The organism is Pseudofulvibacter geojedonensis, from assembly GCF_042675745.1.
Lineage (GTDB): Bacteria > Bacteroidota > Bacteroidia > Flavobacteriales > Flavobacteriaceae > Pseudofulvibacter > Pseudofulvibacter geojedonensis.
This window is the reverse complement of sequence record NZ_JBHTJM010000002.1, coordinates 115,343-173,013: the sequence shown is the minus strand read 5'-3', so window position 1 is coordinate 173,013 and position 57,671 is coordinate 115,343. Positions and strand designations below refer to the sequence as shown.

General features: G+C 31.0%; 45 protein-coding genes and 1 tRNA gene (2 of these 46 running past the window's edge). 25 read left to right on the top strand and 21 right to left on the bottom strand.

Features of this window, described 5'->3' with window-relative positions:
* Together ACFQ1O_RS01515 and ACFQ1O_RS01510 are read left to right on the top strand one after the other, a co-directional pair.
* On the top strand, nt 1-377 hold the end of the coding sequence (locus tag ACFQ1O_RS01515; RefSeq protein WP_377712590.1) for a chromosome partitioning protein ParA. It extends 502 nt beyond the left edge of the window; the window shows 377 of its 879 coding nt (coding positions 503-879); its start codon lies beyond the left edge, outside the window; it ends in the stop codon at nt 375-377.
* Nucleotides 378-486: 109 nt separating this feature from the next.
* Entirely contained in the window at nt 487-906 is a 420-nt protein-coding gene (locus ACFQ1O_RS01510) for a nucleoside-diphosphate kinase (RefSeq protein ID WP_377712588.1), read from the top strand.
* Between the two features lie 65 nt (nt 907-971).
* Here the strand turns inward: ACFQ1O_RS01510 and hmpA are convergent, their stop codons facing one another.
* Both hmpA and ACFQ1O_RS01500 read right to left on the bottom strand, forming a co-directional pair.
* On the bottom strand, nt 972-2,171 hold the full coding sequence (gene hmpA, locus ACFQ1O_RS01505) for an NO-inducible flavohemoprotein (protein WP_377712586.1): 1,200 nt from the start codon (nt 2,169-2,171) through the stop codon (nt 972-974).
* The gene (locus tag ACFQ1O_RS01500; RefSeq protein ID WP_377712584.1) at nt 2,141-2,632 is read right to left on the bottom strand and encodes an HPP family protein; all 492 of its coding nucleotides are present in this window, start codon (nt 2,630-2,632) and stop codon (nt 2,141-2,143) included. Before ACFQ1O_RS01500 ends, hmpA begins: the two co-directional genes overlap by 31 nt.
* A gap of 159 nt (nt 2,633-2,791) precedes the next feature.
* Here ACFQ1O_RS01500 and ccsA point away from each other — a divergent pair, with 159 nt between their 5' ends.
* The 3 genes from ccsA to ACFQ1O_RS01485 all read left to right on the top strand — a co-directional run bounded on the left by ccsA (nt 2,792) and on the right by ACFQ1O_RS01485 (nt 10,747).
* Nucleotides 2,792-6,061 carry a cytochrome c biogenesis protein CcsA gene (gene ccsA / locus ACFQ1O_RS01495; protein WP_377712582.1) on the top strand — a complete coding sequence of 1,090 codons (3,270 nt, stop codon included), beginning with the start codon at nt 2,792-2,794 and terminating at the stop codon, nt 6,059-6,061.
* Nucleotides 6,062-6,118: 57 nt separating this feature from the next.
* The gene (locus ACFQ1O_RS01490; protein WP_377712580.1) at nt 6,119-6,583 is read left to right on the top strand and encodes a hypothetical protein; all 465 of its coding nucleotides are present in this window, start codon (nt 6,119-6,121) and stop codon (nt 6,581-6,583) included.
* Nucleotides 6,584-6,646: 63 nt separating this feature from the next.
* A complete protein-coding gene (locus ACFQ1O_RS01485) occupies nt 6,647-10,747 on the top strand; it encodes a LamG-like jellyroll fold domain-containing protein (RefSeq protein ID WP_377712578.1) in 4,101 nt (1,366 codons plus the stop codon).
* Here the strand turns inward: ACFQ1O_RS01485 and ACFQ1O_RS01480 are convergent, their stop codons facing one another.
* Nucleotides 10,748-12,667 (bottom strand): tetratricopeptide repeat protein, encoded by a 1,920-nt coding sequence (locus ACFQ1O_RS01480; RefSeq protein ID WP_377712576.1) that lies wholly within the window; start codon nt 12,665-12,667, stop codon nt 10,748-10,750.
* 52 nt (nt 12,668-12,719) lie between these two features.
* On the bottom strand, nt 12,720-14,705 hold the full coding sequence (locus ACFQ1O_RS01475; RefSeq protein WP_377712574.1) for a tetratricopeptide repeat protein: 1,986 nt from the start codon (nt 14,703-14,705) through the stop codon (nt 12,720-12,722).
* Between the two features lie 154 nt (nt 14,706-14,859).
* Here ACFQ1O_RS01475 and ACFQ1O_RS01470 point away from each other — a divergent pair, with 154 nt between their 5' ends.
* From ACFQ1O_RS01470 to ACFQ1O_RS01435, 8 genes are all read left to right on the top strand, one after another.
* The gene (locus tag ACFQ1O_RS01470) at nt 14,860-18,612 is read left to right on the top strand and encodes a choice-of-anchor L domain-containing protein (RefSeq protein ID WP_377712572.1); all 3,753 of its coding nucleotides are present in this window, start codon (nt 14,860-14,862) and stop codon (nt 18,610-18,612) included.
* Between the two features lie 2 nt (nt 18,613-18,614).
* A complete protein-coding gene (locus ACFQ1O_RS01465; protein WP_377712570.1) occupies nt 18,615-18,737 on the top strand; it encodes a hypothetical protein in 123 nt (40 codons plus the stop codon).
* Between the two features lie 219 nt (nt 18,738-18,956).
* Nucleotides 18,957-19,673 carry a bacillithiol biosynthesis deacetylase BshB1 gene (bshB1, locus tag ACFQ1O_RS01460; protein WP_377712568.1) on the top strand — a complete coding sequence of 239 codons (717 nt, stop codon included), beginning with the start codon at nt 18,957-18,959 and terminating at the stop codon, nt 19,671-19,673.
* Nucleotides 19,674-19,786: 113 nt separating this feature from the next.
* Nucleotides 19,787-19,862: transfer RNA gene (locus tag ACFQ1O_RS01455), tRNA-His, on the top strand.
* 255 nt (nt 19,863-20,117) lie between these two features.
* A complete protein-coding gene (locus ACFQ1O_RS01450; protein WP_377712566.1) occupies nt 20,118-21,041 on the top strand; it encodes an ABC transporter ATP-binding protein in 924 nt (307 codons plus the stop codon).
* A gap of 18 nt (nt 21,042-21,059) precedes the next feature.
* On the top strand, nt 21,060-22,376 hold the full coding sequence (locus ACFQ1O_RS01445) for an ABC transporter permease (RefSeq protein WP_377712564.1): 1,317 nt from the start codon (nt 21,060-21,062) through the stop codon (nt 22,374-22,376).
* On the top strand, nt 22,377-23,204 hold the full coding sequence (locus ACFQ1O_RS01440) for a mechanosensitive ion channel family protein (protein WP_377712562.1): 828 nt from the start codon (nt 22,377-22,379) through the stop codon (nt 23,202-23,204).
* Between the two features lie 104 nt (nt 23,205-23,308).
* Nucleotides 23,309-24,472 carry a sigma-54-dependent transcriptional regulator gene (locus tag ACFQ1O_RS01435; RefSeq protein ID WP_377712560.1) on the top strand — a complete coding sequence of 388 codons (1,164 nt, stop codon included), beginning with the start codon at nt 23,309-23,311 and terminating at the stop codon, nt 24,470-24,472.
* 40 nt (nt 24,473-24,512) lie between these two features.
* Here the strand turns inward: ACFQ1O_RS01435 and ACFQ1O_RS01430 are convergent, their stop codons facing one another.
* A complete protein-coding gene (locus ACFQ1O_RS01430; protein WP_377712558.1) occupies nt 24,513-25,127 on the bottom strand; it encodes a hypothetical protein in 615 nt (204 codons plus the stop codon).
* Between the two features lie 74 nt (nt 25,128-25,201).
* Between ACFQ1O_RS01430 and ACFQ1O_RS01425 the strand changes: the two genes are divergently transcribed.
* The 3 genes from ACFQ1O_RS01425 to ACFQ1O_RS01415 are packed head-to-tail and all read left to right on the top strand — an operon-like array spanning nt 25,202 to nt 28,034.
* A complete protein-coding gene (locus tag ACFQ1O_RS01425; protein WP_377712556.1) occupies nt 25,202-26,077 on the top strand; it encodes a PPK2 family polyphosphate kinase in 876 nt (291 codons plus the stop codon).
* Nucleotides 26,074-26,640, top strand: coding sequence for a hypothetical protein (locus tag ACFQ1O_RS01420; RefSeq protein ID WP_377712554.1), 567 nt, complete (start codon nt 26,074-26,076; stop codon nt 26,638-26,640). The genes ACFQ1O_RS01425 and ACFQ1O_RS01420 overlap by 4 nt, the downstream gene beginning before the upstream one ends.
* The gene (locus ACFQ1O_RS01415; protein ID WP_377712552.1) at nt 26,598-28,034 is read left to right on the top strand and encodes a M20/M25/M40 family metallo-hydrolase; all 1,437 of its coding nucleotides are present in this window, start codon (nt 26,598-26,600) and stop codon (nt 28,032-28,034) included. The genes ACFQ1O_RS01420 and ACFQ1O_RS01415 overlap by 43 nt, the downstream gene beginning before the upstream one ends.
* A gap of 741 nt (nt 28,035-28,775) precedes the next feature.
* On the opposite strand, the gene ACFQ1O_RS01410 is transcribed toward ACFQ1O_RS01415, so the two are convergent.
* Genes ACFQ1O_RS01410 through ACFQ1O_RS01400 form a run of 3 tightly spaced genes read right to left on the bottom strand, consistent with a single transcriptional unit; the run spans nt 28,776 to nt 30,259 of the window.
* Nucleotides 28,776-29,237: a YehS family protein gene (locus ACFQ1O_RS01410; RefSeq protein WP_377712550.1), complete on the bottom strand. Its 462-nt coding sequence runs from the start codon at nt 29,235-29,237 to the stop codon at nt 28,776-28,778.
* Nucleotide 29,238: 1 nt separating this feature from the next.
* Nucleotides 29,239-29,745, bottom strand: a complete 507-nt coding sequence (locus ACFQ1O_RS01405; RefSeq protein WP_377712548.1) for a DinB family protein — start codon at nt 29,743-29,745, stop codon at nt 29,239-29,241.
* Between the two features lies 1 nt (nt 29,746).
* The gene (locus tag ACFQ1O_RS01400; RefSeq protein WP_377712546.1) at nt 29,747-30,259 is read right to left on the bottom strand and encodes a cupin domain-containing protein; all 513 of its coding nucleotides are present in this window, start codon (nt 30,257-30,259) and stop codon (nt 29,747-29,749) included.
* 97 nt (nt 30,260-30,356) lie between these two features.
* Here ACFQ1O_RS01400 and ACFQ1O_RS01395 point away from each other — a divergent pair, with 97 nt between their 5' ends.
* From ACFQ1O_RS01395 to ACFQ1O_RS01380, 4 genes are read left to right on the top strand one after another with little or no spacing between them, the layout of a single operon-like run.
* A complete protein-coding gene (locus ACFQ1O_RS01395; protein ID WP_377712544.1) occupies nt 30,357-31,739 on the top strand; it encodes an MATE family efflux transporter in 1,383 nt (460 codons plus the stop codon).
* Nucleotides 31,740-31,744: 5 nt separating this feature from the next.
* Nucleotides 31,745-31,972: a hypothetical protein gene (locus ACFQ1O_RS01390; protein WP_377712542.1), complete on the top strand. Its 228-nt coding sequence runs from the start codon at nt 31,745-31,747 to the stop codon at nt 31,970-31,972.
* 7 nt (nt 31,973-31,979) lie between these two features.
* Nucleotides 31,980-32,543: a phosphatase PAP2 family protein gene (locus ACFQ1O_RS01385; RefSeq protein WP_377712540.1), complete on the top strand. Its 564-nt coding sequence runs from the start codon at nt 31,980-31,982 to the stop codon at nt 32,541-32,543.
* A gap of 51 nt (nt 32,544-32,594) precedes the next feature.
* On the top strand, nt 32,595-34,220 hold the full coding sequence (locus ACFQ1O_RS01380) for an amidohydrolase (RefSeq protein ID WP_377712538.1): 1,626 nt from the start codon (nt 32,595-32,597) through the stop codon (nt 34,218-34,220).
* 2 nt (nt 34,221-34,222) lie between these two features.
* On the opposite strand, the gene meaB is transcribed toward ACFQ1O_RS01380, so the two are convergent.
* The gene (gene meaB / locus ACFQ1O_RS01375) at nt 34,223-35,287 is read right to left on the bottom strand and encodes a methylmalonyl Co-A mutase-associated GTPase MeaB (protein ID WP_377712536.1); all 1,065 of its coding nucleotides are present in this window, start codon (nt 35,285-35,287) and stop codon (nt 34,223-34,225) included.
* 126 nt (nt 35,288-35,413) lie between these two features.
* Between meaB and ACFQ1O_RS01370 the strand changes: the two genes are divergently transcribed.
* Nucleotides 35,414-36,487, top strand: a complete 1,074-nt coding sequence (locus tag ACFQ1O_RS01370; protein WP_377712534.1) for a PA0069 family radical SAM protein — start codon at nt 35,414-35,416, stop codon at nt 36,485-36,487.
* On the opposite strand, the gene ACFQ1O_RS01365 is transcribed toward ACFQ1O_RS01370, so the two are convergent.
* From ACFQ1O_RS01365 to ACFQ1O_RS01320, 10 genes are all read right to left on the bottom strand, one after another.
* Nucleotides 36,484-37,506 (bottom strand): hypothetical protein, encoded by a 1,023-nt coding sequence (locus ACFQ1O_RS01365; protein WP_377712532.1) that lies wholly within the window; start codon nt 37,504-37,506, stop codon nt 36,484-36,486. The genes ACFQ1O_RS01370 and ACFQ1O_RS01365 overlap by 4 nt on opposite strands.
* Nucleotides 37,503-38,114: a hypothetical protein gene (locus ACFQ1O_RS01360; protein WP_377712530.1), complete on the bottom strand. Its 612-nt coding sequence runs from the start codon at nt 38,112-38,114 to the stop codon at nt 37,503-37,505. Before ACFQ1O_RS01360 ends, ACFQ1O_RS01365 begins: the two co-directional genes overlap by 4 nt.
* The gene (locus ACFQ1O_RS01355) at nt 38,114-42,979 is read right to left on the bottom strand and encodes a DNA repair ATPase (protein WP_377712528.1); all 4,866 of its coding nucleotides are present in this window, start codon (nt 42,977-42,979) and stop codon (nt 38,114-38,116) included. The genes ACFQ1O_RS01360 and ACFQ1O_RS01355 overlap by 1 nt, the downstream gene beginning before the upstream one ends.
* A 3-nt stretch (nt 42,980-42,982) precedes the next feature.
* A complete protein-coding gene (locus ACFQ1O_RS01350) occupies nt 42,983-43,264 on the bottom strand; it encodes a hypothetical protein (RefSeq protein ID WP_377712526.1) in 282 nt (93 codons plus the stop codon).
* Nucleotides 43,265-43,396: 132 nt separating this feature from the next.
* Complete coding sequence (locus tag ACFQ1O_RS01345) at nt 43,397-45,505, bottom strand: flotillin family protein (RefSeq protein ID WP_377712524.1); 2,109 nt, start codon at nt 45,503-45,505, stop codon at nt 43,397-43,399.
* Between the two features lie 7 nt (nt 45,506-45,512).
* Nucleotides 45,513-46,235 carry a hypothetical protein gene (locus ACFQ1O_RS01340; protein ID WP_377712522.1) on the bottom strand — a complete coding sequence of 241 codons (723 nt, stop codon included), beginning with the start codon at nt 46,233-46,235 and terminating at the stop codon, nt 45,513-45,515.
* Between the two features lie 29 nt (nt 46,236-46,264).
* Nucleotides 46,265-46,990 carry a PspA/IM30 family protein gene (locus ACFQ1O_RS01335; RefSeq protein ID WP_377712520.1) on the bottom strand — a complete coding sequence of 242 codons (726 nt, stop codon included), beginning with the start codon at nt 46,988-46,990 and terminating at the stop codon, nt 46,265-46,267.
* A gap of 149 nt (nt 46,991-47,139) precedes the next feature.
* On the bottom strand, nt 47,140-47,454 hold the full coding sequence (locus ACFQ1O_RS01330; RefSeq protein ID WP_377712518.1) for a YbjQ family protein: 315 nt from the start codon (nt 47,452-47,454) through the stop codon (nt 47,140-47,142).
* Nucleotides 47,455-47,479: 25 nt separating this feature from the next.
* Nucleotides 47,480-47,923, bottom strand: a complete 444-nt coding sequence (locus ACFQ1O_RS01325) for a hypothetical protein (protein ID WP_377712516.1) — start codon at nt 47,921-47,923, stop codon at nt 47,480-47,482.
* A 55-nt stretch (nt 47,924-47,978) separates the two neighbouring features.
* On the bottom strand, nt 47,979-48,377 hold the full coding sequence (locus ACFQ1O_RS01320) for a molecular chaperone Tir (protein WP_377712514.1): 399 nt from the start codon (nt 48,375-48,377) through the stop codon (nt 47,979-47,981).
* A gap of 291 nt (nt 48,378-48,668) precedes the next feature.
* Here ACFQ1O_RS01320 and ACFQ1O_RS01315 point away from each other — a divergent pair, with 291 nt between their 5' ends.
* Entirely contained in the window at nt 48,669-49,430 is a 762-nt protein-coding gene (locus ACFQ1O_RS01315; RefSeq protein WP_377712512.1) for a helix-turn-helix domain-containing protein, read from the top strand.
* Between the two features lie 3 nt (nt 49,431-49,433).
* Nucleotides 49,434-50,117 carry a peptidoglycan DD-metalloendopeptidase family protein gene (locus tag ACFQ1O_RS01310; RefSeq protein WP_377712510.1) on the top strand — a complete coding sequence of 228 codons (684 nt, stop codon included), beginning with the start codon at nt 49,434-49,436 and terminating at the stop codon, nt 50,115-50,117.
* A 50-nt stretch (nt 50,118-50,167) separates the two neighbouring features.
* Here the strand turns inward: ACFQ1O_RS01310 and ACFQ1O_RS01305 are convergent, their stop codons facing one another.
* Nucleotides 50,168-51,055, bottom strand: a complete 888-nt coding sequence (locus ACFQ1O_RS01305) for a hypothetical protein (protein WP_377712508.1) — start codon at nt 51,053-51,055, stop codon at nt 50,168-50,170.
* A 171-nt stretch (nt 51,056-51,226) separates the two neighbouring features.
* Here ACFQ1O_RS01305 and ACFQ1O_RS01300 point away from each other — a divergent pair, with 171 nt between their 5' ends.
* Complete coding sequence (locus tag ACFQ1O_RS01300; RefSeq protein WP_377712506.1) at nt 51,227-53,590, top strand: fibronectin type III domain-containing protein; 2,364 nt, start codon at nt 51,227-51,229, stop codon at nt 53,588-53,590.
* Nucleotide 53,591: 1 nt separating this feature from the next.
* Nucleotides 53,592-55,730, top strand: coding sequence for an alkaline phosphatase D family protein (locus ACFQ1O_RS01295; RefSeq protein ID WP_377712503.1), 2,139 nt, complete (start codon nt 53,592-53,594; stop codon nt 55,728-55,730).
* A gap of 201 nt (nt 55,731-55,931) precedes the next feature.
* On the opposite strand, the gene secA is transcribed toward ACFQ1O_RS01295, so the two are convergent.
* Nucleotides 55,932-57,671: the 3' portion of a preprotein translocase subunit SecA gene (gene secA / locus ACFQ1O_RS01290; RefSeq protein WP_377712500.1), read on the bottom strand. 1,629 nt of this gene lie beyond the right edge of the window; 1,740 of the gene's 3,369 nt are visible here — the last part of the coding sequence; its start codon lies off the right edge, out of view; the stop codon is at nt 55,932-55,934.

Sequence of the window (57,671 nt, the reverse complement as noted above, 5' to 3'; positions counted from 1 at the left end):
TTGCTGGAGTAAAAGGTTTAGCTATTATAGAGCGTTCTTCTGGTAAACAAATCTTAACTACTAAAGCTAGAAAAGCAGATAAAGTTAAAGTGTGTTTTGCTGTAGCAGCTAATAAAATAGCAGAAAAAGGAGATAAAGAATTATTTATTCAAGTATTAGATCCTAATAGCAATGTTATAGGAGAGAATGCACAAGTACAGTTCGATGGTAAAACATTAAATTATAGTATAAAAACCACTTTTAACTATAATAACAAGGCTTTAGATATTTGTGAATACATTTCTGCACCTAAAGGTGGTTTTGAAAAAGGAAATTATTTTATTAATGTTTTTAAAGGAAAAGAAATGATTGCTAATAAATCATTCGAATTAGAGTAATTGATATACAGTTGTTTTTAGGTACTTAAAATGTTCTTGAAAAGACAACTAATATGCTTGCATAAATAACTAATTTGCATATTTTTGCACGAAAATTAAAAACATAAAAATGGCAACAAATAGAACATTTACTATGATTAAGCCTGATGCTGTTGAAAACGGACACATTGGAGCTATATTAGAAAAAATTAATGCAGCTGGTTTCAGAATTGTAGCATTGAAACAAACTCAAATGACTACACGTGATGCTGAGGCTTTTTATGCAATTCATAGTGAAAGACCATTCTTTGGTGAGTTAGTTGAATTTATGACTCGCGGACCAATTGTAGCTGCAATCTTAGAAAAAGATAACGCAGTAGAAGATTTTAGAACTTTAATTGGTGCTACTAATCCAGCAGAAGCTGCAGAAGGAACTATTAGAAAATTATATGCTACTTCTATAGGAGAAAATGCAGTTCATGGATCAGACAGCGATGAGAACGCTGCTATCGAAGGTGCTTTTCATTTTTCAGGAAGAGAGCAATTCTAAAAACAGAGATAAAATTATAATACCAAAAAGTGGAAGCTTATTATAAGCTTCCACTTTTTTTTGTTTTACACCTTTTCTAGTTCTTCGGTAGGCCCAAAAAATTCATAATTTATATTTTCTTCTGCAATATTTAATTCCCTAAGTATCGATAAAGTGTTAGCCATAAATGGTTTTGGCCCACAGAAGTAAAATTCACTATCAGTATTTATTTCCATGCATTTTAGCATTTCAGTAGATAAATACCCATTAAAGTCATAATTATCACCTAACTTATCAGTCGTTAATGGGTTGTTGTAAACAGTAAAGCGAGTAGTTTTACTATTTGCATTTTTTGCTATTTCATGTTTAAAAGCATGTGTGCCACTATTTAAAGCACATTGAATAAAGGTAATTTTTCTATGCGAATGTAAAGCACTTTTATACATACTCATAAGAGGAGTAATACCAACGCCACCAGCTATAAGAACAATTGGCGTGTTAAAGTTTTTTAGTACAAACTCTCCTGAAGGCATCCCTAAGTTTAATGAATCACCTTCTTTTATATGATTGTGTAAATAATTTGAAACAATTCCTTTAGGATTTCCTTCTTCTTTTTTAACACTTATACGTAAATAATCCATATTGTAAGCATCAGATAGACTATAATTTCTGGTGTGTTTATGCGGAGAATTCGGAATCTCTAAACTCAAGGCAATATATTGGCCAGGTATAAATTCTGGAGTTGGAGAGTCATCTTTTGGTTTTAAATAAAATGAGGTAATAACATTACTCTCTGCTACTTTTTTTGTAATAACAAACTCTTTTTGATTTCTGAACCCTCCATTTTTCTGTTCTCTTTCAGAATAAATATGTTCTTCTCGTTTTATAAAAATAGCAGCTAAATCACTATATGCTTCTGCCCAAGCATTCATAATATCTGTAGTAGCAGCCTCTCCTAATACTTCTTGAATTGCTTTTAATAAGTTTTCGCCAACAATAGGATACATTTCAGGAGTAATAGATAAACTGGTATGTTTTTGGGCAATAGACTCAACAGCACCTCCTAGAGCTTCTAGTTTGTCTATGTGTACAGCATATTGAAAAATAGCATTGGCTAGTACTTTGGGTTGTGTACCTTGCTTTTGGTGTGTCATATTAAATAGACTCTTTAATTCAGGTTGATTTTTAAATAAGAGTCTATAAAATACTTTGGTAATATCTTCTCCGTGTTTTTCTAATACAGGAGCGGTAGACTTTACAATTTCGATTGTTTTTTTAGTGGCCATAATTGATTTGACTTATAGTTAATATAGATTTGAATTTTTGAAAAAAGAACAATGCTGGTTATTCCTGTTACTACAGGAAAAAACACAAATAGATACTCCAGATCTTGTAGCCCTTTATCGGCTATAATTGGAATTATAGCAATAGCACCTCCTGGAGGGTAATTAATTTTTAAAAGCTGCATTACAAATACACTTAAGCTTATTGATACAATTATAGCTATGGTTATGTTACCTATTAAAATATTAGAACTAACACCTATTAATGCTCCTATAATACTCCCTATAAATATGATTTTGGTTGAGAGCGTTTTTTTTAGGTTAGAAAATGATAATACAGCAGCGGCGCCAAAAGCGGCTATTAAGGAAGAATCTTTTATCTCTGTAATGAAAATATAATGAACGCTATAAATGTTAACAAAACAAAGTATCGTTACGATAAAAGAAATTATAGCTTTCCGCATAAGTTTTTTGAGCAAATTTATAGAGTAGTAGAACTATGTTTTTATGATTCAAATCATATACTTTTATAAATAAAATTAACTCTTAAAAAAAGCTTAAACACGATCTGAAAATCCATCCAAAATCCGTATTTTTGCGTCGATTTATCTAAAACTCTTTTCATGTTGAAAAAGCTAACTAATTTCTTGTTTTCTACTCGTTTAATGGCAGTTTTATTTCTTGTGTTTGCTGTAGCAATGGCTGTAGGAACTTTTCTAGATCAAGGAGCTGAAACTTCGCCTACTGCTTATTCAAGAACTTTAGTATATAATACTTGGTGGTTTGAGCTAATCATGATTTTGTTTGTTGTAAACTTTTTAGGAAATATTTTTCGTTATAAACTTATTCAGCAAAAAAAATGGTCGGTATTATTAATGCACATATCATTTATTTTTATTCTTATTGGTGCAGGAATTACTAGGTATATAGGTGAAGAAGGTGTTATGCCAATAAAAGAAGGTGAAGTTAGTAATTCTATTCTTTCAGATAAAGTTTACTTTAAAGGATTTGTTGATGGAGATTATAAAATAGACGGGCAAGCGCAAAGATTGGTATTAAAGGATAAAGAGTTAATGTTATCTGAGAAACTTAAAAATTCATTTAGTATTAGTTCTAAGTATAATCAACAAGATTTTTCAATAGATTATGTTGACTTTATTGAAAATGCAGAAAATACATTAGTAGAAGACCCATTGGGAGCTCGTTATTACAAAATAGTGGAAGCGGGAGGAGGTTCTAGACACGATCATTATGTTAAAGAAGGAAGTATAGAAAACATACACAATGTATTATTTACTTTTAACAAGCCAACTAAAGGAGCGATTAATATTACCGATGATGGGAAAAGTTATGCTACTATAGAAACACCATTTGAAGGAACTGTAATGCGAATGGCTGACCAGTCTAAATCAGCAGTAAGAGCAGATAGTATTCAACCGTTAAAGTTATTATCTCTATATGAAATAGGAGAGTTACAGTTCGTTATTCCAGAGTCATCTATAAAAGGGAATTATAAAATTGTAAAGTCTAAAAAACCTAATTTACCAGATGCTTTAACAGTTAAGGTAACTTCTAAAGGAGAATCTAAAGAAGTAACTTTAATGGGAAGTAAGGGCATTGCTAACGATCCTACTCCTGTAAAAGTTGGAGGTTTAGATTTTTATTTATCATATGGTTCAAAAGAAATTCCGTTACCGTTTTCAATTAAGCTGAACGATTTAATTGCTGAGCGTTATCCGGGTACCAACCCTAGTATGACCAAAGTTGGGTTTAAATCATACGAAAGTAAAGTAACTATAGAGGATGATAAACCTTTTGATGCCCGAATTTATATGAACAATGTTTTAGACCATAAAGGGTATCGATTTTTTCAAGCATCAATTAACTTTTCAACAGTAGAAAAAGAACAAAATAATGATCCAGATATTACCGTACTTTCTGTTAATAATGACTGGTGGGGAACTTGGATTTCTTATTTGGGGTATTTTTTATTATTTGCCTCTATGATTATTATTTTGTTTGATAGAAATACTCGTTTTGGAGATTTAAAAAAACGTTTAAAGACAATTAAAGAAAAGAAGGCCAATTTAACCATTCTACTGTTATTCATTTCTTTAGCTGGATTTGCTCAAAACGAGACTCATGAACACCATAAAAAGCCAAAAGCAGAGGTAGATTCTATTATTAAAGCTAGGGCTTTCCCTAAAGAAGAAGCAGAAAAATTTGGTAGTTTATTAATTCAAGATTTTGGAGGTAGAATAAAACCAGTAAATACCTATGCAACAGAATTACTTAGAAAAGTAAGCAAGTATGATACCTATGAAGATTTAGATGCCAATCAGGTATTATTGTCAATGATACAAAATCCAAAGTTATGGTATGATGTACCGTTAATTAAATTAAAAAGAGGAAATGATAGTATTAGAAAAGTATTAGAACTTCCTTTAGGTACTAAATATGCAGCTTTAGCAGATTTTTATACACCTACTGGAGAGCCAAAAATTAAAACAGAGTGGGTGAAGCAAGCTAACTCTATTAATAACAAAACACAATTTCAAAAAGATATTGTAAGAGCCTTTGAAGATCAAGGTCTATTAAGTCAAGCTATTAGTGGTAGTTTATTACGTATTTATCCTGTACCAGGAGATGATAACCATAAATGGGTATCTCCTTTAGAAATTAGTCATATAGATTATGGACCTGACTCTAATGTGATTAAGAACTTGTTTCCGGTTGGGTATTATGATTTTATGATTCGTAAGGATTATCAAAATGCTACTAAAATTTTAGAGGGGTTAAAGAAGGTACAGCAAGGATATAGTGCAGAGGTAATGCCATCTGAAGACAAAGTGAAAGCAGAAATATTATATAATAAATATGATGTTTTTCAACGTTTATTTAGTTGGTACATGTACGCTGGTGTATTAATGTTGTTCTTAATAATTCTTCAACTATTTTATCCGACAAAAAAATGGATATCTTACTTCATAGGTAGTTTTAAAGCTATAATTATTATTTTATTTATACTTCATTTATTTGGCTTAATTATTCGCTGGTATATATCTGGTCATGCACCATGGAGTGATGCGTATGAATCGATGATTTATATAGCTTTTGCAACTATGTTATTTGGGCTTATGTTGTCTTACAATGGGGTAATCATTAGAAATGAATTTACAATACTTTTTTCTTTGTTTTCCAAAAGTCAACATTTAGCCTATGATGGAAAAAAATCATCAAGCTTAACAATTGCTTCAACTGCTTTTATTACTTCAATGTTTTTAATGATTGCTCACTGGCAATATATAGACCCTGCTATAGCAAATTTACAACCAGTACTAGATAGTTATTGGTTAATGATTCATGTTTCTATTATTGTTGGTAGTTATGGGCCGTTTGCTCTAGGTTTTATTTTAGGATTAGTTGCTTTATTGTTAATGATATTGACAACAGAAGAGAATAAAAAGCGAATGGATTTAAACATTCAAGAGCTAATGATAATTATAGAGCAATCTTTAACTATAGGTTTAGTAATGCTTACCATAGGAAACTTTTTAGGAGGTATGTGGGCCAATGAGTCATGGGGGCGTTATTGGGGTTGGGACCCTAAAGAAACTTGGGCATTAATTAGCATCATGGTTTATGCGTTTGTTTTGCATATGCGTTTGGTACCAGGTTTGCGTAGCAAGTGGTTATTCTGTTTTGCCTCAGTTTTGGCTTTTGCTTCTATATTAATGACCTATTTTGGTGTTAATTTTTATTTAGTAGGATTACATTCTTATGCCAGTGGAGATAAACCATTTACACCAACTTTTGTTTTTATAATTTTTACTTGCATCATATTATTTAGCGGTATAGCATATAGAGGTTACTTAAAATATTATAAAAAATAGCTATCTATTTGTAAATCAATATTTTGTATCTTTGTTAGAGATGCAATTGATTTACAAATGGGGATAAGTAAAATTAAAATAGTTGTTTTAAGTTTTCTATTAATATTAGGTGGGCTGTTAAGTTATGGTCAAGAAAATGCAGAAAACTTTACAATTAAAACCCTTCAAGTAAAGGCTGAAAAGTTAAATAACAGCCCAAGACAAATTAAGAAATATATTAACGAGGTGTTTTTAAATCAAGCAAACGAATTGGTTTATCAAAATCCAGTTAGGTATTCAGCTATTCAATCATTTTTTAACAGGTATTTTATACTAGAAAAAGTACCTGTTGCAAACGAAAAAATACCTAAATTGTCTAAAGTAAAAATAAATGATAAGTATAATAGTTATCTGCAGCATGACACAGATTTTAACGCTTTAGAATTTAACCCTTTAAAATATCAATTAGATTTTTTCCCCAATACAAAAAAAATGTACCGTATAGATAATACTAATTTCGTCATTATTATTCTTCCTGTATAGGTATAGATTTTTTATATATAGTTTTTTCGTCCCAAAATAGCAACCATTAATATGTTTTATGCTATGAAAAAACGTTTCTTCTTATTATTTCTTTTGCTAGTAAGTGGCGCTTTTGCTCAAACTTATGAAATGCAAAATGGTAGTTTTTCTACCTGTTCAGGAACTTTTTATGATTCTGGAGGTGAATGGGGCTTGTATGCTAGTAATGAAAATTATACAATAACCTTTTGCCCTTCTACTCCTGGAGATGCTATACAATTAGATTTTTCAAAATTAGATGTAGAAGGAGAAACAGCAGATTTTATGGTAATTTATAATGGAGATTCTGCTTCTGAAATTGAAATTGGAACTTACACAGTAAACCCAGGTATTATTACGGCTAATAACTTAACAGGTTGTTTAACCATTACTTTTGTGTCTGATGGTTCTACCAGAAGAACCGGTTGGGAAGCAGAAATATCTTGTATAACACCTTGTCAAAATATAACATCGGTATTAGATTCGGTTTCGGTACCAGTTAATACAGACAATATTATTGAGTTGTGTGAAGGAGATTCCTTTACGGTAACTGGTAGTGGAGTTTTTTCTGACTCAGGAGTAGGAGCAACTTACGAATGGAATTTTGGAGACGGATCTGCTTTAATGCCTGGTACTTCAGCTACTTATTCTTATGCATCTGCAGGCATATATTTAATTAATTTAAATATTACTGATAGTTCGCCAGAAGCATGTACGAATACTAATTATATTAATTTAATAGCGCATGTTTATGGAGAACCAAACTTTTCTACTTTAGCAGCTTCTACAGTTTGTGCTGGAGTAGATAATACAATTTCAGTTGCTGCTAGTGGTCAAACATATGAATCGAATTGTTCTCCTCCAGTAGTAGGTACAACTTTTTTACCAGATGGTAATGGGGCAGAATATACCACTTGTATAGATGTTTCTTGTTATGGGGCAAACGAAACAGTTACTAGTATAGACGATATTGTAGAAATATGCTTAAATATGGAACACTCATATTTTGGTGATTTAGACATTATTATTGAAGCACCAAATGGTCAATCGGCTGTTTTGGTAGACTACGCTCTAACAGATAATAATTCAATTCATTTAGGAGAAGCCTTAGATCATATTGTTACGGCTACAGATGTTGCATTAGGACCAGGTATTGGTTACGATTATTGTTTTGCAATGAATGGGAGTGTTACTTTAGATCATGCTCCAGAAGTAAATGGAGGGCAATCGTTAGCAGCTGGAACATACTTGCCTGATGAGTCGTTTAATTCATTAATAGGAGCTCCATTAAACGGACAATGGTGTATTAGAGTAAAGGATAATTTATTGTCTGATAATGGGTATATTTTTAGTTGGGATATCAATTTTGCTAGTGAAACAGATCCATCTCAAGGAGTTTCATCCTCATACACACAAACAATTGTTTCAGAAACATGGCAGCCAGACTCAACCATTGTAAGTAGTTCAGGGGGAAACCTAACTATTAACCCAACAGTATTGGGTAACCAATGTTATACTTATGAAGTTACAGATAATGCTGGTTGTATGTATTCTCAACAATATTGTGTTAATGTTATTAACTGTACTTCAAATATAGATTTTGATGGTGTAGATGATTATATAAATACGGCAGCGTTTTTAGGGGGAATGAATGAAGCTACTATGATGACATGGATAAAACTAGATGACGATTTTGATGGAGGAGAAATAATGGGGCAGCGTAATTTTAGACTGTATTTAGATTCAACATTGAGGTTAAAAGGATTTGTTAGAACAGATAGCGGTGCTGTAAGTAGTGTTACAACGCCAAACGCTTTGTCTCCTATATTAACTAAGAATCTTTGGTATCATGTAGCTTTAATTTATAATGGAAATACAGGATTAATGTCTCTTTGTTTAAATGGTGTAGAGGTATTGCAAATGGTAGGCTTAACGGGTAATTCATTACATAATGGTAATAATTGGAATGCCAATTATGATTTTGAAATTGGAAGAAATACATACAATAGTAATAATTACTTTGAAGGAGCTATTTATGAAACGAGAGTTTATAATAAGGCGTTAACAGCTATTCAAGTACAAGAGCAAATTTACCAAGAAATTGTGGATAATGGAGGAGTGGTTAGAGGAACAATAATACCAAAAGATATAGCAAACGGAACACTTAATTGGAATAATTTGCAATTATATTATAAAATGGATCTAGTTGCTCCAGATGGAACTACTCCAGATAATTCGAGTATAGGAAGGATAGGAATGACTAATAATATGACTACCTCTCAAGAGCAGTCTGCACCTCTTCCGTATGTAGCTAATAATTCTGGTAATTGGACAGATGTATCAACTTGGCAATATGGAGATAAATGGGATATTACAAATTTACCTAATGAAGATTGGATTATTGTTCATATAAAAAGCAATACCAAAGTAGTTACTACAAATAGCCATTCGTTATTGGGATTGTTATTAGATTCAGATACAGAACTAGAAATACAAAACAATCAATTATTAAATAATACTAAATACTTAAAATTAGATGGTTTAATAGATCTAGTAGGAGAATCTCAATTAGTTCAGACTACAAGCAGTATTTTAGATGTTGTTAGCGCTGGTAAGATTGAAAGAGAGCAAAGCGGTAAGGCAGATGTTTATTCATACAATTATTGGTCTTCACCAGTTAGCCCACAAAATAGTACAATCAATAATAGTAATTATACAGTTAGCAGTGTTTTGTTTGATGCTACAGATGTTGATAATTTATTACCAATAAATTTTGTAGACGGTTATAATGGAGCTGCAACAACACCAATAAGTTTGGCAGACTTCTGGATGTTTAAATATGTTAATCAACCTGATGATTATGTTAATTGGTCTGCAGTAGGGGCAAATGGAGCCATTAAAGTAGGTGAGGGATATACGCAAAAAGGAACCGGAACATCTGCTTTGAGTCAGAATTATGCGTTTGTAGGCAAGCCAAATAACGGAACCATAAAACTTCCTTTAGATGCAGATAACTTGTATCTAGTGGGCAACCCCTACCCAAGTGCTTTAGATGCTAATCAATTTATAATAGATAATTCGGCGGTAATTCAAACTAATGGTGATTTTGAAAGCAGCGGGGCAACAACAGGAGCGCTGTATTTTTGGGAACATTGGGGAGGTGGAAGCCATAATGTTTTAGATTATCAAGGTGGTTATGCTACATATAATTTAGCAGGAGCTACCTATGCTATACCAGATCCAGGAGTTTCTAGTATTGGCTCTGGAACTATATTGCCATTAAGATATATACCTGTTGGACAAGGTTTTATTGTTCAAGGTAGTACAGACGGTGGAAATATAGAATTTAACAATGGACAAAGGGCTTTTGAACGTGAAATGGATGGTAATTCTGTTTTTATATCCAGAAATACCTCTAACAATAGTACTCCTAGATTAGCAGAAGATATTGTACTTAGAACTTCTGATGATATTAAAAGAATGTATTTTAACATTACTACTCCACAAGGGCCAAAACGTCAACTATTATTAGCTTTAAAAGAAGGTTTAAGCTTAGGTGTAGATTATGGTTATGATGCCAAGTTAATTGATGATAACAAAACAGATTGTGCTTGGTTTTTAAATAATGAAAAATATGTTATACAAAGTATAGGAGAAATAGATATAGATTTAGAATTGCCTCTATATATTAAAGCTATTACAGATGGGGAGTTTAAAGTTTCTTTATCTAATAGAAATATAGCATTAGATAAATTAACCGTTTACTTTGTAGATAAATATAGTAATACAACTAATTTACTTCAGCTAGGAGAACAGCATCAGTTTTTTGTTTCAGAAGGTGTTTATGACGATAGATATTTTTTAAAGTTTAAGAATGATATAAAAGATAGTATCGAATTGGCGTTAAACATGTCAATTTACTACTCCTTTAATAGTCAGGAAATTGTTATTGAAAATGATCAAGTTTTTACAGCAGAAAATATAATATTATATAATATACTCGGACAAGAAGTGCAGCGTTTTGCGAATAAATATGAAGAGGTAAATAAAATATTACTACCCATAAACGTTGAAGCTGGCGTTTATTTAATTAAATTTTTAAAAGACAATTCAACTGAAATAAGCGAAAAACTTATCATTAAATAATTAAATATTTTTAATAAATTTAGATAAGGTAGTTCCTTTAGGGATATTCATTTTCTTCCTTAAATTAGATCTGTAATTATCTACGCTAGCTGGTGTAATATTAAGTTGAAGTGCTATTTGCTTTGAAGTCTGTTTTAAACGTACTAAACGAGCAATTTTTTGGTCTTTATCTGTTAAATCTGGATAAAGTATAGCTAATTTATGTTCGAAAGCATCAGTAGTATTATCTATTTCTGAATAGAATTGAGCTTTTTCTTTATTCTGGTTTATATCATCATTAATAAAAACTAATAAATCTGTTATCAGAGATTCAGACTGCCTTTTAGAGGTAGATAACTGTTTTATTTTAGATTTAATTTTTTCTAAGAGCTCGTTTTTTTCTGAAATATGAATTGCAAAATCGGTGATTTGTTGATTTTTAAAACTGATTTCATTGTCGTATTTTTCTTGTTTAAGTGCTAGTATTTCTTCTTTAGCAGCCCAAGTTTCTTTTCTCGAATTATTCAGTTTCTTTTGTCTAATAATAACAACAACAAAGAATAATAAAAGAACAATACCTAATGTTATTAAAAATATAATTTTACTTTTTGCGGCAGCTTCTTTTTCTTTGCTAACAAGTAGTTCTTGATTTTTCTTTTTTATATCTGACTTGTATTTTAAATAGTTAAATTCAGCTTTTAGTATTTCTGTTTGATTGATTTTTGTTATTTGGTTAATACTATCTGAAAGCTCAGTATACTTATTGAAATAACTAATAGATTCTTCATAATCAATATTTTTTAATGATAAAAAGAGTTCTTTATATACTTTTTTTAGTGGAACAAAATTATTTGACTCTGAGTTATATTGTAAACAATTCTTAAGATGGTCGATTGCTTTTTTATGTTTATTAGTTTGTTTAAAAATTAGAGCTTTTTCATACATTGAATTGATAACAAAATCATTGTATTCGATTTTTTTTGAAACTTCAATTGATTTATTAAAAAAATCTAGCGCGGTTGTATACTCACCTTTATTAGCATAAATTTTACCTAAATAGTGGTAACTTTCAGAAAATACAGCATGAAAATCTGTTTGTTTAGCTAATTGTATAGCACGATAAAATTCTTTTTCTGCTATTTCATATTCTTTTAAATCGAAATAAGAAATACCTCGGTTGTTTATAATAGTAACTAGACCTCTATTGCTGTTAATTTTTTTATAGATCTCTTCTGCAAGATCAAAATATTCTAAAGCTTTTCTATTTTCATTTTGTTTTGCATATATAGTAGCAAAAGAATTATATATATCAGCTCTACTGTATTCGTCGTTTATTTCTTGTTCTAAGCTCAAAGCTTCTTTTAGTACAGTTATTGCTTTAACGTAGTTTTCTGTTTTTGTATAAATATAGGCAAGGTTATTTAGATAATAGTTTTTTAATAATTTATCATCTTTCTTGTTACTTTCTATAATATATTCTTTTGCTTTGTATAAGTATTTTAGTGACTTACCGTATTGATTAGAGTTTATATATAAATCAGAAATGTTAAGGTAGTTGTAAAAAATCTTTTTATAGTACCTATTGTTTTGGTTGTGTTTTTTGTATATGCTAATACTTTTTTCAAAAAGAACTTTTACATCTTTTAAGCCAGCTTTATAAATTAAATTCTGTCCTTTTAAGTGATAAATATTTGCAAGTTCTAGAGAGTCATTTTTTTTTAGAGCTAATTGTTCTAAAGTATTTATTAATTCTAATTGATTGTCAAAGTTATTATTGTTTTGGTGTAATTTTAATAAAGCATTTATCTCTTTAACTAGAGTAGAGTAATTGTCAGAGTTATTTTTAATAATAGTCTCAATGCTGTCTACTTTTTTTTGATAGAAAGGCGTTTGAGTATTACCAATATAAAAGGATAATAAAAATATATAGAATAATCTCATAGTGAGTAATTGATAATAAAGGGATGATTGATATTTTAAAATACTAAATTAATTAAATGTTTTTAATGAATTTAGCGAGTGAAATTTCTTTAGGTATATTCATTTTCTTTCTTAAGTTAGACCTGTAATTGTCTACACTAGCAGGAGTGATATTAAGTTGCAAGGCTATTTGTTTAGAAGTATGATTAAGTCTTACTAAAGTGGCAATTTTTCTTTCTTTTTCAGTTAAATTATTATAAAGGCTGTCTATTTTGTGATTAAACGATTCGGTTGTTTCATCTATTTCAGAATATAGCTGTGCTTTCTCTTTATTTTGATTAATGTCATCGTTTATAAATAAAATTAAATCACTAATCTGCCTTGAGCTTGTTTGGTTAGGAATATTTACATTTTTAATTTTTTGTTTAATTTTTTCTAAAAGCTCATTTTTTTCAGAAATATGAATGGCAAAATCTGTAATCTGTTGGTTTTTAAAACTAATTTCATTGTCCAATTTTTCTTGTTTCAAGGCTAGAACTTCTTTTTGTGCTAGCCACATTTTCTTTCTAGTTTTATTCAATTTAACTTGTCTAAGAGTAATTATAACTAAAGCAATAATAAATAGTGAAGCCATAGCTGTAAGCAATCTAAACTTAGTTTTTGCTGCATTTTCTCTTTCTTTTGCTAGTAATAGTGCATGATCTCTATTTTTTAAATCAGCTTTTATTTTTAGGTTGTCAAATTCTGCTTTTAGAACATCAGTTTTGTGTTTTTGTTGAGTAAATTCAATACTATCTTTAACTTCTTTATATTTCTGGTTATAAAAATTAGATTTTTCAACATTGGTTTTAGCGTAAGTTTTAGTTAGACTTTCGTAGACCCTTTTTTTAAGGTCTATGGTTTCTGTTTTATTTATATATGGTAATGCTTCATTTAATAACGCTATTGCTTTTGCCGTGTTATTGTGTTTATTAGCAACATCTACTTTTACTAATAAATTTTCAACTATAAGGGTAGGAGATTTTATTTCGTGAGAATAATTTATAGACTTAGTAATGTTTAATAAACCTAAGTCTATTTTGTTTTCAGCAATATAAGATTTCCCCATATATAAGTAACTGTCGGCTAATAGAGTCTTGTGGTTAATGTCTAATGCAATTTCAATGGATTTAAACAATAAATTTCTTGCTTTTTTGTACTCACCTAATTCATAATATGAGATGGCAATATTGTTATAACATGTACCAATAGCATCTTTATTTTTTAGTTTTAAATGTATGTCTAAGGCAAGTTGATAATATTCTAAAGCTTTGGTTTCGTTTTTTTGTTTACTGTAAATAATACCTATAGCATTATAAGTATTAGCTTTTCCAAAATCATCATTTATTTTAGTTTCTAAAACTAGAGCGTCTTTGAGGTTTTTTAAAGCCTCCGCATTATTTTCAATTTCGCTATTAATGTAACCTTGAATGTTTAGTACATCGATTTTGGCATAATTAGAATTGATATCATCTTTATTGGAGATAAATTCCTTAGCTTTTAAAACGGCCTTACTAGCATCACCATAATTATTTACTTCAATATGTAGCTCACTTAAAAAAGTGTAACAAGAGTATAACTGCTGGTTTTTATTAGGAAAATTACCTTTGTAGTTTGAGAAGAGTGAAATAGCTTTTTTTAGATTAGGAATTTTGTCTTTGTCTTCCCCTTTTCTATAGGAGATAAAAGCTTTTCCTTTATAGCTAATTGCTAAAGAAATAGTATCCTTTTCTTCTATAGCAATTTGTTCAATTTTGTTAATGTATTTATCCGCAAGTTGAGTTTCGTTATTTAGGAAATAAGTATAGGTTAAATCTTCTAAAAATTGAACACGCTCTCTGGTCGTTAAATTTTTATTTTCAAGTAAGGTTTTTAAACTATCAATTCTTTTTAAATCATCTTCTCGGTATTGATTGCTATTTTGTGAAAAGATAGAAAAAGACATTAGTAATAATAAATAAAGAACAAACTTCTTCATATATGCATGATAAGGGTTAATGTTTTGAAATTCAGTATTCAAAGTTTGCTATATTAGAAAAAAATGAGTTAAAACTAAAGTAATATGAGAAGCTTGTGAGTTTATTTAGCCTTAAGAACTAGGTCTCTGGTATAATTTTGCGATATCAATTTAACACAGGTGTGTTATATGTAACATTAATCCAAAATTATAAATTATGAAAACAAATATTATTGGGGTGATATTGTTTTTATCTGTCTTGTTTACTTTTTCAGATATAAATGCCCAGGCAACACCAACCCAAGGTTCATCTGCCGCCCAATTAGCTACTCAATTATCAGTTAACGGTGGTTTTACAATTACAAGTCCTGTTATAACTAACGGAGGAAATAGGCAGAGAGGTCTGTTTTCTAATGGTATAGCAGGTGCAGGTTTAGATATAGATAGTGGTATAATATTAACAACCGGAAGAGTTAATAGGTCTATTAATAGTCAGAGTTCTGTACAAGGTGATGATGATGAACAAAGTAGTACTCAATACAACGATGTAGATTTAATAGCAATAGATACTAAAGCCAACTATGATGTTGTTATTTATGAATATGACTTTACAATAGCCGGTACAGAACCTAAGATATTTGCACTAGATTATCAATTTGCTTCAGAGGAGTATCCAGATTATGTTTGTTCAGATAAAAATGACATTTTTGGTTTTTTTATTTCTGGAGGAGATTTAACAGGAACCACAAACATTGCATCTGTAGGAGGAAATAATGTAGCGGTAAATTATGTAAATAATGGAACCGTAGGAGCTAGTGGAGACGCAGCATTAAATCCTTGTGTGTTAACCAATACAAGTTCTTTTAATGTAAATTATGTAATGGATGATAATGGAACTCCTGCAGATACTTCAGATGATTTTTTAGATACAGCTACTAATGGTCCTCATCATATGATGTATAATGGTTTTACCAAATTATTAAGGGCTTATACTATTTTACGACCGGGTATTACTTATCATATGAAAATGGCAATAGCAGATACTAATGACGCTGTTTATGACTCGGGTATTTTTATAGCACCAATCCAAATATTTGATCTACCTCCTAAGTCTGATATTGATTTTGATGGGGTAGATGATTATGTAAATTCATCTCCATTTTTTGGAGGATTTACAGGAAGCACTATGTCTGCTTGGATAAAATTAAGTAATGGGTTTTCTGCTACTGGTGATGTTTGTGGTCAAGATAATTTTAAATTATATGTAGATGGTTCTAGAAGATTAAAAACTAGGGTAAGAACAGGCTCACCAACTTATACTTATACCTTAAATATGGAAGATAGCTCACCAGCCGATGGGTGGATAGGATATCTGCAAGTAAGAATTAATGGTGGTGCTTGGATGCAGTTTCCTATTGGAGGTTTCCCCACTGATTGGTTAACTACCGAAGTAGGCCAACCTAACACATCAGTTACTTTTGAAGCTAACCCTGGAGATACAATTGACTTAAAATATGATAGAAATGGAGCTACAAATAACCAAACACAGCAAGAGGCGTTTACACTAACTGTAGAAGATGGTACACAAATACATAACTCTCCAATAGGAACTAATAAAACAAATAATACTTGGACATATACGGCAACCTGCAGTGGGTGTGCTCCAGTAACTACAATTGAAACTCCTAACGGAAGTGCACCTGTTTTACAACGTGATTTATGGTATCATGCTACTACAAAATTTGATGGAACAACAGGAAATGTAACGTTGTTTTTAAATGGAAGCCAAGTTTGGCAAGGAACCGGTTTAGGCGCTAACTTAAACTTAAAAGATGATACAAGCGATTTTGCTGTAGGTAGGAGTTCTGCAGGAACTAATAACTATTTTAGTGGAGCTATAGATGAGGTAAAAGTATACAATAAGGCACTAATAGATAACCAAATAAGAGAACAAATTTACCAGGAAGTAGAAAATGTAGGAGGAAAAGTTCACGGTAGCACTATACCTAAAGATATAGATAATGGCTCAATTAATTGGAGTGATTTAGTTTTATATTATGATATGGATCTTATCTATGATATCACGTTAATAGACAATTCTGGTGCAGCTAAAAACGGATTTTTAAATAATATAACTTCTGTTATGGTGCAAACCGCACCACTTCCATATGTAGCTAATGCATCAGGTGATTGGTCAACAGTAGGAACTTGGCAAAATGGTTCTGTTTGGGATATAACAAGTTTACCAAACAAAGATTGGGCAATAGTACAGGTAACCAACAATTCTAAAGTTACTACTACAGCTAGCCATACTCATTTGGGGCTTTTGGTAGATTTGGGTTCAGAGTTAGAGGTTCAGAACGATCAGTTATTACAAAATACTAGTTACCTAGAGTTAGATGGTGAAATAGATTTAGTAGGCGAGAGTCAGTTAATTCAGACATCAAACTCAGATTTAGCTATATCAAGCTCAGGATACATAGAGAGAGATCAAGACGGAAAGAGTAATTTGTATCATTATAATTATTGGTCTTCACCTGTAAACCCTATAAATACAACGGCTAATAATACTTCTTACACAGTATCTGATATATTGAGAGATGGAACAACACCTTCTAGCCCTCAGGCTATTAATTGGATAGCTGGTTATGATGGAGCTACAGGCAACCCAATAAGTTTAGCTGAATTTTGGATTTTTAAATTCGATAACAGTCCTGACGCTTATGCTAACTGGACACACCCACAGTCTACAGGAACATTTAGTGTAGGGCAAGGATTTACTTTAAAAGGATCAGGAGCTGCAACAGCAACACAAAACTATACATTTGTAGGAAAACCTAATAACGGAGTTATTCAACACAGTATAGGAGGGAATAATATGTCTTTATTAGGAAATCCATATGCGAGTGCTTTAGATGCCCATGCGTTTATAAATGATAATATAGGAGGAAATCCGTCTACCACAGGGGCCTTGTATTTTTGGGAACATTGGGGAGGTAACTCACATAATTTAGATGCTTATGAGGGAGGATACTCATCATTAAATTTAACAGGTCATGTTATGGCAGTATCAGATCCTATGGTGTCAAGTAATGGTTCAGGAACGATAGTTCCTAAGCGATACATTCCAGTAGGTCAAGGTTTTATGGTCTATGGTGATTCAGATGGAGGAACGGTAGAGTTTAACAATGGTCAGCGAGCATTCGAAAAAGAATCAGGAGGAAACTCAACCTTTGTAAGAGCATCAGAAGAAGTATCAACTTCATCAACATCAGAAGAGTCAATAGACAGAGTTTATTTTCATTTTACGACTCCAGAAGGAACAGTAAGGCAATTGTTATTAGGAGTAAAAGAAGGTTTAACACAAGAGATAGATTATGGTTATGATGCCAAACGATTTAATGAGCAACATACCGATTGTGGCTGGAAAATAACAGAAGAGCCATATGTAATACAAGGAATAGGTTTAATTCATGAGGGATTAGAGTTACCACTAAGTATTAATGTGGGAACATCAGGGTTATGTAAGTTTAATGTATCTAGTTTAGCTGATTTAGATGAAAATATAGATGTATATTTTAAAGATTCAGAACTACAAACAGAAACAAGGTTAGAACAAAATATAGCTGCCGAGTTTACTTTAGATACCGGAGTGTATAACAATCGTTTTTCTGTAGTGTTTAGAACATCAGAGATATTAAATATTGATGATGAAGAATTTACTCCAGAAGATATGGTAGTGTATTACAATGCACAATTAGGAGCAATAAGTATTAATAATTCTAAACCATTTAATGCTTCAAATATTAAGGTATATAATATACTGGGTCAAGAAGTATTAAAAAGTAATAAGCAATACCAAGGGGTTACCGAGTTGTTGTTACCAACACAAGTATCATCAGGTTCTTATTTGGTTCAGTTTAGTTATAACGATAAAGTATCAGTAACCAAGAAAATAATTATTAAGTAATTATGAGTGCTTTTACAATAGGAGTTATATCGGTTATAATGCTAGGTTTGTTAATTAAGTATTATAAAAAAAGAAAGAGAAGAGAAATACAACGTTATTACGGAATAACTAAAAAAAGGTATTAAAACTTTAATTAGTACTAAATTATTTTGGGTACTTGTTAATTTTGGGTTGATAAAGGATCAACTGGGGAGTTGGTCCTTTTCTTATATTAATAAATATAAAAATTAAAAAACAATAAGTACTAAATTACTCGGGTGCTTATTAATTTTGGGTTGATAAAGACCAGCTGGGGAGCTGGTCTTTTCTTTTTAATTATATTAGCTCATAAATTAATTAATAATATGAAAATAGACATACTAGCTTTTGGTGCTCATCCAGATGATGTAGAATTAGGATGTGGAGGTACTATTGCTAAGGAAGTAGCTTTAGGTCGTAAAGTAGGTATAATAGATTTAACTAGAGGAGAGTTAGGCTCTAGAGGATCTGCAAAGAAAAGAGATGAAGAGGCGGCAAAAGCAAAAGAAATTTTAGGGGTTTCAGTTAGAGAAAACTTAGCTTTCGCTGATGGTTTTTTTATGAATAATAAAGAACACCAGCTAGAAGTTATAAAAATGATAAGAAAATATAAGCCAGATGTAGTAATATGCAATGCTATAGATGATAGGCATATAGATCATCCTAAGGGAAGTAAATTAGTGTCAGATGCTTGTTTTTTATCAGGATTAATTAAAATAGAAACAGAGTTAAATGGTGTTAAACAAGAAAAATGGAGGCCAAAACAAGTGTATCATTACATACAGTGGAAAAATATAGAACCAGATTTTGTAGTAGATATTAGTGGTTATGTTGATAAAAAGATTGAATCGGTAATGGCATATGATTCTCAATTCTACAACCCTAATAGTAAAGAAGTAGAAACACCTATAACTAGTAAGAACTTTATCAATAGTGTAAGGTATAGAGCTAATGATTTAGGAAGGCTTATAGGGGTAGATGCAGCAGAAGGTTTTACTGTTGAAAGGTATATAGGAGTAAATTCTATATTAGATTTAAAATAATAGCTAACTGTATTTGAAATAGTTAGAGTAGCAAAGTAAAAATACTTGAAAAAAAATGTTTTTTTCTTTTTTTTAAGTGATATTATTTTCTAAATTTGCAACCGCAATTACATGGTGGTTGTAGCTCAGTTGGTTAGAGCATCGGTTTGTGGTACCGAGGGTCGTGGGTTCGAATCCCATCTTCCACCCTAAAAAGTCTTCTACTTAGTAGAAGACTTTTTTTATGGAGTTATAAAAAACAATTAAGGTGTTAATTGAATACATTATTTTAACATTTATTTAAGAATTGTTGTATATTTGATCAATATCGCAAATAAATAATTTGTGATTATTTCATAGCAATTTTTTTTCCCATCCTTGTTCTTTACAAGGGTGGGTTTTATTTTTGTTTAAAATATGTAACAAACTATTTAAATTAGATACCAATAGTAAAAATAATACTACATGAACAATCTTCTCGAAGCTAAAAATATTACCAAAACTTATGGTGATTATGTAGCACTTAATAATATATCCTTGTCGGTTCCTAAAGGGAGTATATTTGGATTATTAGGTCCAAACGGAGCTGGAAAAACCTCTTTTATTAGAATTATCAATCAAATTACCATGCCAGATACTGGTTTAGTAACTTTAGATGGTAAACCTTTAGAAGCCAATCATATAAAAGATATTGGATATTTACCAGAAGAGAGAGGTTTATATAAATCTATGAAAGTAGGAGAGCAGGCATTGTACTTGGCACAATTAAAGGGGCTTTCTAAAACCGAGGCTAAAAAAAGATTGAAGCATTGGTTTGAACGGTTAGAGATAGGAGATTGGTGGAATAAGAAAATTCAAGAATTATCTAAAGGAATGGCGCAAAAAATACAGTTTGTTGTAACTGTATTACATGAACCAAAATTATTAATTTTTGATGAGCCTTTTAGTGGCTTTGACCCAATAAATGCCAATTTAATAAAAGATGAAATTTTAAAGTTAAGAGAAGATGGGGCAACAATTATTTTTTCTACACATAGAATGGAATCTGTAGAGGAGTTGTGCGACGATATAGCTTTAATAAACAAATCGAATAAAATATTAGATGGAAATTTAATTGATATCAAAAGGCAGTTTAAGTCTAATACTTTTGAAGTAGGAATTCATGCTAACAATGAAACCGAATTAAATCAATTATTGAAAGATAAATTTAAAATTGCTCCTGCAACATTTAAATCAATTAATAACGATTTAAAAATGAATATAAAAGTGAACGGTAATAGTTCTAATGAGTTATTATCTTTTTTAACTAATCATGGACAAGTAAATCACTTTGTTGAAGTAATTCCTTCTGCAAGCGATATTTTTATTCAATCTGTTCAAAATAACTAATAAGACATTCTTACCAATATGAATCATTTACCTATAATTATACAAAGAGAGTACTTAAACAAGGTTAAGAATAAATCTTTTATCATCATGACTTTTGTAACACCATTAATAATGGTGGGAGTTGGTTTGTTAATAGCCTATTTAACGAATTTAAATAAGAATAAAGAAAGGGTTATAGATGTCATAGATGAATCTGGCTATGCCTCAACAATTTTTTCAGATAATAAGTCAACTACAACATATAACATCCTTACAGATATCAATTACGATGCTGCTTTAAAAAATGTAAAAGAAAAGGAAATATATGGTTTATTATATATTAAAAAGTCTGATAGCCTAAAAGGAATAGCTAAGAACGTTACCTTCTATACAAAAGATACCCCTTCTATTACTTTAATTTCTGATATAGAATCTAAAATAGCTAAAAAGTTAACAGATCTTAATTATAAAAATAAAGGATTTGATATAGATAAGATTAAAGATGCAAAAGTTAGAGTTAATATTAATCAAGAAAGCTATAGCGGAGAAAAAACTTCTAAAATAGGAGGAGGGTTAAAGCTTGGATTCGGATTAGTGGCTGGATATATTTTATTTATGTTCATTATTATTTATGGAAATATGATTATGCGTAGTGTTATAGAAGAAAAAACCAATCGTATTATCGAAATTATCATATCATCTGTAAAACCTATACAATTAATGTTAGGTAAAATAATGGGAACATCTCTTGCAGGTATTACCCAAGTGGCTATTTGGGTTATTGTAATGGCAGTAGCCTCTGTTATAATGGCTTCAGTATTTGGGGTAAATATGGCAGAATTAGAAACGCCACAACAAGAGGCTTTTAAAGAGATTATGAAGAATGGTGATATGCAGGAAAAGGTTAGCGTATGGATGGCAGAAATTTTTAATCTTCCATTAACTAATTTAGTTATAATGTTTATTTTATTCTTTATAGGTGGTTTCTTGCTTTATAGTTCTTTGTATGCAGCTATAGGAGCGGCAGTTGATAACGAAACGGATACACAGCAATTTATGATGCCTATAATTTTACCATTAATGTTGGCTGTATACGTAGGAGGGTTTACAGTTCTAGATGAGCCACACGGTACAGTAGCACAAATTTTTTCATATATACCATTTACCTCACCTGTAGTAATGTTAATGCGTATACCGTTTGGGGTTCCTATATGGCAGCAATTAATATCAGTAGTAATGCTTTTCGGAACATTTATAGGTACAGTTTGGTTTGCCTCTAAAATATACAGAGTAGGAATTTTAATGTACGGTAAAAAACCAAGCTATAAAGAACTGTATAAATGGTTAAAATACTAAATGGAAAAACTTTTAGAAATATTAAATTATAACTTTGAATTTGGAGGTGAAATACATATAAAAGTTAAGCACTTATTATTTGTAGTCTTTGTTTTTATAATAACTACCTATATTTTAAAATGGGTTTATAAAATAGCAACCAAAAAACTTCCTTTAAGTGATAAAGTTAAGTTTAGAACTGTTTTTTCATTTGTAAAGTATTTTGTTTATATAGTAGTTTGCCTTATTACATTAGATAATATGGGTATCAACGTAACAGCAATACTTGCTGCTTCAACAGCTTTATTGGTTGGTGTTGGCTTGGCGTTACGAACCTTTTTTCAAGATATCATAGCAGGAGTATTTATTTTAATAGATCAAACAGTTCATGTTGGCGATATTTTAGAGCTAGATGGTAAAGTTGGTAAGGTAACAGATATAAAACTAAGAACTACTAGGGCAGTAACTTTAGATAATAAAGTTGTAATTATACCTAACCATAAATACCTAACGTCTAGTTTATATAATTGGACAGAAAACGGTGAAACTACCCGAGAAAATGTTACGGTTGGAGTTGCTTATGGCACAGATTTAGAATTGGTTAAAGATTTATTATTAAATGTAGCTTTAAGAAATAAATCGGTGCTGAAATACCCGGAACCTATTGTATTATTTACAGATTTTGGCGATAGCGCCTTACAGTTTAAATTAATATTTACTCTTAATAATAGCTTTGAAGCTGTTATGGTTAAAAGTGATATTCGATTTGAAATAGATAAAGTATTTAGAGAGCACAATATAACCATTCCTTTTCCACAGCGAGAAATTTATCTAAACACTAATAACTAATGCATTATATTTTTTCTATTTTTAGAAAAGATTAAGATTTGGCCAAGTTTTTGTAATCAAAACATATACATTAACAAGTCAATTAAATTATTTAAATACATTTCATGTCAAAAATATTAGTAATAGAAGACGAGTCGGCTATAAGGCGCGTATTAGTAAAAATATTATCAGAAGAAAACGATTCTTATCAAGTAGAAGAAGCTGAAGATGGTTTGGTGGGAATTGAAAAAATAAAAGCTACAGATTATGATTTGGTTTTATGTGATATTAAGATGCCAAAAATGGATGGTGTTGAAGTATTAGAAGCTGTTAAAAAGATAAAACCAGAAACAGCAATGGTTATGATTTCAGGTCATGGCGATTTAGATACAGCTGTAAATACGATGCGTTTAGGCGCTTTTGACTATATTTCTAAACCACCAGATTTAAATAGATTATTAAATACAGTTCGTAATGCTCTAGATAAAAAAGAATTGGTTGTAGAGAATAAGCGATTAAAGAAAAAGGTATCTAAGAATTATGAAATGATAGGAGAGAGTGAAGCTATTTCTAGAATAAAAGAAATGGTAGAGAAAGTAGCTCAAACAGACGCTAGAGTTTTGATTACTGGACCTAATGGAACAGGGAAAGAATTAGTAGCACATTGGTTGCATCAAAAAAGTGAGCGTTCTAAAGGACCAATGATAGAAGTAAACTGTGCTGCAATTCCTTCAGAATTAATAGAAAGCGAATTATTTGGTCATGTAAAGGGGGCTTTTACTTCTGCTAATAAGGATAGAGCCGGTAAATTTGAAGCAGCAAACGGAGGCACCATTTTTTTAGATGAAATTGGAGATATGAGCTTATCAGCTCAGGCTAAAGTTTTGCGTGCATTGCAAGAAAGTAGAATTCAGAGAGTAGGTAGTGATAAAGATATCAAGGTAAATGTTAGAGTGGTTGCTGCAACCAATAAAGACTTAAAAAAGGAAATAGCAGACGGAAATTTTAGAGAAGATTTATATCATCGTTTGGCGGTAATTTTAATAAAAGTTCCTGCATTAAACGATAGAAGAGATGATATACCTTTGTTAATAAAACATTTTGCTAAAAAAATAGCAAAAGAACAAGGTGTAGCAGAAAAGAAATTTTCGGCCAAAGCTATAAAACTGCTCCAAGAATACGATTGGACAGGAAATATACGTGAATTGAGAAATGTAGTTGAACGATTAATTATTTTAGGGGAGAAAGAGATATCAGAAAAAGATGTTAAACTCTTTGCTAGTAAATAAAAAATAACAAAAAAGCGTTTCGGATTCCGAAACGCTTTTTTTATTTAGGTGAAATAGGTTTAAAGTCTGGTTTACTTTTAGTATCATAATGTAAAAACCACATAGTAGAACCATCTGGCATTTTCCATTCATGGTAAATATCAAATCCATAACGTCTGTAGACAATCATATTCTTTTTAATAGATGTCTCGGTATATATATCTAATTGCTTTTCGTGGGCTTCAGTATATACCTGGTCCCTTAGCTGTCCCATTGCAAAAACACCATTATCATTTCCTTGGTGGTTAGGATTAACACCAGTAAACTCCCAGTACATATATTTTTTGTCTTTTGGTCTTTGCTCTTGAATGTATTTTTGTCGTTTAGCAATAGCCAAACCATTTTTAAGTCCAGATATTCCAAAAACAAATTTTAAATCATTAATAAAATCCTTAAAAGTCTTTTTATTATTAAGGGGATCAATAATATAAGCTATTGCAACACCTTGTTTATTTCCAGATAGTCGTAAACCATTTCTTTTTACGGCATTATTGTATACAAAAGCTCCTAATTTTTTATAACGTTTGTCCCTTTTGCTGTCTTGTTTTACCAAATGATTTCCAGCAGGAATAGCCTTAAAAGCTTCAGCAATAATATTTATAATTTCTTTAGACATCAATTAGTTCTATTAAAGTCCGAAAGATATTAAATTTTAATATATTTAAACTCATTTCTATTTATAAAGAAACAATGAAATTTAAAATCACAGATTATCAAGTAAAGAAAAGGATAGAATTAGAAAGTTATTCAACAAAAGTTATTTTAAATGAAGATGAAGAAAAAATAAAAAAACAACTAAAAAAACTTAGAAAAAAGTTAGGTAAGCTTCAAGATACCCTTTATGCTCATGGTAAATATGGAGTATTGGTTTGTTTGCAAGGTATGGATACAGCGGGTAAAGATAGTTTAATAAGAGAAGTTTTTAAAGATTTTAATACTCGTGGTGTAGTAGTACACAGTTTTAAGGTGCCTACCGATTTAGAAAGAAGCCACGATTATTTATGGAGGCACTATATGGCTTTACCAGCCAGAGGTAAATTTGCTATTTTTAATAGAACTCATTATGAAAATGTATTAGTTACTAGAGTGCATCCAGAATATATTTTAGGAGAAAACTTACCCGATATACACTCGGTTGCAGATGTAAACAATTCTTTCTGGGAACAACGTTTTGAGCAAATCAGAAATTTTGAAAAGCATATAGCAGAGAATGGCACGTTAATATTTAAATTTTTCTTAAACCTTAGTAAAGAAGAACAAAAAAAACGTTTATTGCGTAGAATAGAATTAAAAGAAAAAAATTGGAAATTTTCTCCAGGTGATTTAAAGGAAAGAAAATTATGGGATAAATACCAAGACTGTTACCAGGATGCAATAAATAGAACATCTACAGAAATGGCGCCATGGTTTGTAATTCCAGCAGATCATAAACCTTCTGCTCGCTATATGGTAGCAAAAATTATTTATGATACACTTTCTGAATATACAGATATACAAGAGCCAGAATTAGACGATGAGATAAAAGCCAACTTAGATCAATATAGAAAAGAACTAGAGCAAGAATGAAAATATTAAGTTTAATATTATTGTTGTTTGTTGTTTCTCATGTTACTTTATCACAAAGTAAAGAAGAAGCTATAGTTAGTTTACTTCAAACTGTTGTTAATAAGGTAAATAGAAAGGATAAGGTTTATGTTATTGATGAGTATTCATTTGAGTTAAATAAATATTTGGTTAATGTAAATAATGATAAAAAAGTATATAAAAAAAGCTATGATAGTATAGTTAAATATTTTGGTGAAAATTCTCTTAATGGAATAAAAGTAAATAATAAAGCAAAAAAAATTAATTTCGAACTTGAGAGTGTTGAGTACTTAACAAAAAATGAAGTGTTTGGGATATTTGAAAAGCATGGGGTTGCAGGATGGAACACTTATTATAAAAAGTTTGGCCGTTATAGTTTTGTGTACTTTTCTGAGCCAATTTTTAATAAGAATAAGTCAATAGCTTTAATTCAAGTTCTTATAGCAACAGGTAATAGAGCTGCTATAAGTAGGTATGATATATATAAGTTTAATGGAAAAGAATGGATAAGAGTTTCAAAATTAACAGCAGGCTGGGTAAGTTAAATATTTTAATATTGTTTTTGATATTGTTTACAGGCTTTATTGAAGTAAAAGCTCAATCAGATGATGAGAAGATGTTAAAGGCTATTTATGATACATCTTTGTTAAATGGTAAATCATACAAATGGTTAGATCATTTATCTAATCAAATAGGAGGGAGATTATCTGGTTCTTATAATGCAGAAAAAGCGGTTAAATATACCAAAGATGAGCTTGAAGAACTTGGCCTTGATAAGGTTTGGTTACAACCTGTTATGGTACCTAAATGGGTAAGAGGAGCTAAAGAGTTTGCTTATATAGAATCGGCACCAGGTAACACTACTACGGTACCTATTTGCGCTTTAGGAGGTTCTGTTGCAACACCAGCTGGCGGATTAAAAGCCGAAGTGGTAGAAGTACAAAACTTTGATGAATTAGCTACTTTAGGTAGAGAAAAAATACAAGGCAAAATAGTTTTTTACAATAGGCCTATGCAAGCCGATTTAATTCAAACATTTCGTGCTTATGGAGGTTGTGTAGATCAGCGATATAAAGGTGCTGAGAAAGCAATTCAATATGGTGCGGTTGGGGTTTTGGTAAGGTCTGTTAATTTGCGTTTAGACGATTTGCCACATACAGGATCAATGAGTTATGGAGATACTCCAGTAAGTAAACGAATACCTGCTGCTGCAATAAGCACTAACGGGGCAGAATTATTGAGTTCTATGTTAAAATTAGACCCAACAACTCAATTCTTTTTTGCTCAGCACTGTAAACAGTTAAAAGATGTAGAGTCTTATAATGTAATAGGAGAAATAAGAGGAAGTACCTATCCTAATAAAATTATGGTAGTGGGTGGTCATTTAGATTCGTGGGATTTAGGAGATGGCGCTCACGATGATGGAGCAGGAGTGGTACAATCTATGGAAGTATTGCGTTTGTTTAAAGAAACAGGTTATAAACCTAAGCATACTATTAGAGTGGTATTGTTTATGAATGAAGAGAACGGTTTACGTGGAGGGAAAAAGTATGCAAAAGTGGCTAAAGAGAAGGGAGAAAACCATGTATTTGCTTTAGAGAGTGATGCAGGAGGTTTTACACCTAGAGGTTTTTCTTTTGATTGTTCTCAAGAAAACTTTAAAAAAGTAGAAAGTTGGAGAAAACTATTTAAACCTTATTTAATTCACTTTTTTGAAAAGGGAGGAAGTGGTGCAGATATTGGCCCGCTAAAAGGAGACAATGTATTGTGCGGATTAAGACCAGACTCTCAGCGTTATTTCGACCACCATCATGCAGCTAATGATACCTTTGAACATGTAAACAAACGCGAATTAGAATTAGGAGCTGCTACTATGACTTCTTTAGTGTATTTGTTTGATAAGTATGAGGTAATTCAGAGTAAGAAGTTGGAAAAGTAAAATTCTTATAATTTAATAATTAAAATATAAGACCTAAACTTAGACCAATTCCGTTTGCTTTTATTTTATCATTGGATTTAGCTATACCTTCATTTGTTAAGCTAACCGTTTTATGAGAATAGAATATATCTGATATTAAATTTAGATTCTTATGAATTTTAAATTTATATCCAATACCTATATTGGCTAAGAATCCTTTTCGTAAATTAGAATTTTCTCCACCAATATTTAAAGTCGGCCCTAAATCTAGAAACGAGTAAATAGAATTTTCTTTATCTGAAAAATATCCCCTAATATCTAAGAAAATAGGAAATGTATTAAAATCAGGTTTATGATAACCATCAAGTCCTACACCAATTCCTAAAGAAAAATAAGGTGAAATGAAATAACCATTAATAGTTTGAAGGCTCCAAGCAAAAGAATTACTATCGTCAAGTTCTGAATAAAATCCCCCTTCCCCAGGAATGAAAATATCTCGTTCTAAGCTATTAATATTTGTAAAAGATATCTTAGTGATATTAAAAAAACCTTTGTTTTTGTATGAGCTTCTATTATTATTTGAATTTTCTTTTTGTCCAAAAGAATAAATAGTGATAAAGCATAAAAATAGGGTTAGTTTTTTTTAGTATCATATTGGTAGTATAATTTTTTTACGAGTAAAAAGCATATTTTTCTCATCAAATATTACGCCGTTATCTTACAGAATATTGCCCGGGTTTTATAAAAAAAGTACTTGTGTTATTATTTTGATCTATACTTAGCTTGCAGACCACTTAAAAACCACCTTAAATATTGGTCTTGGCAAATGCGGTATTGGTCTTGTTTAGGGTTTCTTAAAAAAGAATTTAAAACAGGCATCGTAATCTTTCTGTCTACCAAAGCAAATACAGCTATAATATCATCAGTTTTTAGGTTTAGAGCTATTTTAAGTTTCTTTAAAATAAGATTATTGGTTAACCTTTTTTCTGGTGTAGGTTGCGGACCTTCTCTTTTACCTCTTTTTTCGTTAATTAATCCGTTTAAAAAAATAGCCAAATCTTTATCAATCAGTTCTAAATAATCTGGGTGATTATCTTTTCTTAACCAAGCAGTCATTTCTTCTACTTCTACCTCATAATCGGCGAGTTTAAAAATTGCCACCATTTGGGCATCATTATAATCAAAGGTAAAACGTAATCGTTTTAGTATATCGTTGTTTGTCATGTTAAAGTTGTTTTCCTAAAAATACATTTACTCCTTTAGGTTGTGGATTACCATTTATGCGTCGCCAAGAAATTAGTTGTCCAATATGAGTTAAACAGTCTGCAATGTGTCCATTTAGTGTATACCAAAACGGAAATTCACCATCTAAAGATTTAGGTTTAACTACAAATTCATTGAGTTGGTTATCATCTTGCATTTCTTTTAAGCGATTGCTTACATCTTCATATAATCTGAGTATTTCTTGTCTAGCGCTGTCAAAACTAGTTAAATATTCCTTTTTATAGGTAGGTGAACCACCATAAGTTTTATTGGTGATAAAAGCTAAATCGTATATGTGCATATGCAACTCAGTTAAATTCATACTACCTTCAACTGGTCTAAAAGTATAATCATCATCAGTTAAGCCTTCTGTAGCCCAATAGTAACGAAATATAAGACCATCGATCATTCTAGCAATAGTATTCGTACAACTAATATTATTTGGAGTAGGATGTATTTGATAAGACATATTAGCTTCTAGTTAACTGGTTAATGATATGAGAATGTTGCGGATATAACTTACTTAAGTCCTTTTCTACTGCTAATTCGAAATCAGAAAAATCAAAACCGGGAGCAACAGTACACCCTACTAAAGTATAAGAATCTTCTTCATCTATGTTAGAAGCAAACCAACATCCTTTTGGTACTATTAACTGAGGTTGTAATCCTTGGTGAATATGGCCAACTTTATGTTTTGTATAATTTCCCTCTGGAGTAATAACATGAACATTTAAGGGTGATCCCTCATAAAAGTGCCAAACTTCATCTTGTTGAATTCTATGAAAAGCCGAAAAATTACCAGAGGTTAACAAAAAATAAATAGCCGTTGAGAAATTTCTATCACCCGAAAACCGATTGGGTAAATGAGGTTGTTTGATGAATTCTGAACTCCTATAATTTTCTTTATAAAATCCTCCTTCTGGATGCGGTAGTAAATCTAATTTTTCTACAATTTTTTGTACAGTATTGTTGGTGGTATTCACAATATAAATTTTATTGATACTGCAATATAATAAATACAATAGCTATTGATTTAAATGATAAGTATTTCTTTTACCTTTGCACACTTAAATCAGCGGTTTGAATTTTTCTAATTATACTAAAGAGTTTCGTTATAACTTAAAGCTTGCCTATCCAGTAATATTGGGTATGGTTGGTCATACCATGGTTGGTTTAATAGATGATATCATGGTAGGTAAAATAGGTACTACAGAACTTGCTGCAGTGTCTTTAGGTAATAGCTTTTTGTTTATTGCCATGTCTTTAGGAATTGGGTTCTCTACAGCAATTACACCTTTAGTTGCCGAGGCAGATGGAGAAGGAAATAAAGATAGAGTAAAAGCGGCTTTTAAACATGGTTTGTTTTTGTGTACAGTGCTAGCCTTGGGTTTATTTACTTCAGTTTTAATTGCCAAGCCACTTATGTATCATATGAAGCAGCCAGATGCAGTAGTAGAACTAGCTATGCCTTATTTAAATATTGTAGCGGCGTCGTTAATACCATTAATTATTTTTCAAGCATTTAAGCAATTTTCAGATGGTTTGTCTCAAACCAAGTACGCTATGTGGGCAACTTTAATAGCCAATGGTATTAATGTCTTATTAAATTACTTATTAATTTATGGTAAGTTAGGTTTTCCCAAACTAGGGATTACTGGTGCGGCAATAGGAACTTTAGTTTCTAGAATTATTATGGTATTATTTATTTGGTGGCTATTACGTTCTAAAGAAAAATTTAGAATGTATGTTACTAATTTAAACATGTTGTCTATACAAAAATCGGTCATCAAGAAGATTGTAAATCTAGGTTTTCCATCTTCAATGCAAATGTTATTTGAGGTAGCAATTTTTACAGCTGCAATATGGTTGTCGGGGGTTTTAGGACAAAACGCACAGGCAGCAAATCAGATAGCTTTAAAATTATCATCTCTAACTTTTATGGTAGGTATGGGGCTTAGTGTAGCTGCAATGATTAGAGTAGGAAATCAAAAAGGGATGAAAAACTTTGTAGAGTTGCGTAGAATTGCTTTTTCAGTTTTTGCTTTAACCTTATTTATAGAGATTATCTTTGCAGGCATCTTTATTGCCGGTTATAAGGTGTTTCCAGACTTATTTGTGAATTACAATAATGAAGCAGATTTACTAAATACTTACGATGTTGTAAAAACAGCAGGTGTTTTAATTTTAATTGCGGCATTTTTTCAAATATCAGATGGTGTGCAAGTCGTAGTTCTAGGAGCTTTAAGGGGCTTACAAGATGTTATGATGCCAATGTTGTTCACCTTTATAGCTTATTGGGTAGTTGGCTTCCCTATAAGTTATTATTTAGGGTTGCATACAGAATATAAAAGTGCAGGAATATGGTTAGGCTTATTAGCTGGTTTAACAGTTTCTGCTATATTGTTATTTTTACGTTTTAATTATTTAACTAAAAAATTAATCGCTCAGAAAGAGTCGAACTAGATATTATGGAATTACCAAAGTTTATATTAGGAGATAATACCGATTTACCAGATGCTATTTTTGTTATTCATACCGACTTTCCTAGGTTTATAATTAACTTAGAAAATGATGAAATTGAATGGTTTGAAGATTTTGATAAAAACGACGAACAAGAATTACTTACAGAATCTCAAACTGCTATAAAAGAAGCTTCAGAGTTTTACGATAGAGAAGTAGCTCGTTACGAAAACTAGTACTTATATGGAAAGTATTCTTCAGTTAGACACCGATTTATTTTTATTCTTAAATGGCTTAGGAAGCTCTACATGGGATGGTTTCTGGATGTTTATTACCGGTAAATGGAATGCGATTCCTTTGTACGCTTTATTACTGTTTTTACTATATAAAAAGTTAGGACTTAAGGGTACTTTACTTACTATGTTAACAGTTGCATTAATGATTTTAGTTACCGATCAAGTTTCTAAATATTTTAAATATGAATTAATGTTGCGTTTAAGACCTTGCTATGACATGCCAGATTTGGTAAGATTAGTAAAGGATTCATGTGGAGGTAAAGGAGGTTATTTTTCAGCTCATGCAACAAGTTCTATGGCATTAGCAATTTTTATGGGACAAGTATTAAAAAAGCATTTTAAGTACATAGCTGTTTTGTTATTCTTATGGGCTTTTATGGTAGGTTATAGCCGTATTTATATTGGAGTTCATTATCCTGGAGATGTGTTGACAGGATTTGTATTCGGAACTTTAGTAGCATTAGGAATGTATAAACTGCAGCAGTGGTTAATTGCTAAATATAATGCTTAGTTATTACAAAGAGAAAGCTCCTTTTTTATTTAATTTAAGACTTATTACCCAATGAAAAATATTTTATTATTAGTTAGCATACTATTAGTAGCATGTAGTCAAAAAAAAGAAACTGTAGATATATTAGTAACAAACGCTAATATATATACTGTGAGTGATTCTTTACCTAAAGCTAGCGCATTTGCTATAAAAGACGGAATGTTTGTAGCTATTGGAGAATCAGAAGAAATTAAAAATAAATACCAATCAAATCAAGTAATTGACGCAGAAGGAAAACCTGTTTATCCAGGTTTAATAGATGCTCATTGTCATTTTTTAGGAATGGGATTGGTTGAGCAAAAAGTAAGACTGGAAGGAACTAAGAGCTATGAAGAGGTTTTAGAAGTCTTAGTTGATTTTCAGAAAAAGAATCAATTAAGTTATATTACTGGTAGAGGTTGGGATCAGAACGATTGGGAAGTAAAAGAATATCCAACAAATGAAAAGTTAGATAGCTTGTTTCCTACTACACCTGTAGCCATACGTAGAGTAGACGGACATGCTTTATTGGCAAATCAGGCAGCGATAGATTTGGCGGGAGTAACCATTGATACTCCGGCTTCGGGAGGAGAAATTTTAAAAAAGGACGGAAAACTAACAGGTGTTTTTATAGATGCTCCAATGGAGTTAATACGTTCTACAATACCAAAACCAACTATAAAAGAGTCTGCTCAAGCTTTAAAATTAGCTGCAGAAAAGTGTTTTAGCCTTGGGTTAACAACAGTAAATGAAGCTGGTTTAGAACGTTATGAAATAAAGTTAATGGATAGTTTACAGCAAGCTAATGAGCTTAAAATGCGTATTTATGCAATGGCTTCTGCAAGTAAAGAAAATTTAGATTATTATTTAAAGAAAGGAATTTATAAAACAGATTATATGAATGTTCGTTCTTTTAAGTATTATGGAGATGGTGCTTTAGGATCTAGAGGAGCTGTTATGAAAGAACCATATTCAGATTTAGACCATCACCATGGAGCGTTAATATTTAGCGTAGATAATTTAAAGGAGACAGCTAGAAGAATTGCTAATTCAGATTTTCAGATGAATACACACGCAATTGGGGATTCTACTAATTATATAGTTTTAAAGACTTATAAAGAAGCTTTAGAAGGTAAAGAAGATAGAAGGTGGAAAATTGAGCATGCACAAATTGTAGATGAAAAAGATTTTCATTTTTTCGATAAAATTGTCCCTTCTATACAACCTACACATGCTACTTCAGACATGTATTGGGCAGAAGATAGAGTAGGGAAAGAGCGAATTAAAAATGGTTATGCTTATAAAAAGTTACTAAACAATTATGGTAAAGTAGCTTTAGGAACAGACTTCCCGGTAGAGAAGGTAAACCCAATGTTGACGTTTTATGCTGCTGTAGCAAGAAAAGATTTAAAAGGATACCCAGAGAATGGTTACCAAATGGAAAATGCTTTAACTAGAGAAGAAACTTTAAAAGGTATGACTATTTGGGCAGCACATTCTAATTTTGAAGAACAAGAAAAAGGAAGCATTGAAATAGGAAAATTTGCCGATTTTGTAATATTAGATAGAGATATTATGACTGTTGATATCAATGAGGTTCCAGAAGCTAAAGTTCTAAAAACTTTTATCGGAGGGGAGTTAGTGTATGAAAAGAAATAATTCTATTTCAAACTTAATAATTGCTCAGCCGCATCAAAAGGAGAAATAGTTCCTTTTTCTACTTCTTTGGTAAGTATTATGAGTTGTTTGGCAACTTCAGGATGAGAATAAAAGTTTTCTTTTAATTGCTCTTCTATAGTTTGAACCAACCAAAACTTGTTTTGTTCTGCACGTCTGTCTTTAAAAGAGTTATTATTTGTAGACAACTCAATATATTCATTAATAATGTCCCAGACTCCATCAATATTATCATTTTTTAAAGCACTACAAGTAGTTACTTTAGGGAGCCATCCATTGTCTTTATGAGGATATAATTGCAAAGCACGTTTAAACTCGGTTCTAGCTAGTTTTGCACGTTTTATATTGTCACCATCTGCTTTGTTAATGACTATGGTGTCGGCCATTTCTATAATCCCTCTTTTTATTCCTTGTAATTGGTCACCAGCTCCAGCCAATTTTAATAATAAAAAGAAATCTACCATAGAATGAACAGCAGTTTCACTTTGTCCAACTCCAACAGTTTCTACTAAAATAGTGTCATAACCCGCAGCTTCGCAAAGCATCATACTTTCTCTCGTCTTTCTGGCTACACCTCCTAAAGAATTTCCAGACGGACTAGGGCGAATAAAAGCATTTTCGTTTCGTACTAATTCTTCCATTCTAGTTTTATCGCCTAGAATGCTTCCTTTGGTAACAGAACTACTAGGGTCTACAGCTAATACAGCTACTTTTTTACCTAAACTGGTTAAATAAGTCCCAAAAGCTTCAATAAAGGTACTTTTTCCAGCACCTGGGACTCCAGTAATTCCAATTCTTATTGATTTGTTAGGAGTTTGTAAACAAGTCTTTAAAATAGCATTTGCTTTTTCTTTGTGCTTAGGATTGGTACTCTCAATTAATGTAATGGCTTTACTTAGAAATACTCGACTACCTTTCTGAATTTCAGAAACATATTTTTCTACAGAAATTTCTTTTTTACGTACCATAGCATTCGCATTAACCATTTTGGGTTGTGGTACACCATCATTTTCTGTTAGAGCCGATTTATGTTGCTTTTTTTTTGACACCAGTAGGTTTTATTACTTAGGTAAAAGTACCAATTTAATTTGTTAATAACCTAGTTTGGTTTTAACATTTTCATGAAGAATTAAGCAGTAATTTTATAACCATTCCTAGATTGTTTTATTAAACTCATGAATTCTAAATCACCTATAAAAGGGCGAGGCGCCCAAAAAAATGTACACAACCGATTTTTTGAGTTGAGTCATGAAATACGTGATGATTTTTTAGAATTCTGTTACAAAGAACAAGAAGAAGCAGATAAAAACAAAACACAGTTTATAGATGTTTTCCCTAAAACAATTGTGAATAAAGTTAAAAGTCCTGATGTAGGAATGCAATATTCTATGAATCCGTATCAAGGATGCGAACACGGTTGTATTTACTGTTTTGCTCGTAATACCCATGAGTATTGGGGATATAGTGCTGGACTGGATTTTGAAAGAAAGATATTGGTTAAGAAAGATGCTCCTAAGTTGTTAGAAGCAATGTTAAAGAAGAAATCTTGGCAAGCTTACCCAATAGTACTTTCTGGTAATACAGATTGTTATCAGCCTGCTGAAAAAAGATATGAAATAACTCGAAAGTGTTTAGAAGTTTTTCTAAGGTATAAACACCCAGTAGCTATTATTACTAAAAACGCTTTAATACTGAGAGATCTTGATATCCTTACAGAGTTAGCTAAAGACAATTTAATAGCAGTTAATGTGTCGGTTACATCATTGTCTGAAGAAACTAGGAGGGTTTTAGAACCCAGAACAGCCAGTATACAAAAACGTTTAAAGGCTATTAAAATACTTTCTGATAATGGAGTACCAGTAAACGCTATGTTAGCACCTTTAATTCCTGCTATTAATAGTCATGAAGTATTGCCTCTAGCCAAAGCAGTATCTGAAGCAGGAGCATTGTCTATTGGTCATACTATTGTAAGGTTAAATGGTGCTATTGGAGAAATTTTTACCGATTGGATTCATAAAACATTACCCGATAAAGCAGAGAAAGTACTCAATCAAATTGCCGATTGCCATGGAGGAACTTTAAACGATAGTCGTTATGGTAATAGAATGAGGGGAGAAGGTAATATAGCCAAGCAGATAAATGATTTAGTTACTATGGCTCGTTTTAAATATTTTAAAGGAAAAAAAATGCCTAAATTGAATACGAGTTTGCATGCTCAATATAAGAGTGGGCAATTAGAGTTGTTTTAGGATTTTGATATTTTTATAGGGAGTTTTTGAATATAGGTTGTATCATTTTTAAATTCAAAATCTAAATTCACATTCCATATTAATTCAACATCATTTATATCAATGTCAATAGGAAAACTTTTTTTAGGATATGGTATTAATAATTCATTATCCTTTTTTATGCTTTGCTTAAAAGTATTTTTAGGACTTTTATAAACTGTTTCTGAACGAGTAGTAGTCGAAGTACCTCTATCATCTCTAACTTTTTCGGTTATAGAGCAATAATAGTTTAGTTTTTTAATAGATCGTTGGTTGTTTGAGAGTCTTAATCTAAGCATGAATTCATCATCTGTATGCAAATGAGTAGAGTAAGTAATCTTTCCTAATTTACCAATACTAATAGTATGATAAATGTTTTTATAAAGTACATAACCACCCAAACCAGTTATTATTAATCCAAAAAAGAATCCGTTGTCTAAAAAAAGAAATATACAGGTTGCAATAATTAAAATGATAACACCAAGTATGATGAACATTTTGTTATTGTTTGCTAATGAGTTTTTTATAGGTATAATTTCGTAATTATCTTCTTTAGGTAATATGTTTATATAATACTCATGTTTGAAGTTACTAAATGATTTAAATAAGCTATGAAACTCTACATTTTTAAGGAAATCTTTTCTGAGAGTAGAAGAAGTTTCACTAGATGGGTCTAATTCAAATACGATAGCCCATAATACTTCAACATTTTCGCCAGAATAGCTATAAGCGTTTTCAGGGATTAGTATTTCAATGTTATATTCATAAATTTGTCCAGCTCTCCAAATATTTTCATGAATAATATTTGTAATACTAAAAGATTGATTAGGCGGTGTAGATAGTTGACCCTTTATTCTCTTTTTTAAATAAACTCCAAAAGCATCAACAGAAAAGTCTTTTAGAGCTTGAATTGTTATTGTACCAATAATAAACTCTGAGGCTTTATAAGTAGTGTTATTAGGGATAAATTCAAATTTAATGTATTCATGTAAGTTTTTCATTTTTGCTTAAATGAAGAATAAAGGTTAGTTAATATCGCTCGCTTATCAGACTTATGTTTTGCAGAAAGATTTTCTAAAAAGGTGTTATTTAAATCTATATCATGAAAGTTATTAATGTTAGAAGCTAAAGCTATTCTTTTTTGAATTAAAAGTTTTAAATCTTCTTTAGAGTTTTGACCAATTTTATATGATTTAAATTTTCTACCAGTACTTATAAATTCTAACTTTTTACTAATGTGAGTGGAGATAATAAATGAATTGTTTTTTTGTCTCCATAAACTTAAACGGTTGGTTAATTTTAAATGATGAATACTATCTATAATATATATAGACTTTTTGGTATTAGTACTAAACGCCTTGTTAGTTGTTGATAACTGAATAAATTCACAATCTTTAATGTAGTTTGAAAGAGCTCTTAAATGAGAGGTTTTACCTCTGCCTTTTCTTCCTACCAATTCTATTGTAATAGCAGAATTATCTTTTAAGAGCTCCTCAACTTCTTTAAAATCTATTTCAGGTTGTAGAACAAAATTATTTTCATCATCATCTAATCCTCCAAAAGGATTAAAGTTAAATTTGATTTGTTCATTTTTGATAAGGTTTTTCATTATTCCTTTTCAAACCCTTTTGCCAACACTTCTTTAATTCCTTCTAAATTATCAGAGAATTGCATTAACTGACTTAATACTTGAGCCATTTCGTTTTGGCTCCCAAAACCTTTTAGCTTGTTATTCTTTACAAAAGTAGTTTTAATGGCTTCCCAACGTTGTTGTTCTTCTTCAGATAGGGTATTAGCCAATTCTTTATACTTTAATAAATTAGCTTCTGCAGCACTGGTTAAAGTTTGCGATTCACTTTCGTAATGTGAAAGTAGCAGTGTAGTTAATTCCTTTTCATTCATAATGGGAACTACCTTAGCTACCAACTTATTCATATCACGATACGAACCTTGTAACTTAAAAGACGGCTCTGTTCTGTAGGCATCTTCCATAGCAGCAGACTTAATGTACTGTTCGTTTACACTTAACACATCGTTACGTACTCTTAATACTTTCTCTAATACAGAAATGTAATCTTGAACTTCTTGCTTAGTGTGGTTTCCTTTTAAGTCTAGTGTACCTTCACTACCTTGTTCTATGTAGTTAATGATGCTATAAATGTCATCAAAGTTTTTACTGCTTAATTGGCGTAATAAATCGTTTGATGTTAAGGCATTTTCAATTAAACTCAGTTTAAATAGATCGGCCGAATCTCCAATTACATCACCTAGATTGTATATGTCAGCTCTGTTAGCTAACATGTCTGGAATTCTAAACTTATCTCCACTTTCTGTATATGGGTTACCCGCCATAATTACACAGAACTTTTTATCTCTAAAATCGTAGGTTTTAGTAACCCCATTATAAACACCTTCAATTTTACGCTGACCATCGGCTAATGAAATAAACTTCTGTAAAAACTCTGGATTACAGTGCTGAATATCGTCTAAATATAACATCACATTGTTTCCCATTTCAAAAGCAAGATTCAGTTTTTCTAGTTCTTGTTTAGTTGCTGAGTTGTTTGCCGCCATAGGATCTACCGAAGTAATTTCATGACCAATTGCCGGACCGTTTATTTTCATAAATACCAATCCTAATCGTTCAGAGATATACTCCATTAAGGTAGTTTTACCATAACCAGGTGGAGAAATTAGTAATAACATACCCATACGATCGGTACGTTTATTTTCGCCTACGGTACCTAATTGTTTAGATAAGTTATCTCCAAACAGCGGTAAATAAACCTGATCAATTAATTTATTTCTAACAAAAGATGATAATACCTTAGGTTTAAACTCTTCTAATTTTAAAGTGTGTTTTTGTTGCTCTGTTAATTCTTTTTTAGCCTTTTTGTAAGCTATAAAATCTTGAATTACTTGCTTATTGTATTTTTCTAATTTTTCAATAAACAAGTGATAGTTAAACTCATAGTCATGCCCTTTAATTACACCATGACTACCTTTTAAAGTAGTAATGTTTTCTATGGCATTGATATGGTTTATCTTTTTGTTTACATGCCCGTTAAATAAAAGAAGTGCAATGGTTTCGTAACTATAAAAAGAACGATTATCGTTAGTACTTTGTATAAAAGACTGTAGCCATTGTTTAGCTAAAGAAACTTTATCTTCTATAATAGTTATTGATTGTAAACTATTCTGAAAAGAAGCTGTACCATTGTTAACTTTTAAATACTCCTTAAAAGCTTCTTTTAATTCTAGAGCATGAGCACTAATGCAAAAGTTGTCATCACTATTTAATTCATGAAATAAATATTCTGCAATACTTTTGCTAGATACATTAGAATGGTTCCATGTATCTAAGAAATTAGTTATTTGACTATCTAAAGATTCAATAACAAATTCAAACTCATTAGACTCCGGAAATAAAGCTAATACACTTCCAGAGGCTTTTATTTGTTTGTTAAGGACATCTTTATCTGCTGTTTCTAAACTATTCCAAAACAATTGAGCATAAGCTCTAATTGTTGGATTGTATTTTAATAAACCTAAATTTTCTTCGGTTTTAATTAAAGTAGTTAATAAGGCTAAAGCATCTTCATCATGAACTCCTTTTACATACCCTTCTGCATAGTTTTCACTACTTTGTTTTTTAACTAAAGTAGTTAAATCATCGGCGTTTAAAAGTGATAGCTTTTTTAAACCTTCAGCCTTATAAATTTTATACGCTAGATATTCAGAACGGTATACTTCATTATTTTCTGAAATTAATTCCTGATTCCAGATATGTTGTGAAGTATTTAAAATGTCATTCTCTATTTTTTCATAGAAATCCGTACCGGTTAAATGGAAATAAAGTGCATCATTTTTAGCAACTATGTTTAAATCTAAAGGTTGTTTGTTTACACCAAACTTGTGCTTACCTAGTTTAATAACATTATCACCGTCTTCATATAAGTCTAATTTATCTTTTAGCTTACGTACGGTCTCTTCTTTAGATGTTTTTAGGTTAGACTCTAAAGTTTCTGCTTTACCAACTTCATCAATATCTTTTAACTGTTGAATGATACTTTGAATTTTGCTAACCATTAAGTCGGAAGCAAAATATCCGTTAATTTCCTCAGCATTATTAAAGGTAGCTGCTTTTTTAGATATGCTTCCTAAAATTCGTTGGGCTGCATTCTGTAGGGTAATAGCTTTCTTATTCTTAGCTTCTACCAATGCATTTTTACGTGTTTCAAAAGCCGCGTAAACTTCTTCACGCTTTTCGATAATTTGAGTAATATACTCATCAAAATCTGCAAATTTCCCTTCTAACTCTTCTAACTGAACCGATAATTTGGTTAAGTATTCATCACATTTTTCAGGCGTATTAGCAATATCTATAAAGTTGATAATACTTTGATCAAATAATTTCAGCTGAGCAATAAAATCTGCTTTACTTTCTGATTCGTTTAAACTTTTGGCTTTACGCTTTAAACCAGCTTTTAACTGATTAATCTCTGCAAAAAGCAACGAAATAGTATCTATGATAGCTGTAGAGTGCGAAGTATCTTCTATCTGAAGATTGTTTACAATGTCAATTAGCATTTCTAAATCGGTACTAATCTGATTGATTTCTTCTTCTAACTCTTTGGCTTCAACAACCTTTTTTATGTTTTCTAAAGCAGTAACTTTTTCTTCTAATCTATTATGATAGGGTAGAAGCGCTTTTTCATCTAATAGAAAACTAACACATCTTCTTGAAATACGCTCAGTTTGTTCGCTAATTTCAGCTGATAACTCTTCTATACGAGTAGCATTGGTATAACGAATATCTTTTAAACTAATGGTAGCTCCTTGTGCTCCACGTAATCTAGTAAGTACTTCAACAAAATCGTCAATAGATTTAAAACTACTGTGCTTAATCTTATCGAATAAGTCTTTTATATCTTGCTCTACTTCTTGAGTAGCTTGAGTAGCCGCTTTTTTTAACTGTACTACTTTTTCAAACTCATCAATAGCTGCATTAGCAGTAGATTTTAGTTCTGCTAATGGAATGTTTAAGTTTGAAGTGTCGGGTTCATTAATCCAATAATAAGAATCTAAAACATCAGTAGCTTGTTTACTAATATCATCGTAAAGGCCATCGTAATTATCTTCTTTATTTAAAAGCGTAATTAACTCTTGGCATTCTGCCATTGCTTTTACAATATCTTTATTACCTATTTTATAGATTAAAGAATCGTTATGAGCAGTGTTGGTTTGAACCGTTTTTGAAAAAGGTGTTTGCCAAATCTGAACAACATGATGTTTGGTAGAATCATCTTCAGATTTAAAGTAGCATAACTCCCCATTTTCTAAAACAGTGTAACCGTTACATATAATAGGTGTGTTAATGGTTTGTTCAATGATGTTATAAGTCATTAACACATAATCTCCTTTACCTTCTTCGTAAAAAACGTACAAGTAATCTTCACCATTAGGAGAGGCAACTTTTTTCTGGAATTTTACTTGCTCAATACTCTTTTCAAACTTCTTAAATTCACCAGTTTGTAAGTAGTAACCATCTGGAAAAATTAATCCGTGATTATCGGGTAGGAGTACAGCGGTATCTTCTATACTTTGTATACGTTCTACTTGTTGTACTTTGTGGTTATATACAAAATAACGAGCCGTTTCCTGGTAAGGTGTAATACTTAAAACAGTTAGGTTACCTAAGTCTGCGTATAGAAATTTACCATCTTCTAAGGTTTGGTCTCTATGTTCTACAGGTTCATTTAAAATACCTTTTCCTTCATCTGTATTATCTTCAACTTTTATGGTTAAGTCTCCACCAATGGTTTCTACAAATATTTTGTCTAGTATAGATACATGCGGATGAGCTCCGTTACGATGATTATCATAATTGGTTTCTTGCCAACGGAATTCATGTTGAGTAGGAAACTTGTATTCATGATCACTACGGTTATCTATATAAACCAAAGTATTATCCTTAATTAACCACTTAAAGGTTTTAATATCGGTAGTGTTTTCGCTTATTTGAAAGACCATGTATAGGTAATTACCAATAAGGTTAAACTTAGCAAAAAAGGTGTTACGATAGTATTTATATAGATTTTGAAAATCGTTTAAGAATATATCGTCGTTTATTAAGGTTAGCTCTTGCTGGTGAAAACTTTGATCTTGAAAAGTATATTGGCTAAATACATCAGAAAGTTTAATTTCTGTACGAAGTCCAAAATGAACGTTATAGCCAAATAAACAAGCTGTACCCAATGCCACAATATCTCTAGCAATACAAGTGTTTTCTGTATTAATTCTATCGTTAGCAATTAGTTTGGTTTCTACAGCTCCAAAAACATCTTTTCTAGAAGTATTTAGTTTCTGTAAACGCTCTACTAAATCTTGTTTATGTTTTTGAAGACGCGATTGAATAATCTCGTAAGTTCCGCCTTCTAATTGGTTAGTATGTTGGTTGTTTTCTTCTTGCATTTATTAAAATATAAATGAAATAATTTCATTAAAATAATAGATTATCGTACCAATGAATACGACTGATAAAAAAGTATATCCAATTAATTTTTGTTGATAGACTTGATTACTCTTTTGTAAACGCTTTCTAATTTTCAAAAGTTGTTCTTGACTTGCTTTCTTAAAAACAGGTTTAGTTTTGTTTTTAGTATAGCTATTTAATATGTCTTCTTTATCAAATTGTACACGTTGTTGTCTACGGTTATTACTCTTAATAGAGCTAACCATGAATTGTGCAAATCCCATAATTCTTTAAGTTAATAAGGTTAATAATAGTAACGAAAGAGAAGTAGGAGAGAACAACCGGTTAGTTCTTATTAAATCTCCGTCTGTTGCTCAGTATGAATATTCATACTGAGCTTTTTTGACGAAGTTGAATTACTTCAATTTCTTATCTGATAATCCTAAGGCTTTTGCTAGGTTGAACAGATTACCAAAAGTGTTTTGTTCATCTGTAGAGCTAGCTTTAGCTTGTAAGTCTAATAATAGTTTAGATATGGTTAGGTTTTTGATATCTTCAGATCCAATACCATATTCAGTTGCAAAGTCTTTTATTTTGTCTAATAAATTACCTTTTACATCATCGCTACCTAAAATAGCGTCTTTAACTTGAGTAATGTTATCTGAATGGTTCACTAACCTGTCAATTCCTTTAGACTTGGTAATCTGACCAATAATCTGATCGAAGAACATTGTCTCACCACCAACAATATCGATATTAGACGCTTTTAACGCTTCTCCAATTACATCTGCTTGAGCATCTGCAATATCTTTCTGGATATTGATTTCTGCTAAGTCTACTTGTAATTCTTTATCAAGCTTTAACTTAAACTCTTCGTGTTCTTTACCTACACCATCAAGTTTCTTCATAGCTTCTGCTTTCTCTTCAATTCCAGCTGCTTCAGCAAATGCAATTTCTTTATCTCCGCTAGCTTGTGCTAATGCTTTTTCTTTAATTACTTCAGCTTCTGCAATTCCTTGAAGTTTAATAGCTTCTGCTTTTGCTTCAATTCCAGCTGCTTCAGCAATAGCAGTTTTTTCTATAATAGTAGCTTCAACCAAACCTTGCTTTTCACTAGCTTCAGCTTTAGCATGCATTACTTGAGCCTCAGACATACCTAGAGTAGCTTCTTCTTTTGCTTGTGCTTCTGCTAAGATTTTACGAGCTTCTGCTTCTTTAACAGATGCTTCTTTCTGTGCTTGAGCATGAATATTAATTTCTTCGGCTTTTTGCTTAGCTGCTTCTTTTTCAGCCTCCGCTAATTTAATACGCTTAATTAATTGCTCTTGAGCAGATTTTTCAGCTAAGGTAATGGCTACTTGCTTTTCACGATCGGCACCTTTAAATGCCTCAATATCTTTCATGTTTTCCTGCTCTTCAACAACACCTTTTTCTAGCATTACTCTATCACGAATAACATCTTGAATGTTTTTCTTCTCAACCTCTACAGCTTTCTCTTTATCAATTTGAGCAAGTGTTACAATTCTTTCACGTTCTGTAGCTTCTAAATCACGGTCTTTAATTACTCTTTCTGTTTCAACAGCATCAGTACGTTCTTTGTTTTTAGCTGCAACAATTACCTGACGTTGTTTGTTTTCTTCAGCAATTTGTAATTTTTCTTCAGTTGCTATTCTAGCCGTTTCAGACTTTAATCGCTCTTCTTCAGCAACTTTTAAAGTTTCTGCTTCTTCACGAGATACAATATTTGCAATCTCACGTTTTTGCTGTTCTTCTTTCTCTGCTAATTGCTTGTCTAACTCTAAAATGGCTTCTCGTGCTTCTACATCTTGCTTACGAATGGTTTTCTCTTCGTCACGCTTAATTAAGTTAGATTTTATGTTTTGTGCAGCAGTTAATTCAGTAATTTTCTTGATACCTTCAGAATCTAGAATATTATCAGATTTTAAATGGTTTACATCTGTTTGTTCTAAATAATCAATAGCACAATCTTCTAGTGTATATCCATTTAAATCTCGACCTATTTCTGAAATAATTTTATCTCTAAATTCACTGCGAGATTCATATAATTCAATAAATTCAAATTGTTTTCCTACAGTTTTTAAACCTTCTGAGAATTTTGCTTCAAATAATTCATTAAGAGTGTCTATATATGAAGCTCTTTCACAGCCAATAGTCTGAGCAACTTCGATAATAGCATCTTTAGATTTATTAACACGAACAAAGAAAGCTACTTTAATATCCGCTCTCATGTTGTCTTTACATATTAAACCATCAGAACCAATACGCTCAATTTCTATTTTTTTAACAGAAATATCCATGATTTCTACTTTGTGTAAAACAGGTATAACATACATACCTTTGTCGAAAGCTACTGCTGTACCTCCAAAACCAGTCTTTACTAAGGCTTGACCTTGAGCAATTTTTTTGTAAAACATTGCAATAATTGCAATGAAAACAATGAATAAAAAGATAACACCAACAACTGCGAAAATTGCTATTTGTGCTCCTGTACTTAGTGTGTCCATAAATTAGTTAATTTTTATATGATTGAATAAAATAATATTTTTTATCAGATGATTCTTTTATAATCAAAACTTCCTGACCTGAGTTGATTTTTTCCCCGTTAAGAGATTTACAGTAAACATTAATTGGACTAGAATCTACAATTAATTTCATTGATCCTAATTTGTCGCCAGAAAGGTTAGATATAAGAACTCCTCTTCTCCCTAATAAGTCTAATGATTCTTCTCCTTTCTTACTAAAATTTTTAAAGAACCTTTTAAAAGGACTTGTTAATATTTTTGTTAGAATTAATGATGGTATAATAGCTATGAAGAATATTATGAATCCAAAACTATTATCATAACTATGAGTGAAATTTGTAAAAAACACGGTTAAAAACCACCAGCATAAAATCCAAAAAGTGAAAGTGAACATAAATGGTAATTCAACAAAATTGAAGTATACCAATACAATCTGCCACCACTTTAAATCTCTTTTTCTATTTGGTAAGATGTCTTCTTTTTTCACCTCTGCATTTGCAAAATCATCAAAAGATACATTACCTGAATCTAAAGCTGTGTCGGTGTCTATATCTATATCAGTGTCAATATCCACATCTACTTCAACGTCAAAGTCTAAATCGAAATCTAAACCCGACATCATAGTTAATATCCAATATAAAAATAGGATGATTAGTAGAATGGTTAAAGGCATATTAACCGAGGAAAAAAATATGTCAGTTAGTCCGTTCATGTATTATTAGTTAGTTTAAGTTATTTGTTTTAAGATTCTTTAGAATCTCCTTTATCAGTCATGCCTAATTGCTCTTTTAGTTTTTCTAAATCGCTTAAGGCATTTGCTTCTGTAGTATCTACAACAGCATCTAGTTCTTCGTCTATGCTTTTAGACTCATTTGCTATATCCCCGTAAGCTTCAGCTAAGGCTTCACTCTGAGTTACTTTCTCTTTCATACGTTCTAACATAGAAACAGTACTAGAACTATCAATCTCTGCCATTTGCTTGTTTACATTTTTAGTTGCATCTGCAACCTTTACACGAGCTTTAAGGGTTCTTAATTCGTTTTCCCACTTGCTAATGCTTGATTTGATATCAGAAACATTCTTTTCTAATTGAGCAACCGATTTGTTAAATTTTTCTGCTTCTCCCTTAGCTCTTTCAACATGAGTACTAGCTTCTTCTTTTTTAATTAAAGCCTCTTTAGCTAGACGATCTCCTTCAGCTATATCTAAATCTCCAGCTTGTGCTTTCTTTAAGATTAACATTGCTTTATTTTGATAATCTTCTGCTTTAGAAGCATACTCTTCTTTTTCGTTATTAGCTCTAATAGCCATAGCTTTTACTTGTGCTAAAGCTTCTAAGCTCTTATCAAGGTCTTCTTTCATATCTCTAATACCTTGTTCAGTCATTTTAATGGGATCTTCCATTTTATCTATAGCAGAATTAGCTTCTGCTTTCCCTATTCTAAATAGTCTTCTAAAAATATTCATGATTTATTGGTTTAATTTGTGTTTAATTATCTCTATGTTCAAAATTTTCTGTTTTCTTAACTCGTATTCGCCTAAAAATTAAATAGACTAATATGATGAGGATGACAGCCCATACTAGTAACTGAAATCCAATTGCTGCAGCTTCCATACTAACTTAATTTTACGGCAGTACCATAGGCTAATATTTCTGAAGCACCTTGCATAACCATTGAAGTAGTAAGGCGAATATTAATTACGGCATCTGCACCTAGTTTTCTAGCATCTTCTATCATACGCTGCATAGCTTGTTCTCTAGCATGAGCTTGCAACTTGGTATACTCTTCAATTTCGCCACCTACTATATTTTTTAGGCCAGCAAAAATGTCACGTCCTATATTTCTTGCTCTTACGGTACTCCCTCTAGCAACACCTAAAATGGTTACTATTTCTTTGTTTGGTACGGTATCTGTGGTTGATATAATCATAATATTGTTTTTTTATTGGTTAGTTTTATCCTACAACTACTTGTTGACTTGAGTTTATTATAGATAAACTAATTAAAAGTAGTTTTAAGTTGTTTGTGTAGTCAATTAAACTGGCTTTTAAGAATTTATTTTTAAAAGAGTTTATCTTTTGTTCATTTTTAAAAAGTCCCCAAATTCCTGTCCATCTATTTATTGGTTTAAACAAGTAGGTTTTATTTTCAAATTCTACAGTTAACTTTCCCCAACCATTATTTTTTATTTTTCCCAACAATTCGTTATTGGTATTATAAATTTCTATGATAGGATTTAAAACTCCTTTTCTTATAAATGTATATGAAAGCTCATTAACTGTAATATTAAGATTTCCATACCAAGACATTCGTTTAATTTCTCCTACCTTTTGGTTATTATAAATTATATCTGTAAAGTTTTTAAAAAGCTTATGTTTTATTTGATATTCTTTTCTCATAAATGGTTAGTTTTTTAGGTTAAACTTTTAGAGAAGTCAGAACATCAAATAATTGCTAATATTTTGAGAACTCTAATATTTGTTCTGAGTATTCACTAAGCAATAAGCTAAGTGAGTTGATACTTCCTTCCAGCTCGTTTAGGTCTAGGTTTTCTAGTTGTAAGCTATCTCTAAAGATTACTTTTTGTCCAGTTTCATCTAAAACAAATGCTCCATGAACAATATCTCTGTTCTTTTGTAACAATTGTTTAAAGATATTTTCTGAAGGAGTATTGATCTTAAAAATGTATTGTTCTATAATTAATATAGGATCTGCAACACCTATAATTAAGTTTTTAATTCCTTCACTTTCTTTTTGAATCATCAGTATACCACTAGATTTATCTTCGTGAGTAATACTGTAATTTAACTCGATTAAGTAGTCTTTAATGATGTCAAATTTTGTTTTTTTCATTCTTGGTAAAATCAGATTTTAATGATTAGTTTTAGGGATTTAATATTACAAAAAGTTTACGATATAACTCACTAAACTGATGGTATATTTTACCAATTCTGATACGATTAATAACATAGTTGTTTTTTGTTTTTAGTTAGTAATTTGCTAATTTTTTTAGTCGACTCTAGTTTTTATTGCTATATTTGATAGCTTAATTATTATTTATAGCTAATATTTGTAGCTTTTGCTAATAATTATAGTGTAAATTTACATAAAAAAATCATATTTGCAAATAAAATTAGCATAATTATGTCGTTTTTTGGAAAAAACATTAAAAAAATACGAAGTGTAAAGAACTTAAGTCAGCAGGCTTTCGCAGATTTATTTGGTTTAAAGCGCGCAACACTAGGGGCTTACGAAGAAGGTAGGAGTGAGCCTAAGATAGATACAATTATTATGGTTGCTAATAAATTTAGCATAAAAATTGATGATATACTTACTAGAGATTTAACCGTTAATGAGTTGTTGCAGTTTAAAAGTGGTATAACTACAGATGTAAACGAGTTGACTCAAGAAAAATTTGCAAGTATACCATGTATTACAGAAAGTAATAGTTCTGATTATATTCAGTTTTATGAAAAAGAAACTTTTGTTAATCAAATGCCAGCTTTAAAGTTACCTGTTAAGAATACATTGCCTTTGCGTGGTTATACTATTAATAATTTGGAAATGACTTCTCATGACAAAGGATTGTATCCCAATGATATTGTTGTAGGTCATTATTTTCCAGTCAATAAAATAAAAGAGTTGCTTAATGGAACTTTAGTATTGGTATTGGTAAAAGGAAAATTAATATTAAGAAGGTTGTATTTGGTAAAGAACACTGTTGTTTTACGTGCAGATCATATTAATATAGATGATAAAGAGTTTGATAAGAAAGATATTGATGAAATATGGAAGATTAAATATGTGTTTTATAAGCGTATACCAGATTATAAGGATGATTTAGAAGATCAATTGTCTATATTGGCTAATGAATTAAGTAAGATTAAACGAAAAATAGGAGAGTAGATTATGAATTCTTTTGAACAATTACTATTTAATTATAGTTGTGAACCTTTATATGTTATAAATGCTTTTAATTATAAAAAGTATACTCCATTAGATTTAGCAGAGTCTAATAAAGAGCTATTAGACTTTGATATTACATCTGCAGAAGAATTTGAAAATTATATTAATTCTTTATTAGATAAAAAACAAGCCTCAGTTGCTTTTGGTGGTTATAACGAAACACGAAAAATATACCAAAGAAGCAATCATTTTTTCGAAACTGATTATAAAAAAGAAAGAAATATTCATTTAGGAATGGACTTCTGGTGTAGTGCGAATACACCTGTGCTTGTACCGTTAGAGGGTAAGGTGCATAGTTTTAAAAACAATACTGCTTTTGGAGATTATGGGCCAACAATTATTCTTGAACATGTAATTGAAGGAGTAATTTTTTATACTCTTTATGGGCATTTAAGCTTAGAATCTATATCAAATCTAACAATTGGTCAAGAATTCAAAAAAGGAGAAGAATTAGCTTATTTAGGAGATGCGTCTGTTAATGGTGATTATGCTCCTCATTTACATTTTCAAATAATAAAAGATTTAGAGGGAAGTTTTGGAGATTATAAAGGAGTTACTTCATTGAACGAACAAAAAAGAGATCTGAATAATTGTCCAGACCCTAATTTGTTGCTAAAAGTTTATTAGGTAAAATTAGTGTTGCATTAAATGATTTTCACTATAAATTATAAACAGATTTATTTGTTACAATCTAAATCTGAGCTTAATATATTGTTTTGTGGGGAAATAAATGAAGAATATTTTATAGTAAGGTACAATAAAATTATAGGAGCTATTCCATGAGGAACTCTATATATGGTTTGGTATAAGTATTGATGAAATATATTTATTGAAACATCATAAGTTAGTCCGCTAGCTATTCTAGCTATAGCAGTTATACTTCCCCAAAAGATCGCGTACATTAATATTGGTTTGTACAACTTAGGAATAAATATACCTATAGCTATTATAAAGTCTAATATACCCGCAATAAATAGAAAGTATTTTACTTGAGTTTCTGTTAAAGGGAGAGTATTTAAACTCATGGTTACAAAATTTGCAGGCAAAGGATATATGCAGCCAATAGCATATAAACCATGACAAGTAAATGTAAGAGCAATGATGGTTTTTAAATACCAAGTAAAGCTTAAATAGTTATTGGTTTTTGTAAAATATATAAGTAAGAATGGTAAACTAAACTGAATCGAGTGTTCAAAAAACATCGCCAAATGATAAAACTTTTCTTTGGTCTGAAGTAAAGCTAGAATTATTAAACTTATTCCACTTAACCAGATAATAGTTTTCATCCAGTTTTTAGATTTGTTATTAGAAAATAATACTAAAAAAGCACTAATAAAGAAAAAAATACCATTTAATTTTATTGATAGTTTTATTAAAGAATCTATTCTTAAACTGTTAGCATATTCTTTCCAGCTGTAACCCAATAGGTTGATTAAAGGTTCAATTAGTTTTTGATCCCATAATAAAGTTCTAAATGGAGCATCCCAAAAAATAAATTGGTATGCTCTACCTATTAATACACAAAAGCAAGATATTCTCAATAAGAGAATTATATTCTTATTCATAATTGAATCAATTTAACATACAAATCTAGGCTGTTAAAGTTATTTTTTCTTTGATTTTTTGTTACGCGTTTTTTATTAAAAAGTTATGCTTTTTAAGATTTGGTTAATTATTATGTACGCATAGTTTTGTAGGTTTTTTCATTTTAGTTTTACGCAAAAATTTTAATTAAAATGAAAAAAAGAATACTTTCTATATTAGTGTTATTAATAAGCTATTTGTCATTTTCTTCTAATGATAAATACAGACTTATATTAACTAACTCACCTTCTTCAACTATTACAATTGGTTGGAATCAAATTTCTGGTAATAATCCTATTGTTTACTATGGCGATACAGATTTAGGTGTCAACTGGGCATCTTATCCTTCTTCTAAAGGGGTAGATCGTTCAGTTTCTCATAAAGGAATGAATAACAGATTTGTAAGGTTATCTGATTTATCTCCTAATACGGTTTATTATTTTGTTATTAAAGACTCTGAAGGAACGAGTAGTAGGTTTTGGTTTAAAACAGCACCAAATACTAATGAGAAATTATCTTTTATTGCTGGTGGTGATTCTAGAAACAATAGAACACCAAGGAAAAATGCTAATAAGCTAGTAGCTAAGTTAAAGCCACATGCTGTATTTTTTGGAGGAGACATGACCAATGTCAATACGAGTTCAGAATGGCAAGAATGGATGGATGATTGGCAGTATACAATAGCTTCAGATGGTAGAATGTTTCCTATAATACCAGCTAGGGGTAATCATGAAAGTTCTAATGCAGATATTTATAATTTATTTGACACATCTTCTACAGATGTATATTATGCATTAACTTTTGGTAACAACTTAATAAGATCTTATACATTAAATTCAGAAATTGCTGCTGGTGGAAGTCAGGGTTCTTGGTTATCTTCAGATCTCAGCTCGAATAGTGATGTTGTTTGGAAAATGGCTCAATATCATAAGCCAATGAGGCCACATGAAAGTGGTAAAAGTGAAGGTAATGATGAATATAATAATTGGGCTCAATTATTTTATGATAATGGAGTTAGGTTGGTATGTGAAAGTGATTCACACACTGTAAAAACTACTTGGCCAGTAAAACCATGTAATAGCGGAGCTAATTGTAGTGAAGGTTTTGAACGAGATGATGTTAATGGTTCTGTTTATGTTGGTGAAGGTTGTTGGGGAGCGCCTTTACGAGCTAATGATGATAATAAGCCGTGGACAAGAGATAGTAGTTCTTTCAACCAATTTAAACTAATTTTTGTTGATGAATATAAAATTCAAATTAGAACTGTAGTTGTAGACAATGCAGACCTTGTAACAGATGTAGATAATAATAACGTTTTTAATTTACCTTCTAATTTAAATTTATGGAATCCATCTAATGGATCTGTAATAGAAATAATCAATCAATCTTTAGTGGCCACTGTGCCAGATGTAGAATATGCAAACTTGGTTAATGGGCAAGCTATAGCTAGTGGAGTTACAACTCCTATAGATTTAAATGTATTAAATACAGGTTCAGGAATAGCAGCTGTAGATTTTCATGTAAATGGAAATTCTATAGGAATTGACACTGAAGCTCCTTATGCAGTTAACTATAATTTCCCTAGCGGAAGGCATAAAATAACTGTTTTTGCTTATAATGATAATTTTTCTGCTTACGATGAAGAAACTATTTATGTTAATGTAGGTAATTTTTCTGAAACAGTAGAAATACCAATTTCAAGTGGTAATGATGATGTAGAGGAAGGTATTGATGATAATGGAGAATTGTATTACGATAGCTCCGATTTAGAATTAGCTTTTGATTATACATGGACAGCTTTTGGGACTAATCAATACATAGGTTTACGTTTTCAGAATGTAATTGTTCCAGAAAATGCTATTATCACAAATGCCTACATACAATTTGTTGCAGAAGACTCACAAAGTAATGCTGTAACCTTGCGTATAGCTGCTCATAATTCTGGAGATTCCCCAAAAATAGTTGGAGATTATGGTGTTTCTGGTATGTCTAGAACAGCTACAGTTGATTGGAATCCAGCTGCCTGGAGTACCGATGAAATAAGTACAGATACAAGAACACCCAGTTTAAGCGGAATGGTTCAGGCTATTGTAAACCGTAATGATTGGAAGTATGGAAATGCGATGAGTTTTATACTTTGGGATAAAGACAATGATAATGATAGAAGAAAAGCCTATTCTTACGATAATAATCCAGCTAAAGCAGCAAAACTTCATATAGAATATCAATTTAATGGCAATACATTAAAAACTGAAGAGAACGAATTTTTAACTGAAAATGTAAAAGTATATCCTATACCTTTTAAAGATTACCTATTTGTATCAATTCCTAGTTCTATTAAGCAGGTAGATTTAGGTATATATGATTTATCAGGAAAATTAATTTATGCAAGAAAACAGTATGTAGCAAATAATAAAGTAGTTGTAAATACTCAGCATTTAGTAAAGGGTAACTATTATATAAGAATAAGCGATACTAAAGGGAATATAATTTCTAAACTAATAACCAGGAAATAAGATGAGAAAGTTGTTATTTATAATTCTTATGGGCTCATTTTATTTAAGTTGGTCTCAATCTAAAAATGCTACTATTACTCAAATAAATAGAAACATTTCTAGTGGTAATATAGAGGACTATTTCGATTCTTCTTTAGCTCCTTTTTATCATGGTGTTGCATCTGGTGATCCTACAGATAATGCTGTTGTTATTTGGACTAGAATTACAACAAATGCCGCGGGAGCTTTAGTTAAATGGTCGGTAGCTACAGACCCATCTATGAATACAGTGGTTCAGTCAGGAATAGTAATTACTAATGATACTAAAGATTATACAGCAAAAGTAGATGTTACAGGGTTAAATGCTGGAGCTACTTATTATTATCAATTTGAGTCTTCTGGGCAAAAGTCTATTATAGGTAAAACAAGAACAGCCCCAACAGGAACCGTAAACAATGTTCGGTTTGGAGTTGTTTCGTGTTCTAATTATCAAAATGGTTATTTTACAGGCTATCAAGAGCTTGCTAATAGAACAGATATAGATGTTATACTTCATTTAGGAGATTATATTTATGAGTACGAAAGCGGAGGGTATGGTTATAGTAGCAGTATAGGTAGAGGACATTTGCCAGCTAATGAAACGGTAACTCTAAATGATTATAGAGTAAGGTATTCTTATTATCGACTCGATCCTATGCTGCGAAACTTGCATCAGCAGCATCCATTTATTCTTATTTGGGATGATCATGAGTTTAGTAATGATGCTAATAAATACAGCGCTGAAAATCATGATAATGCAACAGAAGGAAGTTGGGAAACAAGAAAGAATAATGCCTATAAAGCTTATTTTGAATGGTTGCCAATTAGAGCTAACTCAATTGAAGAATATAGATTGTATAGAGAATTTTCTTTTGGTAATTTGGTTGATTTGTACATGCTAGATACTAGGATAGTTGGTAGGGGAGAAGCTTTAAGTTCTAAAGTTTCAAATCAATCTTTAAGTAAAGAAGAGAAAAAAAGTTTTATAAAAGATTTGATACAAACCAAATCTATCAATTCTTTAGAAGACTGTAAAGAATTGCTTAGGCAAATAGCACCGTTGTATTTAGATATTAGTTTATTAACAAATGAAGAGATAGATTTTTTAATTCATCATTTTGCGCATATTGCTTATGAATTTAAGCAGAATGGTGTTAAAGTATCACCTAGTAAATATGAAAGTTCTAAAGCAAGAGAAGTTATTAATAAAGCATATGTAAATTCTAATCATGATATTAGAAATTCTTATGTCTCAATATTAGGAGAAGAACAATATAATTGGTTAACCAGTTTACTGCAAGGTTCTACGGCTACATGGCGTATTATAGGGAATCAAGTTATGTTAATGCCATTTAATGGGGTTCCTACTAATGATGCTTGGGATGGATATTCTGAAGAAAGAGAAAGATTGTTAAAGTTTTTAGATGATAATACCATAAGGAATAACGTAATATTAACAGGAGATATTCACAGTATGTTTTCTGGTAATGTTGAGTACAATAACACTTGTCAGGCAGTAGAATTTATAGTTCCTAGTATTACTTCAGAAAATTTAGATGCTTATGGAGGAGTAGCGTCTTGGTTGGCAGAGACTTATGCTTTAACAGCAAATTCTCATATGAAAGATGTAAATTTAGATGGGCATGGTTATTATATATTAGATGTAAGTCCTAATAGAGTGCAAGCAGATTGGTATTTTATAAATGATATTACATCTGCAAATTCTGGACAATATTATTATAAAAGCTGGTTTGTAGATAAGGATGTTTGTAATGTAGTAGAAACTAATGCGCCAACAGAAGCTGTATTGTCTTATGGAGAATATCCATACCCAGTTGAAGCTAACTCTTCTTCTGAAGATTTAATAGTGATAGGAGTTTATCCTAATCCATTAGAAAGTCAAGGTAATATTCATTTTATAGTAAACAATAAGACTGAATTAAATTTTGCTTTATATGATTTTACAGGGAAAAAAGTATATGAAATAATTGAGCCTACTAACTTTAATAAGGGAGTGTATAATCTTAACTTTTCAATAAATAGTTCATTAAGTTCGGGAATGTATTTGTTAAGAATAAAATATAACGACAAAATAATAATGAAAAAAATTCAGATTAAATAAAGCTGTTTTTTTGTCAGTAGGAGATAAGGTGATCCATTTATCTGATTGATAAAGTTAAAACACAAAAAACTGTAGGCTTTAAAAGAGGTAATAAGTGTAAAAATGTTTAAGAAAATAAGGTTTAAATAGCTTTGTAGTTTTAGTGAGCAATTTAAAAAGAAGTAAAAAGGGTAGAATTAAAATTCTACCCTTTTTTTTATTTTAGTTTTGAATCAAAACGTATTCACCTTTTTTAAGTAAAGGTTCTGCTTTTTTAAATTTCATTGTTTCTGTTTTTCCGCTTAACACATGCTTAATGGTAACAGTATCATTCCTGCCAATTTTTGGTGTTTCACGAGTAATAGTTTCAGTAACCTGTTGTTGCTGAGGTTGGCTGGCAGCTGCACCTGCTGCTCTATTTTGTGCAGCTAACTCGTCACTATTTAAGACTTCTTCTTTGCTTTCTGTGTAGTCTTGTTTTTTAGTTGCTTGTCTAGCTTCACTAATATTTGCATCTTCTTGAGTAGGTAGTTCTCCTTTAAATAAGAAAGAAATAATTTCTTTATTCATATCAGAAACCATCGTTCTAAATAGTTTAAAACTTTCTTCTTTATAGATTAATAAAGGATCTTTTTGTTCGTGAACTGCTAAACGAACCGATTGTTTTAACTCATCCATCTTACGTAAGTGAGTCTTCCAAGAATCATCTATAATAGCTAGGGTAATATTCTTCTCAAAGTCGGTAATTAAAGCTTTTCCTTCTGTTTTATATGCTTTTTCTAAATCTGTAGCTACATTTAAACTTTTAATTCCATCTGTAAAAGGAACTAAAATCCTTCTAAATTGATCGCCTTGAGTTTCATACACATTTTTAATTACTGGAAATGCAGTATCTGCTGCTCTTTTCATTTTTTCCTGATAATGATCAATAACAGCTTTATAAACTTTTCCTGTAATATCTTGAATACTTAACTTTTTAAACTCTTCTTCTGAAATAGGAGAACTAGTAGAGAAGAAACGAATTAACTCAAACTCAAAGTTTTTAAAATCTTCAGTAGGTTTGTTGTTTAGTGTAATAACCTCTGCTGTGTCATAAATCATGTCAGCAATATCAATACTTAAACGTTCACCATATAAAGCATTTTTACGACGCTTGTAAATAACATTACGTTGTTTACTCATTACATCATCGTACTCTAATAAATGTTTACGAGTTCCAAAGCTGTTTTCTTCAACTTTTTTCTGAGCTCTTTCTATAGATTTAGAGATCATACCGTGTTGTATTACTTCTCCTTCTTCTAAACCTAATCTATCCATCATTTTAGCAATACGTTCGCTACCAAATAAACGCATTAGGTTATCTTCTAAAGAAACATAAAATTGAGAACTACCTGGATCTCCTTGACGTCCAGAACGACCTCTTAACTGACGGTCTACACGGCGAGAATCATGACGTTCTGTACCAATAATAGCTAAACCACCAGCTTTTTTAACGGCGTCAGATAGTTTGATGTCGGTACCACGACCTGCCATATTGGTTGCAATAGTAACAAAACCTCCTTGACCAGCTTCGGCTACAATCTCTGCTTCTTTTTTGTGCATTTTTGCATTTAGAACGTTGTGAGGAATGTTTCTTATTTTTAACATTCTACTTAATAATTCCGAAATTTCAACAGAGGTTGTACCAATTAATACAGGCCTTCCTTCGTTAGATAGTTTAGTAACTTCATCTATAACAGCATTGTATTTTTCACGCTTAGTTTTGTAAACTAAATCTTCTTTGTCTTTTCTTGCAATTGGACGATTAGTAGGAATTTCTACAACATCTAGTTTATAAATTTCCCAAAACTCTCCAGCTTCTGTAATTGCTGTACCTGTCATTCCAGAAAGTTTGTTGTACATTCTGAAGTAATTTTGCAAAGTAATAGTAGCAAAAGTTTGAGTGGCAGCTTCAATTTTTAC

What these genes read in the sequence shown, in the direction of transcription:
- ACFQ1O_RS01350 (WP_377712526.1), bottom strand. Translation starts at nt 43,264, where the DNA reads ATGGGATTTGCACAATTCATGGTTAGCTCTATTAAGAGTAATAACCGT.
- ACFQ1O_RS01340 (WP_377712522.1), bottom strand. Translation starts at nt 46,235, where the DNA reads ATGAACGGACTAACTGACATATTTTTTTCCTCGGTTAATATGCCTTTA.
- ACFQ1O_RS01335 (WP_377712520.1), bottom strand. Translation starts at nt 46,990, where the DNA reads ATGAATATTTTTAGAAGACTATTTAGAATAGGGAAAGCAGAAGCTAAT.
- ACFQ1O_RS01420 (WP_377712554.1), top strand. Translation starts at nt 26,074, where the DNA reads ATGAAAATATTAAGTTTAATATTATTGTTGTTTGTTGTTTCTCATGTT.
- ACFQ1O_RS01360 (WP_377712530.1), bottom strand. Translation starts at nt 38,114, where the DNA reads ATGAAAAACCTTATCAAAAATGAACAAATCAAATTTAACTTTAATCCT.
- ACFQ1O_RS01315 (WP_377712512.1), top strand. Translation starts at nt 48,669, where the DNA reads ATGTCGTTTTTTGGAAAAAACATTAAAAAAATACGAAGTGTAAAGAAC.
- ACFQ1O_RS01445 (WP_377712564.1), top strand. Translation starts at nt 21,060, where the DNA reads ATGAATCATTTACCTATAATTATACAAAGAGAGTACTTAAACAAGGTT.
- ACFQ1O_RS01450 (WP_377712566.1), top strand. Translation starts at nt 20,118, where the DNA reads ATGAACAATCTTCTCGAAGCTAAAAATATTACCAAAACTTATGGTGAT.
- ACFQ1O_RS01300 (WP_377712506.1), top strand. Translation starts at nt 51,227, where the DNA reads ATGAAAAAAAGAATACTTTCTATATTAGTGTTATTAATAAGCTATTTG.
- ACFQ1O_RS01410 (WP_377712550.1), bottom strand. Translation starts at nt 29,237, where the DNA reads ATGACAAACAACGATATACTAAAACGATTACGTTTTACCTTTGATTAT.
- hmpA (WP_377712586.1), bottom strand. Translation starts at nt 2,171, where the DNA reads ATGGCCACTAAAAAAACAATCGAAATTGTAAAGTCTACCGCTCCTGTA.
- ACFQ1O_RS01510 (WP_377712588.1), top strand. Translation starts at nt 487, where the DNA reads ATGGCAACAAATAGAACATTTACTATGATTAAGCCTGATGCTGTTGAA.
- ACFQ1O_RS01295 (WP_377712503.1), top strand. Translation starts at nt 53,592, where the DNA reads ATGAGAAAGTTGTTATTTATAATTCTTATGGGCTCATTTTATTTAAGT.
- ccsA (WP_377712582.1), top strand. Translation starts at nt 2,792, where the DNA reads ATGTTGAAAAAGCTAACTAATTTCTTGTTTTCTACTCGTTTAATGGCA.
- ACFQ1O_RS01325 (WP_377712516.1), bottom strand. Translation starts at nt 47,923, where the DNA reads ATGAGAAAAGAATATCAAATAAAACATAAGCTTTTTAAAAACTTTACA.
- ACFQ1O_RS01465 (WP_377712570.1), top strand. Translation starts at nt 18,615, where the DNA reads ATGAGTGCTTTTACAATAGGAGTTATATCGGTTATAATGCTAGGTTTG.
- bshB1 (WP_377712568.1), top strand. Translation starts at nt 18,957, where the DNA reads ATGAAAATAGACATACTAGCTTTTGGTGCTCATCCAGATGATGTAGAA.
- ACFQ1O_RS01355 (WP_377712528.1), bottom strand. Translation starts at nt 42,979, where the DNA reads ATGCAAGAAGAAAACAACCAACATACTAACCAATTAGAAGGCGGAACT.
- ACFQ1O_RS01345 (WP_377712524.1), bottom strand. Translation starts at nt 45,505, where the DNA reads ATGGACACACTAAGTACAGGAGCACAAATAGCAATTTTCGCAGTTGTT.
- ACFQ1O_RS01430 (WP_377712558.1), bottom strand. Translation starts at nt 25,127, where the DNA reads ATGTCTAAAGAAATTATAAATATTATTGCTGAAGCTTTTAAGGCTATT.
- ACFQ1O_RS01310 (WP_377712510.1), top strand. Translation starts at nt 49,434, where the DNA reads ATGAATTCTTTTGAACAATTACTATTTAATTATAGTTGTGAACCTTTA.
- ACFQ1O_RS01485 (WP_377712578.1), top strand. Translation starts at nt 6,647, where the DNA reads ATGAAAAAACGTTTCTTCTTATTATTTCTTTTGCTAGTAAGTGGCGCT.
- ACFQ1O_RS01320 (WP_377712514.1), bottom strand. Translation starts at nt 48,377, where the DNA reads ATGAAAAAAACAAAATTTGACATCATTAAAGACTACTTAATCGAGTTA.
- ACFQ1O_RS01415 (WP_377712552.1), top strand. Translation starts at nt 26,598, where the DNA reads ATGGATAAGAGTTTCAAAATTAACAGCAGGCTGGGTAAGTTAAATATT.
- ACFQ1O_RS01370 (WP_377712534.1), top strand. Translation starts at nt 35,414, where the DNA reads ATGAATTCTAAATCACCTATAAAAGGGCGAGGCGCCCAAAAAAATGTA.
- ACFQ1O_RS01435 (WP_377712560.1), top strand. Translation starts at nt 23,309, where the DNA reads ATGTCAAAAATATTAGTAATAGAAGACGAGTCGGCTATAAGGCGCGTA.
- ACFQ1O_RS01380 (WP_377712538.1), top strand. Translation starts at nt 32,595, where the DNA reads ATGAAAAATATTTTATTATTAGTTAGCATACTATTAGTAGCATGTAGT.
- ACFQ1O_RS01390 (WP_377712542.1), top strand. Translation starts at nt 31,745, where the DNA reads ATGGAATTACCAAAGTTTATATTAGGAGATAATACCGATTTACCAGAT.
- ACFQ1O_RS01365 (WP_377712532.1), bottom strand. Translation starts at nt 37,506, where the DNA reads ATGAAAAACTTACATGAATACATTAAATTTGAATTTATCCCTAATAAC.
- ACFQ1O_RS01500 (WP_377712584.1), bottom strand. Translation starts at nt 2,632, where the DNA reads ATGCGGAAAGCTATAATTTCTTTTATCGTAACGATACTTTGTTTTGTT.
- ACFQ1O_RS01330 (WP_377712518.1), bottom strand. Translation starts at nt 47,454, where the DNA reads ATGATTATATCAACCACAGATACCGTACCAAACAAAGAAATAGTAACC.
- ACFQ1O_RS01490 (WP_377712580.1), top strand. Translation starts at nt 6,119, where the DNA reads ATGGGGATAAGTAAAATTAAAATAGTTGTTTTAAGTTTTCTATTAATA.
- ACFQ1O_RS01305 (WP_377712508.1), bottom strand. Translation starts at nt 51,055, where the DNA reads ATGAATAAGAATATAATTCTCTTATTGAGAATATCTTGCTTTTGTGTA.
- ACFQ1O_RS01385 (WP_377712540.1), top strand. Translation starts at nt 31,980, where the DNA reads ATGGAAAGTATTCTTCAGTTAGACACCGATTTATTTTTATTCTTAAAT.
- ACFQ1O_RS01470 (WP_377712572.1), top strand. Translation starts at nt 14,860, where the DNA reads ATGAAAACAAATATTATTGGGGTGATATTGTTTTTATCTGTCTTGTTT.
- ACFQ1O_RS01480 (WP_377712576.1), bottom strand. Translation starts at nt 12,667, where the DNA reads ATGAGATTATTCTATATATTTTTATTATCCTTTTATATTGGTAATACT.
- ACFQ1O_RS01405 (WP_377712548.1), bottom strand. Translation starts at nt 29,745, where the DNA reads ATGTCTTATCAAATACATCCTACTCCAAATAATATTAGTTGTACGAAT.
- ACFQ1O_RS01425 (WP_377712556.1), top strand. Translation starts at nt 25,202, where the DNA reads ATGAAATTTAAAATCACAGATTATCAAGTAAAGAAAAGGATAGAATTA.
- ACFQ1O_RS01440 (WP_377712562.1), top strand. Translation starts at nt 22,377, where the DNA reads ATGGAAAAACTTTTAGAAATATTAAATTATAACTTTGAATTTGGAGGT.